This window comes from Nostocoides sp. (assembly GCF_037045025.1).
Lineage (GTDB): Bacteria > Actinomycetota > Actinomycetes > Actinomycetales > Dermatophilaceae > Nostocoides_A.
The window spans coordinates 625,771-679,913 of the sequence record NZ_JBAOHM010000015.1; the positions used below are offsets into that span (position 1 = coordinate 625,771).

The 54,143-nt window shown below is 69.2% G+C and carries 63 protein-coding genes and 4 pseudogenes (1 of these 67 running past the window's edge); 35 read left to right on the top strand and 32 right to left on the bottom strand.

The window, feature by feature from the left end:
* The first annotated feature begins 228 nt into the window (after window positions 1–228).
* Window positions 229–1,503 (top strand): serine--tRNA ligase, encoded by a 1,275-nt coding sequence (serS, locus tag V9G19_RS22055; RefSeq protein WP_462287527.1) that lies wholly within the window; start codon window positions 229–231, stop codon window positions 1,501–1,503.
* An 87-nt stretch (window positions 1,504–1,590) separates the two neighbouring features.
* On the opposite strand, the gene V9G19_RS22060 is transcribed toward serS, so the two are convergent.
* The gene (locus V9G19_RS22060) at window positions 1,591–1,752 is read right to left on the bottom strand and encodes a sunset domain-containing protein (RefSeq protein WP_462287623.1); all 162 of its coding nucleotides are present in this window, start codon (window positions 1,750–1,752) and stop codon (window positions 1,591–1,593) included.
* Window positions 1,753–2,170: 418 nt separating this feature from the next.
* On the opposite strand from V9G19_RS22060, the gene V9G19_RS22065 reads away from it, so the two are divergent.
* The 5 genes from V9G19_RS22065 (at window position 2,171) to V9G19_RS22085 (ending at window position 7,699) form a co-directional block, all read left to right on the top strand.
* Window positions 2,171–3,139: a PadR family transcriptional regulator gene (locus V9G19_RS22065; protein WP_462287528.1), complete on the top strand. Its 969-nt coding sequence runs from the start codon at window positions 2,171–2,173 to the stop codon at window positions 3,137–3,139.
* A gap of 335 nt (window positions 3,140–3,474) precedes the next feature.
* A complete protein-coding gene (locus V9G19_RS22070; protein WP_462287529.1) occupies window positions 3,475–3,744 on the top strand; it encodes a hypothetical protein in 270 nt (89 codons plus the stop codon).
* A complete protein-coding gene (locus tag V9G19_RS22075; protein WP_462287530.1) occupies window positions 3,744–4,136 on the top strand; it encodes a hypothetical protein in 393 nt (130 codons plus the stop codon). The genes V9G19_RS22070 and V9G19_RS22075 overlap by 1 nt, the downstream gene beginning before the upstream one ends.
* A 653-nt stretch (window positions 4,137–4,789) precedes the next feature.
* Window positions 4,790–5,461, top strand: a complete 672-nt coding sequence (locus V9G19_RS22080; RefSeq protein WP_462287531.1) for a hypothetical protein — start codon at window positions 4,790–4,792, stop codon at window positions 5,459–5,461.
* A 78-nt stretch (window positions 5,462–5,539) separates the two neighbouring features.
* Window positions 5,540–7,699 (top strand): putative transposase, encoded by a 2,160-nt coding sequence (locus tag V9G19_RS22085; RefSeq protein ID WP_462287532.1) that lies wholly within the window; start codon window positions 5,540–5,542, stop codon window positions 7,697–7,699.
* 10 nt (window positions 7,700–7,709) lie between these two features.
* Here V9G19_RS22085 and V9G19_RS22090 read toward each other — a convergent pair whose 3' ends face one another.
* The 4 genes and pseudogenes from V9G19_RS22090 to V9G19_RS22105 all read right to left on the bottom strand — a co-directional run bounded on the left by V9G19_RS22090 (window position 7,710) and on the right by V9G19_RS22105 (window position 10,963).
* Entirely contained in the window at window positions 7,710–9,716 is a 2,007-nt protein-coding gene (locus tag V9G19_RS22090) for a lipase family alpha/beta hydrolase (protein ID WP_462287533.1), read from the bottom strand.
* Window positions 9,716–10,111 (bottom strand): hypothetical protein, encoded by a 396-nt coding sequence (locus tag V9G19_RS22095; RefSeq protein WP_462287630.1) that lies wholly within the window; start codon window positions 10,109–10,111, stop codon window positions 9,716–9,718. Before V9G19_RS22095 ends, V9G19_RS22090 begins: the two co-directional genes overlap by 1 nt.
* Window positions 10,112–10,297: 186 nt before the next feature.
* Window positions 10,298–10,363 (bottom strand): annotated as a pseudogene (locus V9G19_RS22100) (zinc-ribbon domain-containing protein); the annotation flags it as partial.
* A gap of 78 nt (window positions 10,364–10,441) precedes the next feature.
* On the bottom strand, window positions 10,442–10,963 hold the full coding sequence (locus tag V9G19_RS22105; RefSeq protein WP_462287534.1) for a hypothetical protein: 522 nt from the start codon (window positions 10,961–10,963) through the stop codon (window positions 10,442–10,444).
* A gap of 65 nt (window positions 10,964–11,028) precedes the next feature.
* Between V9G19_RS22105 and V9G19_RS22110 the strand changes: the two genes are divergently transcribed.
* On the top strand, window positions 11,029–12,081 hold the full coding sequence (locus V9G19_RS22110; protein WP_462287535.1) for a ketopantoate reductase family protein: 1,053 nt from the start codon (window positions 11,029–11,031) through the stop codon (window positions 12,079–12,081).
* Between the two features lie 73 nt (window positions 12,082–12,154).
* Here V9G19_RS22110 and V9G19_RS22115 read toward each other — a convergent pair whose 3' ends face one another.
* The 4 genes from V9G19_RS22115 to V9G19_RS22130 all read right to left on the bottom strand — a co-directional run bounded on the left by V9G19_RS22115 (window position 12,155) and on the right by V9G19_RS22130 (window position 16,387).
* On the bottom strand, window positions 12,155–13,132 hold the full coding sequence (locus V9G19_RS22115) for a transketolase family protein (protein WP_462287536.1): 978 nt from the start codon (window positions 13,130–13,132) through the stop codon (window positions 12,155–12,157).
* Window positions 13,132–13,818 (bottom strand): transketolase, encoded by a 687-nt coding sequence (locus tag V9G19_RS22120; RefSeq protein WP_462287537.1) that lies wholly within the window; start codon window positions 13,816–13,818, stop codon window positions 13,132–13,134. The genes V9G19_RS22115 and V9G19_RS22120 overlap by 1 nt, the downstream gene beginning before the upstream one ends.
* 58 nt (window positions 13,819–13,876) lie before the next feature.
* Window positions 13,877–14,926, bottom strand: a complete 1,050-nt coding sequence (locus tag V9G19_RS22125; protein ID WP_462287538.1) for an FAD-dependent monooxygenase — start codon at window positions 14,924–14,926, stop codon at window positions 13,877–13,879.
* A gap of 234 nt (window positions 14,927–15,160) precedes the next feature.
* A complete protein-coding gene (locus V9G19_RS22130) occupies window positions 15,161–16,387 on the bottom strand; it encodes an MFS transporter (RefSeq protein WP_462287539.1) in 1,227 nt (408 codons plus the stop codon).
* A 77-nt stretch (window positions 16,388–16,464) separates the two neighbouring features.
* Between V9G19_RS22130 and nthA the strand changes: the two genes are divergently transcribed.
* The 3 genes from nthA to V9G19_RS22145 are packed head-to-tail and all read left to right on the top strand — an operon-like array spanning window position 16,465 to window position 18,124.
* Complete coding sequence (nthA, locus tag V9G19_RS22135) at window positions 16,465–17,154, top strand: nitrile hydratase subunit alpha (protein WP_462287540.1); 690 nt, start codon at window positions 16,465–16,467, stop codon at window positions 17,152–17,154.
* The gene (gene nthB / locus V9G19_RS22140; protein ID WP_462287541.1) at window positions 17,151–17,792 is read left to right on the top strand and encodes a nitrile hydratase subunit beta; all 642 of its coding nucleotides are present in this window, start codon (window positions 17,151–17,153) and stop codon (window positions 17,790–17,792) included. The genes nthA and nthB overlap by 4 nt, the downstream gene beginning before the upstream one ends.
* On the top strand, window positions 17,789–18,124 hold the full coding sequence (locus V9G19_RS22145) for a nitrile hydratase accessory protein (protein WP_462287542.1): 336 nt from the start codon (window positions 17,789–17,791) through the stop codon (window positions 18,122–18,124). The genes nthB and V9G19_RS22145 overlap by 4 nt, the downstream gene beginning before the upstream one ends.
* Window positions 18,125–18,252: 128 nt before the next feature.
* Here V9G19_RS22145 and V9G19_RS22150 read toward each other — a convergent pair whose 3' ends face one another.
* Window positions 18,253–18,906, bottom strand: a complete 654-nt coding sequence (locus V9G19_RS22150; RefSeq protein ID WP_462287543.1) for a response regulator — start codon at window positions 18,904–18,906, stop codon at window positions 18,253–18,255.
* Complete coding sequence (locus V9G19_RS22155; protein WP_462287624.1) at window positions 18,894–20,018, bottom strand: sensor histidine kinase; 1,125 nt, start codon at window positions 20,016–20,018, stop codon at window positions 18,894–18,896. The genes V9G19_RS22150 and V9G19_RS22155 overlap by 13 nt, the downstream gene beginning before the upstream one ends.
* A 220-nt stretch (window positions 20,019–20,238) precedes the next feature.
* Here V9G19_RS22155 and V9G19_RS22160 point away from each other — a divergent pair, with 220 nt between their 5' ends.
* On the top strand, window positions 20,239–20,892 hold the full coding sequence (locus V9G19_RS22160) for a hypothetical protein (protein WP_462287544.1): 654 nt from the start codon (window positions 20,239–20,241) through the stop codon (window positions 20,890–20,892).
* A 194-nt stretch (window positions 20,893–21,086) separates the two neighbouring features.
* Here the strand turns inward: V9G19_RS22160 and V9G19_RS22165 are convergent, their stop codons facing one another.
* The 5 genes from V9G19_RS22165 to V9G19_RS22185 are packed head-to-tail and all read right to left on the bottom strand — an operon-like array spanning window position 21,087 to window position 25,704.
* Window positions 21,087–21,779 carry an ABC transporter ATP-binding protein gene (locus V9G19_RS22165; protein WP_462287545.1) on the bottom strand — a complete coding sequence of 231 codons (693 nt, stop codon included), beginning with the start codon at window positions 21,777–21,779 and terminating at the stop codon, window positions 21,087–21,089.
* Window positions 21,772–22,533 carry an ABC transporter ATP-binding protein gene (locus V9G19_RS22170; RefSeq protein ID WP_462287546.1) on the bottom strand — a complete coding sequence of 254 codons (762 nt, stop codon included), beginning with the start codon at window positions 22,531–22,533 and terminating at the stop codon, window positions 21,772–21,774. Before V9G19_RS22170 ends, V9G19_RS22165 begins: the two co-directional genes overlap by 8 nt.
* Window positions 22,530–23,588 carry a branched-chain amino acid ABC transporter permease gene (locus tag V9G19_RS22175; protein WP_462287547.1) on the bottom strand — a complete coding sequence of 353 codons (1,059 nt, stop codon included), beginning with the start codon at window positions 23,586–23,588 and terminating at the stop codon, window positions 22,530–22,532. The genes V9G19_RS22170 and V9G19_RS22175 overlap by 4 nt, the downstream gene beginning before the upstream one ends.
* Window positions 23,589–23,590: 2 nt before the next feature.
* Window positions 23,591–24,475 (bottom strand): branched-chain amino acid ABC transporter permease, encoded by an 885-nt coding sequence (locus tag V9G19_RS22180; protein ID WP_462287548.1) that lies wholly within the window; start codon window positions 24,473–24,475, stop codon window positions 23,591–23,593.
* On the bottom strand, window positions 24,472–25,704 hold the full coding sequence (locus V9G19_RS22185) for an amino acid ABC transporter substrate-binding protein (protein ID WP_462287625.1): 1,233 nt from the start codon (window positions 25,702–25,704) through the stop codon (window positions 24,472–24,474). Before V9G19_RS22185 ends, V9G19_RS22180 begins: the two co-directional genes overlap by 4 nt.
* Before the next feature lie 220 nt (window positions 25,705–25,924).
* On the opposite strand from V9G19_RS22185, the gene V9G19_RS22190 reads away from it, so the two are divergent.
* The 7 genes from V9G19_RS22190 to V9G19_RS22220 all read left to right on the top strand — a co-directional run bounded on the left by V9G19_RS22190 (window position 25,925) and on the right by V9G19_RS22220 (window position 29,545).
* Window positions 25,925–26,080 carry a hypothetical protein gene (locus tag V9G19_RS22190; RefSeq protein ID WP_462287549.1) on the top strand — a complete coding sequence of 52 codons (156 nt, stop codon included), beginning with the start codon at window positions 25,925–25,927 and terminating at the stop codon, window positions 26,078–26,080.
* A 36-nt stretch (window positions 26,081–26,116) separates the two neighbouring features.
* Window positions 26,117–26,683 (top strand): radical SAM protein, encoded by a 567-nt coding sequence (locus tag V9G19_RS22195; protein WP_462287626.1) that lies wholly within the window; start codon window positions 26,117–26,119, stop codon window positions 26,681–26,683.
* Window positions 26,684–26,929: 246 nt separating this feature from the next.
* Window positions 26,930–28,093 (top strand): hypothetical protein, encoded by a 1,164-nt coding sequence (locus V9G19_RS22200; RefSeq protein WP_462287550.1) that lies wholly within the window; start codon window positions 26,930–26,932, stop codon window positions 28,091–28,093.
* Window positions 28,094–28,241: 148 nt separating this feature from the next.
* Window positions 28,242–28,490 carry a hypothetical protein gene (locus tag V9G19_RS22205; protein WP_462287551.1) on the top strand — a complete coding sequence of 83 codons (249 nt, stop codon included), beginning with the start codon at window positions 28,242–28,244 and terminating at the stop codon, window positions 28,488–28,490.
* Between the two features lie 138 nt (window positions 28,491–28,628).
* Window positions 28,629–29,144 (top strand): hypothetical protein, encoded by a 516-nt coding sequence (locus V9G19_RS22210; RefSeq protein WP_462287552.1) that lies wholly within the window; start codon window positions 28,629–28,631, stop codon window positions 29,142–29,144.
* Window positions 29,141–29,365: a hypothetical protein gene (locus tag V9G19_RS22215; protein ID WP_462287553.1), complete on the top strand. Its 225-nt coding sequence runs from the start codon at window positions 29,141–29,143 to the stop codon at window positions 29,363–29,365. The genes V9G19_RS22210 and V9G19_RS22215 overlap by 4 nt, the downstream gene beginning before the upstream one ends.
* 9 nt (window positions 29,366–29,374) lie before the next feature.
* Window positions 29,375–29,545 (top strand): hypothetical protein, encoded by a 171-nt coding sequence (locus V9G19_RS22220; protein WP_462287554.1) that lies wholly within the window; start codon window positions 29,375–29,377, stop codon window positions 29,543–29,545.
* Between the two features lie 96 nt (window positions 29,546–29,641).
* On the opposite strand, the gene V9G19_RS22225 is transcribed toward V9G19_RS22220, so the two are convergent.
* Window positions 29,642–30,307 (bottom strand): winged helix-turn-helix transcriptional regulator, encoded by a 666-nt coding sequence (locus V9G19_RS22225; RefSeq protein WP_462287555.1) that lies wholly within the window; start codon window positions 30,305–30,307, stop codon window positions 29,642–29,644.
* A 91-nt stretch (window positions 30,308–30,398) separates the two neighbouring features.
* Between V9G19_RS22225 and V9G19_RS22230 the strand changes: the two genes are divergently transcribed.
* Entirely contained in the window at window positions 30,399–30,944 is a 546-nt protein-coding gene (locus tag V9G19_RS22230; protein WP_462287556.1) for a dihydrofolate reductase family protein, read from the top strand.
* A gap of 65 nt (window positions 30,945–31,009) precedes the next feature.
* Here V9G19_RS22230 and V9G19_RS22235 read toward each other — a convergent pair whose 3' ends face one another.
* From V9G19_RS22235 to V9G19_RS22260, 6 genes are all read right to left on the bottom strand, one after another.
* Complete coding sequence (locus tag V9G19_RS22235) at window positions 31,010–31,510, bottom strand: response regulator transcription factor (protein WP_462287557.1); 501 nt, start codon at window positions 31,508–31,510, stop codon at window positions 31,010–31,012.
* A gap of 69 nt (window positions 31,511–31,579) precedes the next feature.
* Window positions 31,580–32,302 carry an ABC transporter ATP-binding protein gene (locus tag V9G19_RS22240; protein ID WP_462287558.1) on the bottom strand — a complete coding sequence of 241 codons (723 nt, stop codon included), beginning with the start codon at window positions 32,300–32,302 and terminating at the stop codon, window positions 31,580–31,582.
* 11 nt (window positions 32,303–32,313) lie between these two features.
* Window positions 32,314–33,312: an efflux RND transporter periplasmic adaptor subunit gene (locus V9G19_RS22245; protein ID WP_462287559.1), complete on the bottom strand. Its 999-nt coding sequence runs from the start codon at window positions 33,310–33,312 to the stop codon at window positions 32,314–32,316.
* 125 nt (window positions 33,313–33,437) lie between these two features.
* The gene (locus V9G19_RS22250) at window positions 33,438–34,271 is read right to left on the bottom strand and encodes a hypothetical protein (protein WP_462287560.1); all 834 of its coding nucleotides are present in this window, start codon (window positions 34,269–34,271) and stop codon (window positions 33,438–33,440) included.
* Window positions 34,268–34,837 (bottom strand): RNA polymerase sigma factor, encoded by a 570-nt coding sequence (locus V9G19_RS22255; RefSeq protein ID WP_462287561.1) that lies wholly within the window; start codon window positions 34,835–34,837, stop codon window positions 34,268–34,270. Before V9G19_RS22255 ends, V9G19_RS22250 begins: the two co-directional genes overlap by 4 nt.
* A gap of 279 nt (window positions 34,838–35,116) precedes the next feature.
* Window positions 35,117–35,341, bottom strand: coding sequence for a hypothetical protein (locus tag V9G19_RS22260; RefSeq protein ID WP_462287562.1), 225 nt, complete (start codon window positions 35,339–35,341; stop codon window positions 35,117–35,119).
* 493 nt (window positions 35,342–35,834) lie between these two features.
* Here V9G19_RS22260 and V9G19_RS22265 point away from each other — a divergent pair, with 493 nt between their 5' ends.
* The 4 genes from V9G19_RS22265 (at window position 35,835) to V9G19_RS22280 (ending at window position 39,332) form a co-directional block, all read left to right on the top strand.
* Window positions 35,835–36,224: a hypothetical protein gene (locus V9G19_RS22265; RefSeq protein ID WP_462287563.1), complete on the top strand. Its 390-nt coding sequence runs from the start codon at window positions 35,835–35,837 to the stop codon at window positions 36,222–36,224.
* A 1-nt stretch (window position 36,225) separates the two neighbouring features.
* Entirely contained in the window at window positions 36,226–37,407 is a 1,182-nt protein-coding gene (locus tag V9G19_RS22270; RefSeq protein ID WP_462287564.1) for an ABC transporter permease, read from the top strand.
* A gap of 666 nt (window positions 37,408–38,073) precedes the next feature.
* Window positions 38,074–38,406 (top strand): TetR family transcriptional regulator, encoded by a 333-nt coding sequence (locus V9G19_RS22275; protein WP_462287565.1) that lies wholly within the window; start codon window positions 38,074–38,076, stop codon window positions 38,404–38,406.
* A complete protein-coding gene (locus V9G19_RS22280) occupies window positions 38,406–39,332 on the top strand; it encodes an N-acetylglucosamine-6-phosphate deacetylase (RefSeq protein ID WP_462287566.1) in 927 nt (308 codons plus the stop codon). Before V9G19_RS22275 ends, V9G19_RS22280 begins: the two co-directional genes overlap by 1 nt.
* Here the strand turns inward: V9G19_RS22280 and V9G19_RS22285 are convergent.
* On the bottom strand, window positions 39,322–39,681 hold the full coding sequence (locus V9G19_RS22285; RefSeq protein WP_462287567.1) for a nucleotide pyrophosphohydrolase: 360 nt from the start codon (window positions 39,679–39,681) through the stop codon (window positions 39,322–39,324). The genes V9G19_RS22280 and V9G19_RS22285 overlap by 11 nt on opposite strands.
* Before the next feature lie 150 nt (window positions 39,682–39,831).
* On the opposite strand from V9G19_RS22285, the gene V9G19_RS22290 reads away from it, so the two are divergent.
* Window positions 39,832–42,573, top strand: a complete 2,742-nt coding sequence (locus V9G19_RS22290) for a hypothetical protein (protein WP_462287568.1) — start codon at window positions 39,832–39,834, stop codon at window positions 42,571–42,573.
* 16 nt (window positions 42,574–42,589) lie between these two features.
* Window positions 42,590–43,150 (top strand): hypothetical protein, encoded by a 561-nt coding sequence (locus tag V9G19_RS22295; protein WP_462287569.1) that lies wholly within the window; start codon window positions 42,590–42,592, stop codon window positions 43,148–43,150.
* Window positions 43,151–43,244: 94 nt separating this feature from the next.
* Here the strand turns inward: V9G19_RS22295 and V9G19_RS22300 are convergent, their stop codons facing one another.
* The 3 genes and pseudogenes from V9G19_RS22300 to V9G19_RS22310 all read right to left on the bottom strand — a co-directional run bounded on the left by V9G19_RS22300 (window position 43,245) and on the right by V9G19_RS22310 (window position 44,775).
* Window positions 43,245–43,499, bottom strand: a complete 255-nt coding sequence (locus tag V9G19_RS22300) for an Ada metal-binding domain-containing protein (protein ID WP_462287570.1) — start codon at window positions 43,497–43,499, stop codon at window positions 43,245–43,247.
* A 3-nt stretch (window positions 43,500–43,502) separates the two neighbouring features.
* The gene (locus V9G19_RS22305) at window positions 43,503–44,264 is read right to left on the bottom strand and encodes a 2OG-Fe(II) oxygenase (protein ID WP_462287571.1); all 762 of its coding nucleotides are present in this window, start codon (window positions 44,262–44,264) and stop codon (window positions 43,503–43,505) included.
* A pseudogene (locus tag V9G19_RS22310) lies at window positions 44,264–44,775 on the bottom strand (methylated-DNA--[protein]-cysteine S-methyltransferase). The gene V9G19_RS22305 and the pseudogene V9G19_RS22310 overlap by 1 nt, the downstream one beginning before the upstream one ends.
* Window positions 44,776–44,910: 135 nt before the next feature.
* Here V9G19_RS22310 and V9G19_RS22315 point away from each other — a divergent pair.
* From V9G19_RS22315 to V9G19_RS22330, 4 genes are all read left to right on the top strand, one after another.
* Window positions 44,911–45,696 (top strand): cation:dicarboxylate symporter family transporter, encoded by a 786-nt coding sequence (locus V9G19_RS22315; RefSeq protein WP_462287572.1) that lies wholly within the window; start codon window positions 44,911–44,913, stop codon window positions 45,694–45,696.
* Between the two features lie 205 nt (window positions 45,697–45,901).
* Window positions 45,902–46,444 (top strand): Uma2 family endonuclease, encoded by a 543-nt coding sequence (locus tag V9G19_RS22320; protein WP_462287573.1) that lies wholly within the window; start codon window positions 45,902–45,904, stop codon window positions 46,442–46,444.
* A gap of 229 nt (window positions 46,445–46,673) precedes the next feature.
* A complete protein-coding gene (locus V9G19_RS22325) occupies window positions 46,674–46,967 on the top strand; it encodes a type II toxin-antitoxin system TacA family antitoxin (protein ID WP_462287574.1) in 294 nt (97 codons plus the stop codon).
* Complete coding sequence (locus V9G19_RS22330; RefSeq protein ID WP_462287575.1) at window positions 46,964–47,470, top strand: GNAT family N-acetyltransferase; 507 nt, start codon at window positions 46,964–46,966, stop codon at window positions 47,468–47,470. The genes V9G19_RS22325 and V9G19_RS22330 overlap by 4 nt, the downstream gene beginning before the upstream one ends.
* Window positions 47,471–47,496: 26 nt before the next feature.
* On the opposite strand, the gene V9G19_RS22335 is transcribed toward V9G19_RS22330, so the two are convergent.
* Window positions 47,497–47,628 carry a hypothetical protein gene (locus tag V9G19_RS22335; protein ID WP_462287576.1) on the bottom strand — a complete coding sequence of 44 codons (132 nt, stop codon included), beginning with the start codon at window positions 47,626–47,628 and terminating at the stop codon, window positions 47,497–47,499.
* A gap of 92 nt (window positions 47,629–47,720) precedes the next feature.
* On the opposite strand from V9G19_RS22335, the gene V9G19_RS22340 reads away from it, so the two are divergent.
* From V9G19_RS22340 to V9G19_RS22355, 4 genes and pseudogenes are all read left to right on the top strand, one after another.
* Complete coding sequence (locus tag V9G19_RS22340; protein WP_462287577.1) at window positions 47,721–47,957, top strand: antitoxin MazE5; 237 nt, start codon at window positions 47,721–47,723, stop codon at window positions 47,955–47,957.
* A complete protein-coding gene (locus V9G19_RS22345; RefSeq protein WP_462287578.1) occupies window positions 47,954–48,280 on the top strand; it encodes a type II toxin-antitoxin system PemK/MazF family toxin in 327 nt (108 codons plus the stop codon). Before V9G19_RS22340 ends, V9G19_RS22345 begins: the two co-directional genes overlap by 4 nt.
* A gap of 8 nt (window positions 48,281–48,288) precedes the next feature.
* Window positions 48,289–48,627: pseudogene (locus V9G19_RS22350) on the top strand (SDR family NAD(P)-dependent oxidoreductase); the annotation flags it as partial.
* 86 nt (window positions 48,628–48,713) lie between these two features.
* A pseudogene (locus V9G19_RS22355) lies at window positions 48,714–48,815 on the top strand (SDR family NAD(P)-dependent oxidoreductase); the annotation flags it as partial.
* Between the two features lie 19 nt (window positions 48,816–48,834).
* Here V9G19_RS22355 and V9G19_RS22360 read toward each other — a convergent pair.
* The 3 genes from V9G19_RS22360 to V9G19_RS22370 are packed head-to-tail and all read right to left on the bottom strand — an operon-like array spanning window position 48,835 to window position 50,503.
* Window positions 48,835–50,013, bottom strand: a complete 1,179-nt coding sequence (locus V9G19_RS22360; RefSeq protein WP_462287579.1) for a type II toxin-antitoxin system HipA family toxin — start codon at window positions 50,011–50,013, stop codon at window positions 48,835–48,837.
* The gene (locus tag V9G19_RS22365; protein WP_462287580.1) at window positions 49,971–50,210 is read right to left on the bottom strand and encodes a HipA N-terminal domain-containing protein; all 240 of its coding nucleotides are present in this window, start codon (window positions 50,208–50,210) and stop codon (window positions 49,971–49,973) included. Before V9G19_RS22365 ends, V9G19_RS22360 begins: the two co-directional genes overlap by 43 nt.
* Window positions 50,207–50,503, bottom strand: a complete 297-nt coding sequence (locus V9G19_RS22370) for a helix-turn-helix domain-containing protein (protein ID WP_462287581.1) — start codon at window positions 50,501–50,503, stop codon at window positions 50,207–50,209. Before V9G19_RS22370 ends, V9G19_RS22365 begins: the two co-directional genes overlap by 4 nt.
* A gap of 270 nt (window positions 50,504–50,773) precedes the next feature.
* Between V9G19_RS22370 and V9G19_RS22375 the strand changes: the two genes are divergently transcribed.
* Window positions 50,774–53,065, top strand: coding sequence for a hypothetical protein (locus tag V9G19_RS22375; protein WP_462287582.1), 2,292 nt, complete (start codon window positions 50,774–50,776; stop codon window positions 53,063–53,065).
* 58 nt (window positions 53,066–53,123) lie between these two features.
* Here V9G19_RS22375 and V9G19_RS22380 read toward each other — a convergent pair whose 3' ends face one another.
* Window positions 53,124–53,645, bottom strand: coding sequence for a hypothetical protein (locus tag V9G19_RS22380; protein ID WP_462287583.1), 522 nt, complete (start codon window positions 53,643–53,645; stop codon window positions 53,124–53,126).
* Between the two features lie 135 nt (window positions 53,646–53,780).
* On the opposite strand from V9G19_RS22380, the gene V9G19_RS22385 reads away from it, so the two are divergent.
* Window positions 53,781–54,143 carry the 5' portion of a hypothetical protein gene (locus V9G19_RS22385; protein WP_462287584.1) on the top strand. It continues 117 nt past the right edge of the window, so 363 of the gene's 480 nt are visible here — the first part of the coding sequence; its start codon is at window positions 53,781–53,783; the stop codon falls past the right edge of the window.

The window sequence follows — 54,143 nt, forward strand, 5'->3', positions numbered from 1 at the left end:
AAAGCGCCGGATCATGCCATGCTCATATCGTGACCAGCGGTTTAGCTGGCACCAGGGCCGGGCAGTGGTGTCCCTCCCGCCACTGCCCGGCCCCAGGCCGCGACAGTGGGCCCGCGTCTTGACCGACGGATGGGAGGCCGATGCCCGTGCGTCGACAGCCCCGACGCACGGGTGCCGACGGGGAAAACGCCGGGAAGTGGCGAGCCGGCCGCCACTAGAATCGAGCCCATGCTCGACCTTCAGACTCTGCGCGATCACCCGGACGCGGTGCGCGACTCGCAACGGGCGCGGGGCGAGGACCCCGCCCTGGTCGACCGCCTGCTCACGCTGGATAAGAACCGCCGCACCGCCACGACCGCGTTGGACACGGCGCGGGCAGAGCAAAAGAGGATGAGCACCAACCTCAAGAATGCCGCCACTGAAGAACGGCCTCGACTGCAGCAGGAGGCGCGGGCCGCCGCCGAGCGGATCAAGTTGATGACCGCCGACCACGCAGCGCTCGAGGCCGACCTCGCCACCGCGTTGCGGCAGCTGCCCAATCTGATCATCGACGGGGTCCCAGCCGGCGGCGAGGACGACTTCCGCACGCTCACCGAGGCCGGGGACAAGCGCGATTTCACCGCCGAAGGCTTTGCCCCCCAGGACCATCTCGATCTCGGCCGGGCACTCGGGATCATCGATATGGAGAGGGGGGCGCGGGTGTCGGGCTCGCGCTTCCCCTACCTGCGCGGCGACGGTGTGCGCCTGGAGAACGCAATCATGCGCCTGTGCCAGGACGTGGCCCGCGAGGAGGGGTTCGTCCCGCTCTCGGTTCCCAACCTGGTCAACGAGCCGACGATGCGCGGCACCGGCTTCCTCGACTCGCACGCCGAGGACATCTACTTCCTCGAACTCGACGGCCTCTATCTGACCGGGACCTCGGAGGTGGCCCTGGTCGCCTACCACAGCGACGAGATTGTCGACCTGGCCTCGGGTCCACTGCGCTATACGGCCACCTCGACGTGCTATCGGCGTGAGGCCGGCTCGCACGGGAAGGACACCCGCGGCATCTTCCGCACTCACCAGTTCCAAAAGACCGAGATGGTCGTCGTCTGCCGACAGGAGGACGCCGAGCAGGAGCACGAGCGGTTGCTGCATGTCGAGCGCCGGATCCTCGACATGGTCGACGTGCCCTATCGGGTCATTGACGTGGCGGCCGGTGACCTGGGCTCGTCGGCCGCCCGCAAATTCGACTGCGAGGCATGGATTCCCAGCCAGGAGCGCTATCGGGAACTCACGTCGACGTCGAACTGCACGACCTATCAGGCACGGCGGCTGCGCATCCGTGAGCGCGACCCGCAGGGCTCGGGCAACCGGCCGGTGGCGACGCTCAACGGGACGATGGCGACGACCCGCTGGATCGTGGCCATCCTGGAAAACCATCAGCAGGCCGACGGGAGCGTGGTCCTGCCCGGCCCGCTCGCCGAGCGCGCCGGCGTCGACGTCCTCCGGCCGCCGTCCTAATCCGGCGTCCGGGGGTTGATCCCGTGTGGGGGTTGATCCCGTGTGGGGGTTGGTCCCAGCGTCAGGCTCGGTCCGGCGTCCGGCTGGTCAGCTCGCGGGGCTGAACCCGGCGCGCTCTGCGGCCCCGGTGTCAAGGAACCACACGTGCGGATCGGCGCCACCGTAGCCGGGGTGGTCTTGCGTCATGAAGGTTTTGGTGTCCTCCCACGCCTTGACGGCGTGGCCGAGCGGCAGCGCGCCATCGTCGATCGGTGCGGCCGAGCCGACGCCTTACCCGCCGTCGCGGACCTCCTCCCCAGGACATCAGTCGTTGCGATCGTCGCTAACGGTCTCCCACCGGCGGATGCGGGTTAGCGGGCCACGAATGTCGCCCCTCCCACAGGGCACGCCCCGTCGGTGACTGGTGATCAAGTGGCCTCACGGCTCGCAATTGACGCCGCGCTGACGGTGAACTTGACACGGCGCGTTTAACGACATATCTTTGACATATCGCTAGTGCGATGCTCCGAGGAAGCACGGAGGAGCCCCGGTTCCGGCAGGAACCCCGGCGCCCCGCCTTCCACCCGGGCTCGCGCCCCGACCGGGCGCGGCTCGCCACACACATCCCCACCGGCGCCGCGACGCACTCGTCGCGGCTCGGCAACGGCATACCAGGAGAACAGCCACCATGACCAACGAATCGACACCCGACGACATCCCCGACTTCGACGACGACTTCCCCTTCGGGCCCGGCCATCGGGGCGGGCGCCGCGGACCACACGGCCCGCACGAGCGGCGCCGCCACCGCGGCGGGCGCGGCCCGAGCGAGAGCGGCTTCGAGAACTTCTTCGGGCCGGACGGGCCCCTCGGCCCGCGTGGCCCCTTCGGACCCGGCGGCCTGTTCGGCCGCGAGGGCGCCGAGATCGCCCGCTCCCTCTGGGAAGCGGCAACCTCCGGAAGCACCCCGCCCGCACCCAACTACCGCGGAACCCGCGACCGGGACGGCGAGCACGACCATGACAACCCCTGGGCAGAAGTGACCGACCATCCCCGCGGCGAGCGCCGGCGGCGTGGGCCCGGCCCGGAGGCGCGCGGCCGGCGAGGTGGCGGCCGCGGCGGCAGGCGCGGGCGACGCCCACGCGGCGACGTCCGGCTCGCTGCCCTGTTGCTCATCGCCGAGGAGCCCCGCAACGGCTACCAGGTGATCGAAGAGCTGGTCGCCCGCACGGGCGGGGCCTGGCGCCCCAGCTCGGGCGCGGTCTATCCGGCGCTCGCCCAGCTGGAGGACGAGGGCCTGATCGAGGCCTTCGACAACGACGGCCGCAAGGCCTTCCGGCTCACCGACACCGGACGAGACGCCGCAGCCGCGGCCCAGGACGCCCCCCGCCCGTGGGAGACCGCCACCGAGGAGGCCAGCGAGGCGCTCGGCGGACGTCAGAGCAGCCTCTTGTGGCAGTCCTTCGGCCAAGTGGCGATGGCCACCAAGGCCGTGGCCGCCACCAAGGACGAGGCCACGGTCGCCGAAGCGGCCCGCCTGTTGGAACAGACCCGCCGCTCGCTCTATCGCCTGCTCGCCGACGGCCCGCAGGATGCGACCGGCCCGCAGTTTGCGACCGGCCCGCAGGATGCGACCGGCGGCGAGGAGCCGACGGCCTAAGGCGCAACCGCAACCGCCGTCACAACCACGCAACGGGGTCCGCGCCGAGGGCGGCGCGGGCCCCGTTTGCCAACCGCTGGCGACTGCTGATCCAACATCACGATCACGACCGGCCTGGTCAACGCCACGACGGCGCCGGAGCTGTTGCGCGAGATCGAGTCCGGGACGATTGCCCGGAACTCAGCCGGCGCCTGTCCGACCGGCTCCCGCCTGTCGATGAGCGGATCGAGGACTTCCTCGCCTCCTATCTCGCCGGGGTCGCGGACGTCCCGAGACTTCCCCGGCGCACCTTCATCCTCGACCTGCCGGGATTGGCCCGGACCCTCTCGCTTCCGGTGGATCAGGACTCCTATTCCTCCGAATTGCTGACGAGCTACCGGCTGGCCAACGGGGTCTTGCACAACCCACGCAGCGACCGGCGCACCACCAAGGGTGTCTTTCACCTCGCCGAGGGTGGGCTGCCGATTCCCGACGACAAGAAGGCCGTCCCGCGGGAGGTCTTCGCCGGACTGCTCGCGCGCGCGCTCACTCCGCCGAGCGCCGTCCTGGAATTGCCGATCACCTCGGCCAAGAGAGCAAAGCTGCCTGCTTCGTCTCCTTGCTGATGCGCCCGCTCGTCGTCGTCCCGGTGCTCGGCCGAACGCGGGAGCGGCGCATGGAGACCCGGTTCATCGTCCCCGGCAGCATGGTCGCCAACCTCGACTTCGTCGAAGGCATCTTCGGTAACGCCGGCGATCCCTACCTGCCCGAGAACGACGCCGCGCTCGACCCGCTCGGCTGGACCGGGCACACCGGTCTCGTGGTGTTGGCGCCGCATCTGACGTCGGTCACCAAGAAGGCGCTTGGCCTGCCCCATCAGAGCGTGGCGACCGAGCGGCAGGTGCGCGACGGAATGTGCTGGAGCGACCCGGCCGAGCGCTACAACGACGGCCAGGCCTTTAAGGTGTGCGCCCGCGATGAGCGTGGTGTCATGGTGACGATCATCGCCGACAACTAGTTCGGCTACTGCAAGAAGGAAGTCAAGACGCAAATCTCGATGTCGGCCAACCTCTTCGGCGGGGCGGAGGAGGAACACTCCGGCGGGGCAATGGTTTTCCCCAGTTGGGACGAGAGCCAGGAGTTCGTCAACACGTATGCCGTCGACGCGCCGCCGGTGGCCGAGGTCGTCGCCCGCGATCCCGAGCATTGGTCGCACTCCGGGCAGGGGTGGGCGGCGCTGGCCGCCAACCCGCGCGTCGTGCTGGTTCCGGCCCATGCCCACTACAGCCTGCCGGGCCGCTCGATCACGTGGGCCGAGGAGGATGGCACCAAGCGCCGCCTGCCGTTCCGCGCCGACACGACCTATCTCGACACCACCGGCTTCCGGGTCGTCATGAAGCAGGTCCGCGATGACCCAGTGCAGTGGACGATCATCGGGACCTCCGCTCAGCTGACCGTCTGCCACAAGCCGTCGACGGTCTCCGGCGGAGGCAAGTCGGAGATCTCCAAGTCGATCGCCGACGCCATCACGATTGGCACCACCTTCGTCGCCGACTTCGACGCGGATGTGGACGCGGTCGCCGACATCATCACCCGGGACTACTCCAATCGGTATGCCGATCCCTCCTGGAACGGACACGACACCGCCCGGTCCTCGGGCCGACCCGGAGCATGGGCAGCATCATCAAACTATTTACTCCGTCAAAGGATTTCAGCGTCGAGCACAACGACTTCATCAGATCTATCCCGCCGCACGTCCTGGAGTTGGTTTATGTCATCAAGGACGCTTACCGGCCGGAGTGGGGCGCGGACTGGCGCAGTCACTTCTCGGTCAGCCGCGTCAATGGTCGTCTCGGCAACCGGCTACGGCTGGACGGCCAGCAGGTGCGCGTCGACATGTTGCGTGTCGGCTTCGAGGAGGACGGCTCCTCCCGGCTGTTCAGCCTGCGGCCTGACTTCGCCCCGGCGGTCAAGGTCCAGACCGAGGACGACATCACGGCATCGGTCGTCGTCGTCGACGACGACCATGGGCCTTCGGCCAAGTTCGTGGAGAATGGTCGGCACGCTGGGGCGCCAGCCGAGCTTCCGCTAAAGGGATGGCTGCGGCCCTGTTCAGCGGGTCACCGGCGTCAGGTAGTAGCGCTCCCCGTCTCCCGGCGTGATGTCGAAGATGGCGGGTCGGCGCTTGCCATACGGGGCAAGCAAGGCCTCGAAGCCGGCGACATCACCCTGCCCGGCGTCGATCGACGACCAACCTTGCTTGACGATCCGCCCGCCGCGGATCGCATGGAACTGCTGAATCGGATCACCGTCGCACAGACTCAGACCTCCTCAAGTAGGTGAGTGTCCGGTCCGTGAGCAGGGCGTTTTCCGTGTCTCGTCTTATCGGAAATCAGATAAGATGTGCGGTAGGGTGTGGGGGTGGATCAAGGGGCGTTGGCGGGGATGCCGCAGCCGGGTGGGTTGTGCGTGCAGGAGTGCGACGGCGTTGTTCTGGTGACCTGTGGGCGGGTGTTGTTGTACCGGTATGACGCCGGGGATACCGGGATGCGGAATCTGGCGATCGTGGCGTTGACCGACGCCGGCCGCCGGGTTGATGAGGTCGCCGGGGTGTTCGGGTTGACCGCGACGTATGTCTCGATCCTGCGGGGGCGGGCCCGGAAGGAGGGCTCGGCGGGGTTGGTGCGCCGGCGTGGGCGGCCGCCGAAGTTGACGCCGCGGCAGGTGGCTTCGGCGCGGGCGTGGGCCGGTGGCGGCGAGAGTCAGCAGGTGATCGCGGACCGGTTGGGGGTGGCCCAGTCGGTGATCAGTGAGGTCCTGGCCCGCGGCGGCCCGCTGCCGGTCCAGCCGACGCTGCCCGAACCGGAGCCCGAGCCCGAACCCGAACCGGAGCCCGAACCGGAGCCGGAGGCCGGGGCCGGGGCCGGGCCTGTTGGGTTCGGTGGTCCGGTTGCGCAGTCGGCTGCTGCGGGGGCGGGTGGGAGCGGGCCGGTGGGGGCGGTGGCCGGTGGTGGGGGCAGCGCGCGGGTGCGGGCGGGCGGGTTCGGGTGTCGGTATGCCGGGGCGATGTTGTTGCATGCCTATCTGGATCGGGTTGGCGCGGAGGCGGTTTTCGCGACCCTGGCTGGTGGCCCGGCCCGCCGGTATGACGATCTGGGCATCTTGACCTGCGCGAGCGTGGGGTTCGCGCTGGGGATGGACACCATCGAGGGGGCCAAGCACCTGCGCCGCGGTGAGGCCGGACCGGCGGTGGGGTTGAGCGTGATCCCGCAGGTGGCGACGTTGCGGGCCCGGTTGGCCGCGCTGGCGGACGGCTCGGACCCGCTGGCGGTGCAGCGGGCGTTCGCCGCCCGGATGCTGGCCGCCGACCCGGCCGGGGAGCTGGTGTACTTCGTCGATGACCACTTCGTGCCCTACGCCGGGGCCCGGCCGGTGGCCAAGGGCTGGAACACCAAACGCCGCCACGCCCAACCCGGCCGCGACGACACCCTGCTGGTCGATGCCCGCGGCCGGGCCGTGGTGTTCGGCTCCGGTGAACCATCCGGGCTCAGCGTCACCTTGCCCGGGGTGTTGGCCCAGCTCCGTGCGGTGATCGGCCCGGACGCGCCGGTGCTGCTCGGGTTCGACCGGGGCGGGTCCTACCCGGGCGTCTTCACCGCCTGCCGCGAGGCGGGCGCGGACTGGGTCACCTACCGACGCGCCCCACTGCTCGTGACCACCGTGACGCCACGGCGGTCCGCGACGGTGCGCGACGGGCAACGGATCACCATGCTGCTGGCCGACGAGACCGTGCACATCACCGGATACGGCCCGGCTCGGCAGTTGACCCTGGTCGAGCACGACCAGCCGGTGCTGCAGGTCCTGACCAGCGAGACCCACGCCACCGGCGCGGACCTGCTCTGCTGGCTACGTTCGCGGTGGCGGATCGAGAACATGTTCAAATACGCCGCCGAACACAACGGCATCGACGCGCTGGCCGACTACCGGATGGACATCGGCCCGGACCCGCGGATGCTGCCCAACCCGGCGCGGGCCGCGGCCCGCGCCCGGGTCACCACCGCCCAGGCGGAACTGGCCGCAGCCGAACGCGCCCTGCCCCAACTCTTGGGCGATCCCGAGACCAGCCTGACGCAGAAGAACGCCCAGCTGCCCGCCGCCCAGCACCGGATCCACCAGGCTCAAGACGCGCTCGACCAGGCCCAAACCGCGCTGAAGCCGATCCCGGCCAAGATCGCCGCGACCGCGCTGGACCCGCACGCCAAACGCGCCTACCCCCGCCTGGCCCGTCGCGGCCTGCAAATGGTGCTCCGGCTACTCGCGTTCAACGCCGAAGCCTGGCTGGCCGACCACCTCAACGCCTACCTGAACGACGACAACGAATACCGGGCCATCACCCGCCACCTGCTCCACCACAGCGGCCAGATCCACTACACCACCACCAGCATCACCGTCACCCTCGACCGGCCCGACACCCCCCGCATCGCCCGCGCCCTGACCCTACTCACCGAGGAACTCAACACCACCCCCGCACACATCCCCGGCGACCACCGACCCATCACCTACCAGGTCAAACCCACCTGAATCTCAACAGTCAACACACCCCTACTTGAGGAGGTCTGAGACTTTCGCCGAGGTAGAGGTCGACGTTGCCGGCGCCGAGGTCGGCGCCGAGCACCACCATTTGTTCGCAACCGGTCTCGATCGGTGGCTTGACGACGCGCAGGCCGTTGCGCTGCAGGAACGCTTCCAACTCGAAGCCGGCTGCCTCGGTTTGCGGATAGGGCGGCAGAGCGTCGGCGGTGGACCCGTCGAGTTCTCGGACATTCGAGGCAACCAGCCGGCTGCCCTGCAGGCGCAAGGTTGCGGCCAGGTCGGGACCGGGGCCGGAGCCGGCGACCTGAGTCGACCAGGACAGCTCGATCGCGCCTGCCTTGATGATCATGCCGGTGACTTGGACGTGATACGTGCCGGAGCGGACCTGGGCGGGATCGAATTCGGCCAGCCGGATCAGGCGGCGGTTGCGTTTGCCGTAGGCGATGACATTCTGGTCGGCGCCGCCGGCGCCCGAAGTGGCGGAGATGACGGCGGCAGCGTCACCGCGTCCGTCGCCGGTCAGGTCACCCAGCGCGGGAGCCGCGCCGCCGGCTCGCTCCAAGGCCACAAAACCCCCTCCTGCCACGGGGAGTTCGCCGTCGACCAGGTCGCCTGCCGGATTGCCGCGCAGCGCAGGAACCGGGGCGGTGAGCAGATCCGCGCGCGAGACGTAGCGATCGCCGATGTCGTCCGCGACAACGCCGGCCACCTCGTTGGCGAGTTCCTGGGCACGCATCAGCGAGGTGTGAAAACACGGGCCGGACGCCGAGCCGACCGGGTCGCCAGCGACCTCGCCCTTACCGACGACCTGCATCAGCAGGCCGATCTGGTCGCTCTCGCCGCGGACGGGGTTGAGTTGGTAGCGGCAGGCGATGTCGCGTTTCTCTCTGCCGCCGGAGAAGGCCGAACCGGACGTCACGATGACGTCCCCGACCGGGACATCCGTGGTGTCCCAGGGCAGCGCGAACCAGCCGAGTTTGGGCACCGCGTAATTCGTCTCGCCGGCGAGGGCGCTCACCGGGATCGCCTCGGGCACGCGTGCCAGGGCGGCCAACTCTTTGGACTTATAGCGCAGCGCCCGACCGGCATCCCCCTGGAAGGCGCCGACTACGGGTGCCACGCCGCAGACGGTCCCGGCCAGGTCCGCGCTGGTCGCCGAACCGCAGGCGGACAACAGCAGCCGGATGACCGCCCCCACCTGCCCTGGGACGGCGTCGACCACATCGGCGACGAGCATCGCCGAGACCGAGCCGGTGTTGGGTGTGCCGAGCATGACGATCCGGCTGATCTGGCCCGAGCGGTCCTTCGCGCCGCCAGGGCCGGGGGCGGCCGCGGCATACCGCGCGATCAGGCCACCCATCGAGTGCCCGACGAGGACGACCTTCTCCCCCGATGCCTTGGCCAGACAGTCCACGACCTTGGCCAGCCCGGGCCCGAGGTGCTTGTCGGTCACCCAGCGGCCCGAATAGGGGTGATAGTCATAGGTGAACACCGCGGCGCCGGGGATGTCCTGCAGTTGGCCAACTAACGTGAGCTTGCCATCCGCTTGACTGAACGCGTTGGGCGAGAGGTTGATCGGCCCGGAGAATGCGCCCCGCGTGGCGTCGGTGCCGTCGCTATCGGGGTGGGTGGCCCGGCTGACCCAGCCGTGGACGAGGATCACCGGCACCCACTTGTCCCGGGCGTCCGGCCGGCTGCTGATGCCTCGCCCGGTGGAGAAGCGTTCGCTCGCCTGCACCGGCGCACGCGCGACGACGACCTTCTCCAAACCTAATCTCTTGGAATCGCATTTCCAAGACTCCGGACCGGAGACGGCCGCCGCGGAGACCGGGGCAAGGGCCCCGGCCACGACCACTGCGGCGACCAGTGCGGCGATCACGACAACGGTGGCGGTGAGCGCGCGGCCAAGGCGGCCGGCGGCGGCGAGCGCGTGGGCACCGGCCAACTCGTGGGTGTGCGCCGGCACGCGGGCGGGGCCGGGCGGCAGCCGAGATGACCGGCGCATCACGAGGTGACCGCGAGTGTGGCGAGGACCTTCCAGCCGGCCTTTTCGTGGACCATGACGGCCAGGTAGCTTCGCGGGGACTTGCCGGGATAGGTGACGTCAACGGCCATCGTCCCGCCGACCCCGGTGCCGTCCGGCGCCCAGGTGGCATCCAGCGGTTTGACGGTCGTGCCGTCGGGGATGGCCTTGCGGACGTCGGGAACCTGTTTGCGGGCATCCGTCGCGAGCACCGCGGCGGGATCCCTTTCCAGCACTTTGAGCGCCGTGGCCACATCGCTCGCGTCGGTGCGTTCCTTCTCCTTCGCCGCGGCGGCCAAGCGCTGCCCCGCGGAGTTCGCGTCATCGCGGCTCAGCACCAGATAGGTGCCGCCGAAGCCGGCGGCCAGCGCGGCCACGCCCGCTACCGCTACGAGCACCGCGCGGCGAGGCCGCCCAGAACGCCGGGGTTCACCGGGGATCGGCGCGGCCGGAGCGAGCGGCTGCGAGGGTGGAACGATCACTGGCGGGGGCGCGGGTGTCGCTTCGGCTCGCGGTCGGCGTTGGGTGCGTTCCTGCGCTGGTTCGGCCTCGGCGGTGATGCGTGTGCCGCAGCGCGAGCAGTAGGCCGCGCCGGAAACGACCGGCAGGCCACAGCGCGGACAGATCACCCAGCACAGTCAACTCCTCCGAGGAGGACTTGACGAGACCCTCATTCGAGGGACAGCGACGCGGGGTCCACGTCAGCTCTAGGTGGCGCCCAACCGCCGGACGGTCAGCTCGCCCGGGTCGAGGCCACCGAGGTCGGAACGGGCGACTTCGAAGGCGTCGACGGTGTAAGGCGCCCAGACGCAGTTCACTTTCTCGTCCCTCGTCACAGCAAAGGTCAGCGTCCGCTTGGCCCGGTCGAATTCGAGATGGCTGGACGCCTGGCAGTTGGGATAACCGCCCAGGACAAGGATATTCGCCTCGAGGTCGGTCGCGGCGATCGTCGTTTGGTCAATGGTTGAGGCCGTGCGCAGCCGGTCTCGGGCGGACTGGTCGGCGATGAGCACGACGTCGGCCGGGGGCGCGAGCTGCTGCAGGTCGGCAAGCTCCGCTCCCTGGCCCTGGCCCCAGGTGTGGACGCGCTGGCCCACCGTTCGGGGAGCGTCCGGGGTTGCGGGAGCGCCCGAGCAACCGGCAAGCCCGACGGCCAGGCAGACCGCGCTGGCCACCGCCCAGGCGGCGACTGCCGCGGGGGCGTTCCCTCGGCACCGGAAGGACCTCACTCTCGTGAGGCTAACGCCCGATCCTCTAGCGTGGGCGGCAAGAGGAGGGCAAGAGGAGGTCGCCGATGCGTTTTCTCGTGGTGGGCGCCGGCGCGATCGGCGCCTACGTCGGCGGATGCCTGGCCGCGGCAGGTCATCCGGTCGCGTTCCTGGCGCGGCGGCATACGGCCGACGTGATCGCCACCGAGGGATTGGTCATCGAGCGGGGTGAGCGCTCGCTGCATGTGCAGAATGTCGCCGTGTTCACCGATGCCGGGGAGGCGCTGCGGACTCAAGGCACCGACGTGGTGATCTGCGCGCTGAAGTCCTTCGACACCGAGTCGGCACTTGCCGACCTGGTCTCCACGGGCGAGCCGCTGCCGCCCGTGCTGTCGCTGCAGAACGGCGTCGACAACGAGCCGCTGATCGGCTCACGGATCGGGCCCGACCGGGTGATCGCTGGGACCGTCACCACCGCGGTGAGCGTGCGCCGAGCCGGCCGGGTCGTCGAGGAGCGGCATCGCGGCGTCGGAATCGCGCTCGGCCATCCCCTCGCCCGCGAGATCGCGGCCGCCTTGGACGAGGCTGGCTTGTCGGTGCAGACGTTCTCCGCTGCCGGGCCGATGAAATGGTCGAAGCTGCTGGGCAATCTGGCTGGCAACGCCACCTCGGCAATCACCGACCTCTCGGTCGGCGAGGTGTATGCCGATCCCGGCCTGTTCCGCGTCGAACTCGCCCAGCTGCGCGAGTGCCTCGCGGTCATGGGCGCGCTCAGGCATGACCCGGTCGATCTGCCGGGCCTGCCCATGCGGGCGCTCGCGCGGGCCGCGCGGGATCTGCCGGTCGAGCAGGCCCAGCCGCTGCTGCTCCAGGCGCTCGCCTCCGGCCGCGGGGCCAAAATGCCGAGCCTGCACATCGACCTGCACTCGGGCCGCGGCCGCACCGAGGTTGGTTATCTGCATGGCGCCGTGGCGCGGCATGCGGCGCTGGCCGGCGTCCCCACGCCGGTGTGCACGGTGTTGGCTCAGACCCTGGAGGCGCTCAGTGCCGGCACGGCGGACATCGAACGCTTCCGCCGCCAGCCCGCGCAACTCGTCTCGCTCATGCCCCCCGGTTCGCTGCCCCCGCACCAGCCCTGACGGCCCTGCCTCAGAGGGTCCCGACGGTGCTGCGTCCGAACCGGTCTCGGCGCGGCCCGGTCAGGCGACCCGGTCAGGCGGCCGGGCTGCCAAGCGCGGCGCTGCCGGCGGCGCGTGCGAAGCGCTCGATCGCTGCCCGGATGCCGCTTGCGTCCAGCCCGTGGTGGGCCACGTGCTCGGCGGGGGTGCCGTAGCGGTGGATCTCGGCGCGGCCGACGCCGAGGCAAAGCAGCCGGTGGGGCCGGTCGATCAACGCCTCGGCGATGTGCCGTGCACTCGTCCCGGCGGCCCACGGCTCGACCAGGACGACATCGACACTGCCGCTGCCACCTCCACTTCCGCCTCCGCTTCGACTGCCACTGCCAGTTCCGCTGCCGCTGTCGGGCAACGCCGCCCGCAGGCCGTCGGCGTCGAAGGGAACGACCTGAGTGGCATACAGCACCGTCGCGTCGGTGTCCTCGGCCGCGGCCAGCGCGGCGTCGAGCAGATGCCCGAAGACGACGAGCACCGGCCCGACGCCACGGCGCACGAGATGGAACCCGCCGGGCGGGAAGGATTGCGAGTTGACCAGCGAATCAGCGAGCCGGACATAGTGCAGCCCGTCGGCGGCGGCCGCAACCCGGAGCACGGCCTCCACTTCCGCGTCGGTCGAGGGCGCGTGGATGGTCACATCGAGGGTGTCCATCAGCGCCACGTCGCCCGGCGACTGGTGGGTACGACCGGCAACGGCGGCGTCGAAGGAACCCCCGGTGCCCACGAGCACGCCGCCGACACCCTGGTGACCGAAGTCGAGCTTGATCTGCTCGAAGGCGCGCTCGACAAGGAAGGCGGAGAAGGTGTGCGCCATCGGCCGCATCCCGGTCAGCGCCATCCCCGCGGCGGCCGAGACAAGCAACTGCTCGCGGATGCCGACATTGACGACCCGCTCCGGGTGGCGGGCCACGGCCTCGCCGAAGAACTGGCCGCCGATCTCGGCCCAGACGAGCGCGAGATCCGCACGCTCGTCCAGCAGAGCGGTCACGGACTGGCCAAAAGCACGTCGTGGGCTCATCAGAACTTCTCCTCGACTCGGGCAACGACCGCCGTCGGGAAGCCGGGCTCTCGGTGCTTCAGCGCGACAGCAAGAGCGTGGTGGTCCCGGCCATCGACCTCCGCGACGTGCCAGCCGTCGGCGGCGAATCGGCGCGCGATGCGGCCGGGAACGGCATACGAACTGGAGCGGTTGTCGATGACGACGACGGTCAGGGCCTCAAGGCCGAGAGCGGGAGCGATCTCGCGGGCCTCGGCATTCGATCCCTCGTCCAGTTCGGCGTCACCGACGAGGACGACGACGCGCGATGCGATCCCTTGGGCGCGCATTCCCAAGGCGACGCCGACGCCGAGCGGTAGGCCGTGGCCGAGCGAGCCGGAGCCGATCTCCACGCCGGGCACGCGGACGCGGTCGGGGTGGGTGCCGAGCGGGCTCTCCCAGGAGGCCCAGTCGACGAGCCATTGCTCGGGGATGTAGCCCTGCTCGCACAGCACCGCGTAGTAGGCCATCGGTCCGTGGCCCTTGGACAAGAGGAACCGGTCGCGAGTGGGATCATCGACGCGAGCGAGCGAAATATCGAGCACTCGCTCATACAGGACGCGGATGACGTCAAGAGTGGATGTCGCTGCGGCCGAGTGCTTCTCGTCCCCCGTCATCAGGGACAGGAGCCGGTGCAGCTCGTCGGCGCGGGTCGTGGTTTGTGTCATGCCGGCTACTCTGATACTTCAAGCTGACTTGAAGTCAAGTGGCGAAATCGACTCGGTGTCACTCCTCTCGGGAGCGGTGGCGCGAACCGAATACCGTGCTAATCATCCGGTCCCGATGGCGGTGGCCGCGGTCGAGAAGCGCGAGTCGCATGACACCGCCGGAGATGACCCGGGCGGCCTGAGTGAATGGGAGGCGGCGGGCCTGCCACAGACGCAGCCGCAGGGTAGCTCCGAGACGATCCCCGTGCAGGGAATCGGCCAGCGTGATCGCGTCGATGATCGCATCGCAGGCTCCACGCGCGAGGTTGGGCGTCATCGCATGCGCTGCATCGCCGATCACAAGGTAGCGATCCCGCACGAAGCGCGGCAGGGCCGGCGCCGTCCAGATCCGGGTCGCGCTCGTGTCCGGCCCGGCTGCCGCCAGCGTCGACATCACCACCGGTGCCGCATCGGCAAAGGCCACCCGCGCCTCCTCCAGAACCGTTGCCGCAGAGAGTGGCTCGGGACCCAGCAGGCTGCGGTGCGAGGTGAACCAATAGGTGAGTCCGGTGCGCACGGGCACGATGCCGAAGAGCAGACCGGGTCCCCAATACTCCCCGACCACGTCGGGCGGCACGTCGTGCGCCAACAGGCCGCGCAGCGCGACAAAGGGGGTCTCGATGCGTTCAGCAGCAGGCGGATGGACCAGGCCGCGCACGAGCGAGCGGACGCCGTCGGCTCCGACGACGAGATCCGCATCCAATCGCGTGGGATCGGTGATTTCCGCGTGGACGATCCGGGCAGAAGCCGGCGCGACCGCGCGCAGCGCGTCCATCAGGGCTGGCCGCGGCACCATCAGCGGGGCAACCTGCCCACCGGCCAGCCGTTCGCCGGTGATTGTCCACAGCGCACCGTCGCGAGGGCGGCTGCCGGCGCCCTCCACCGCGCCCCGCGCGCCGATGCGGGCAAGGCCGCGCAGCGCTGCCGGCCACAAGCCGAGCGCGCCGCCCACCGTGACTCGCTCGGGCTGTGCTTCGTGGACGACGACCTCGAACCGGCTCGGGTCGAGGGCGGCCGCCAAGGTCAGACCGGCAATCCCGCCCCCTACGATCGCGATCCGCTGCAGCACCCGATTCAGCGTAGTCCGCCCCCAACGCATCGAACGCTGGCGACGCGACCGGTCGCACGTTCTCCGAAGGTGCTACGTCACTGCTTCCATAACGGAAGCAGTGACGTAGCTTCGGGGTGGCCATGCCTCGCTCGACCGTGTCAGAACCACAACACGGCCAGGACATCGCTCAGGGCTGCCGAGCCACCCGTAGCGTCCGGCCCCGCGCAGCACCGGGCGGCGACGCGCCCCACGTCACTGGCTCGGCGCGTGCCGCAGCGTTCGCGCCAGCAGCACGAAGGCAGCGAGTTGGGTAGCCGCCACTACGGTCACGAGCGCGGGAAGGGAGCGTTCATACAGCCATCCGGCGACCAGCCCACCGCCGATGGCGAAGGTGCCCGGGATTCCCGCGAACACACCGTAGGCCGTCGCCCGCCGTGGCGCGTCGACCAACTCGGCCACCACCGCCTTGACGGTGGAGTCTTGCACGCCGGCGGCGAGCGCCCAGAGCGCGATCCCCGACATGACGAACGTGAGCCGGCCGGCAAAGGCGAGCGCCGGCACGGCGGCGACAAAGACCGGGACGAGCACGAGCAGCCGAGCGCCCAGCCGGTCGTATGCCGCTCCCACGCCGAGTGCCGCGACCGCCTCGATCAACATCGCACCGGCGTAGACGACCGGCACCGCCTGCGTCGTCAGCAACTCGCGCGCGACGAGGTGGTAGCCGATCAGGCCGAAGGTGACCAGGCCGCCGGCCGTCAGGCTGGCGGCCACGGCATACGCGATGAAGTCTCGAGGCAAGCCGGCGCCCAGCGCATCCCCCAACCGTGCTCGAAACCCTTGCCGGACAACCTGGTTTGTTCCCGAGGACGCGCTCGGATCGAGGACGGCCGGATCCGGCACGGCACCGCGGATAACGACAAGCAACGCCATGGCGAGCGCCCCCGGAAGCGCGAGCACCGCCATCCCGTTCCACAGCGACCCGGATGACGCGATCACCGCCGCGACCGTCATCGGGCCGGCGAAGGCCCCGAGTTGATCGAGGGCCTTGTGGACTCCGAAGCCCCGTCCACGGCCGACGGCGGCCGCCGCGTGAGCGAGGAGCGCCGATTTGCTCGGGCTGCGGATCGCCTTGCCGAGCCGCTCGAGGAGGATGAGCGTCGCGGCAACGGCGAGGCCGGCGGCGCCGAGGCGCGGCGCGAGCGCCAGCAGCGGGACGCTGACTGCGGTCAGGCCATAGCCAAGGATCGTCCACGACCAGTAGGCGCCGGTGCGGTCGGCGAGGGGTCCGAAGACGAGGCGCAGCACCAGCGCCATCGCCTCCCCGGCTCCGCTGACAAGACCCACGGCGGTCGCGCTCGCGCCCAGGGCGGCCAACAGCGGGCCATAGACCGAACGCGCGCCCTCATAGACCATGTCCGCGGCGAGCGAGACGACACCGAACCCGACAACCACGCGCCACGGTGTCCAACGGGGTGGCATGCCTCATCATCACCCGCGCCGCGCGCGCGACCCGCATGCGGGCGACACCCTGCCCCCGGGCATGGCATCGTGTCGTCATGGCCGACGACCACACCGACGACCACACCCACCGTCACCTCGAAGCCAGCGAGCTCGGCGAGATGGACGCCCGGGTGCGGGCGCTGGAGACCCTCCTCGTCGAGCGCGGGCTCATCGATCCGGACGCCTTGGACAAGATCGTAGAGACCTACGAGCACGAGGTCGGCCCCCATCGCGGAGCACAAGTCGTGGCCCGCTCGTGGACCGATCCCGAGTTCCGCGCCTGGCTGTTGCGCGACGCCAGCGCGGCCGTGGCGGCGATGGGGTATGCCGGGCGGCAGGGTGAGCACCTGACTGCCCTCGAGAACACTCCCGAGCGGCACAACCTCGTCGTCTGCACGCTGTGCTCCTGCTATCCGTGGCCGATCCTCGGCCTGCCGCCGGTCTGGTACAAATCGCCGGCCTACCGCGCCAAGGCGGTCCGCGACCCCCGTGGGGTGCTCGCGGACTTCGGCGTCGAACTTCCCGCCACGACATCGATCCGCGTCTGGGACTCGACATCGGAGCAGCGCTATCTCGTGGTCCCGATGCGGCCGGAGGGAACCGACGGGTGGACGGTGGCGGAACTCGCCGGCGTGGTGACCCGAGATTCGATGGTGGGCACCGGTCTCGCGAGCAACCCTGGTGCACAGGCGAATCCGCGCGTCGATGACCGACCCGCAGCGGGCGCGCGCGGAGGTAGCGGATGAACGGCGTCCATGACCTCGGCGGGATGCACGGCTTCGGCCCGGTCGTGCCGGAGCCGGATGAGCCGGTTTTCCATGCCCCCTGGGAGAGGCGAGTCCTGGCCGTGACCCTCGCGGTCGGTGCGCTGGGAGCCTGGAACATCGACCAGTCGCGATTCTCGCGCGAATCGCTGCCCCCGTCGCTCTACCTGGCGAGCAGCTACTACCGCATTTGGCTCGAGGCGCTGGAACGGACCCTTCCCCCCAGCGGTCTGCTCGACGGCACGCGGGACGGTTCGGCCACACCCTGGCCGCAGCTGAACCACATCCTCACCCACGGCACGTCGTATGACCGCACGCCCGAAGCACCCGCGCGGTTCGCCGCTGGCGAGCAGGTGCGGACGCGCATCATGCACCCGGCCGGGCATACGCGCCTGCCTCGCTTCGCCCGCGGACACATCGGGACGATTCTGCTGGTCCACGGCGCTCAGGTCTTCCCCGACCGCAACGCCGTGCCCCTGGGCCAGCGTCCGGATCCCCGTCCCGAGTGGCTCTATGCGGTGGAATTCGCCGGGACCGAGTTGTGGGGGCCGGACAGCGACCCGACGGTGACGGTGTGCGTGGACGCGTGGGAGCCCTACCTGGAGCCGGTGGCCGCGTGACGCCAACCCCGCCGACGCCAACCCCGCCGAGGCAGCCGGACCACGGCCTCGATGAGCCCTGGCAGGCACAGCTTTTCGCGATGACCGTCGCCTTGCAAGACGGCGGCGTGATCGCCGCGGATGAGTGGGCCCTCGCCCTCGGTGCCCGGATCGCCGCCAGCGAAGCGCCGGACGGCTCCGACTATTGGGACTGTTGGGCAGCCGCACTCACCGATCTCCTCGCGGCCAAGGGGCTGGTCGGGCAGGCGGATCTCAGCGCCACCACGGCAGCCTGGCACGACGCCGCGGCGCACACACCCCACGGCCAGCCGATCGTGCTGCCCGGCCGGTGACCGCACCCCGGTTCGGCCGCCGTCGCCACGCCGATGCCGCTCAGCCCGACCGCCGCGTCACGCTGTCGAGCCCGTCACGCTGTCGAGCCGTCACGCTGTCGAACCGTCACGCTGTCGAGCCGTCACGCTCAGTCGAGCCCGTCGCGATCGAGGCGGTCCTCGCGCACCCGGTCGGCGAGGTCGAGTTTGGTGTAGGTCGGGCGGCCGGCCTCGGCATACTTGCGCTTGACCCGCTCGAGATATTCGCGCGCCGTCCCATAGGCCACACCGGCCCGCCGGGCGGCCGCCGCCAGCGTCGCGCCGGAGGCGTATGCCGTCAGCACCGCCCGCTCCTGCGGCGAGAGTTGCGGCCGGTTGGGCCGGGCATCCCGGCTGAGCAGGAAGGCGAGCTCAGGAGTGACGGCCGATCCCCCGGCGGCGACATCCCGGATGGCGTCGAGCAGGACCGGCAGGTCCTTGTCCTTGGTGATATAGCCGGCCGCGCCTGCCTCAATGGTTGCCAGTACGGCGTCGGCATCAGGGATCGTCGAGACGACCAACACCCTGCTCCCGGTTTCAAGAATCCGCCGCACGTTGGCCGCCGGATCGGAGCCGTCGCGAAGGTTGAGATCGAGCAGCACCACGTCGGGGGACCCATGCTCCTCCACGAGCTCGGTCAGCGCGTCCAGGTTGCCGGCCGAAAAGATCAGCGCGACATCGTCGATCGGCTCGATCCACATCTCCAGGCCGCTGAGCAGCATCCGGTCGTCGTCGATCGCGGCGACGGTGATCACGCCGGCCATCGCAACTCCACCGTCGTGCCCTGCCCGGGCTCGCTGTCGATGCTGGCGCTGCCGCCGACGTCGGCCATCCGCGCCCGCAGCGAATGGTCGATGCCGCGTCCCGCGCGGCGTGCCGCGGGATCGAAGCCGGCGCCCTGGTCGGTGATGGTCACGGTCACTCCTTCCCCCTGCGGCGCGCCGACGATGGTCACCCAGGCCTCGCGGCGGCCGCTGTGCTTGACGACATTGGTTAGTGCTTCGTAGATGCTGTCGGTGAGCGCCCGCTTCACCTCGTGCGGCAGCTCATCGGGGACATCGGAAATGTGTTGGTGGACACGCAGACCGGTCACGGCCTGCTCGCGGGTCATGCGCGAAAGCTCGCCGACGAGGTGCATGCCGGCGCCGGACGCCGACGTCGCGATCAGCCCGCGCAGGTAGTCGGCGTCCGCGGACAGCCGTTGCGACACCGCCGGGTCCATGGTGTCGAGGCTCCCGCGCGAGAGGGCGCTGAGCGTGGACAGCACGGTGTCGTGCAGCAGCCGATATTGCCGCGACCGCTCCTCCTCCCGCGCTTCGCCGCGGCGCACCTGCGCGCTTGTGGTGTCGTATGCCGCTCGCGAGCGCGCCAACTCGACGAACGTCCGGCCGAGCCAGCCGCCGACGACCGGCACCGCGACCAGCGTGGCGACATTGCTCGCCGCGCTCGTCAGCACGCTCGCCCCGAGCGCCAGCGTGCTCGTGACGCCGAGCAGGTAGGCAACGGCAAGTCCGGCCGCGACGAAAGCCGTTCGTGCAAAATCCATTTCAAGAGCCAGAAGCAACGCGAGACCGATGCTCACCGCCAACGTCGGGTGGCTGTATCCGGTGCCATAACCCGCCTCGGTCTGCAGGCCGCCCAAGGCGAGGAAGGCGACGCCCGCGATCGCTGGAGCGAACGCCAACTGCCCCAGCGGCCGACCGCGCAGCGAGAACAGCGCGGTCCCGATGGCCGTCAGCGTCGCCAGCCCGTATGCCGCCACAGCCGCCGGAAGCCAGCGCACCCCGCTCACCGGCGCCGTCAGCATGGCCAACGGCCAGGACACGGCCTGAACGACAATCAGGACGAGGACCGCCAGCCCCAACCGTCGCTCCATGGACACCCGCCCAGCATGCCCGACCGGAGCGCCGCGGCACAGCGGTGTCCGCGCTCGGCGGCGTCGGCAGTTCTGCCGACAGCAGGGTGACCGACAGCAGCCCGGCCGACAGCAGGACTGCCGACGTGCGCCGACCCAGTCGCGTCCACCAGGATGCTGCCAAAGCAAACGGCGAGGAGGACATCCTCCGGGCCGGTCCCCATACCAGCAGGAGACAACGATGAACCCGCCCACTCGCACGACCCGCACACCAGCGATCGGCCGGGCCGCCGTGGCGATCGCTGCCGCGGCCGCGCTCGCCGGCGGCCTGACCGCCTGCGGCAACGCCCAGGTGCCGGTCAAGGCATCCACCACGGCGAGCACGCCGTCCGGACAAGGCACGTCCTCCACGACTGCCCCGAGCACCGGGACCACGTCGACCACACCACCGACCACCTCCTCACCCGTGTCCGCCTTGCCCTCGACCACATTCCAGTCGGGGACCGGCGAGTCCGAGTCCCGGACCGTCGACGGCAAGGAAATCGCCGGCCTGCCCAAGGGCTTCCCCTTCCCCGAGGACGCCAAGGTCGACCTCGTTGTCGCCGGCTCGATGGTGCAGCTGACCGCCCCGGACGCAAAGCCAATGGCGGCCTTCTATCGGGCCGCGTTGCCCAAGGCCGGCCTGCCCATCGATTTCGACAGCGGCGGCGACTCCCCGGTGCTGCTCTTCGAAAACGACGACTGGCAGGGACAGGTCTCGGTCAACTCCGACAGCGGCGCGCTGATCACCTGGGGCCCGCCGTTGGAGGACACCGCCTCCACCTCGACCGGCACCACCAGCGGCGCCGCGGGCCCCGGACAGGACGCGGCCACGATGACGCTCAGCGCTCCCTGAGCCTCGTGGCCGCTCCTTCCGGGCTGTGACCATGGGCTCATGGACACACCCGATGTCAACTCCGCGGCGCGACAGGTCGGGGACTCGCGGCCGTTGAGGTCGGTGCCCGGCTCGGGTATGCCGCCTCGGGTCTGGTCCACGTGCTCCTCGGTGGATCGCGGTGCGCGTCGCCTGGGGAGGGTGTGAGCTTCGGGCTACATAATCCCCAGGTAGCTCTGCTGGATCCGGCTGTCGGCCAACAGCTCGGCGGCGTCACCGGACATCACGACCCGGCCGGTCTCCAGCACATAGGCGCGCTGCGCCGCGGAGAGGGCGGCGTCGACGTCCTGCTCGACGAGCAGCACCGCGGTGCCGGACTCGGCGATCTGCGGGAGCCGGTCGATGATCTCTTCGACGACGACGGGGGCCAGGCCGAGGGAGAGTTCGTCGATCATGATCAGATCCGGCCGGCTCATCAGGCCGCGGGCGATGGCGGCCATCTGCTGCTCACCCCCGGACATCGTCCCGCAGACCTGCTCGATCCGTTCCCCGAGGCGGGGGAACAGCTCGGTCACCCGATCCAGGTCGGTGTTGTTGTTGCGCCAGCCGCCCAGCCGCAAATTGTCCCGGACAGTCAGTCCGGGGAACAGTCGCCTGCCCTCGGGAACATGGGCCAGGCCGAGATCGACGATCTGCTCGATCGACTTGCCGCGCAGGTCGGTCCCGTTGAACGTCATGATCTCCGCCGAGGATGCGACCATCCCCGATAGTGCTCGCAGGAGAGTCGTCTTGCCGGCGCCGTTGGGCCCGACCAGCGAGACGATCTCGCCTGCCTCCACCCGCAGGTCGATATCCCACAGCACCTGGACGCGGCCATAGCTGGCCCGCAGGCCGCGAACCTCAAGCATCGCGCTTCCCCTGTCGCTCGGCATACTTCGTGCCGAGATAGGCCTCGATGACGCGGGGGTCGGCGAGCACCTCGTTGGGCGGACCGGTCATGAGCAACCGGCCCTCCTTGAGGACCATCACCTGATCACTCACCGCCACAATGGCTTTCATCACGTGCTCGACGACGACGATGGTCAGGCCCTCGTCACGCAGCCGCTGGATGAGTGCCAGCGCCGGCTCGATTTCGGCGGGCCGCAACCCGGCCATGACCTCATCGAGCATGAGTAGCCGCGGTCGCAGCGCGAGCGCCTTGGCGAACTCCAGCCGCCGCGCGTCGGCAACCGACAATTCCCCGGGGGCGCGGTCCGCCGCCTCCCGCAGGTGGACCTGCCCGAGGACCTCGTCGGCGGCGGCGAGCGCGGGCGCCATCCGCCCGACACCCTCTGGGCCATACATGATCCCGACAGCGACGTTCTCGCGCACCGTCATTCCGCGGAACGGCTTGACGATCTGGAAGGTGCGCGCGACACGAGCGTTGGCGATCGTCCACGGCTTGGCGCCGGTCATGTCGGTGCCGTCGATCAGCACCTGGCCGCTCGTCGGGCGCAGGTGTCCGGTGACGAGGTTGATGAACGTGCTCTTGCCGGACCCGTTGGGCCCGATAACGCCGAGCACCTGTCCCTCGGGCACCGTCATCGAGACGTCGTTGACGGCGACCAGACCGCCGAAGCGGATGGTCAGGCCCTTGGTCTCCAGCACCGGTGCCGCGGTCACAGCCGGTACCTCCGCACATTCGACAGCAACGAGTATTGCCCGCTCGTTCGCGCCTCGCGGACATAGTTGGCCAACCCCTGAGGCAGCAGGATGACGGCGAGGATGATGATCGCGCCAAGCAGCATCGTGTGGACGTTGGAGTAATTCTGCCGCAACCATTCCGACAGGAACTGCAGTGCCACGGCGCCGATGAGTGGGCCGATGACCGTGCCGCTGCCGCCGATGACGACCATGACGACCATCAGCACCGTGATGCCGACGTCGAACAGCCGCTCGGGATAGATCGTCACCTGTTGGAAGGCGTATGCCGATCCGACCAGCCCCGCGACAAAGCCGGACAGCGCGAACGCGGCCACCTTGGTCCGGGTCGTGTTAATGCCGACGGCGGCCGCCGCATCCTCGTCCTGGTGGATGGCCCGCAGCGCATACCCGAACTTGCTGCGCGAGACGACCTGGGAGATGGCCAGCGCGAGAGCGGCGAGCATCAGGAAGAGGACATAGAAGCCGTCGTTGCCGAGGTATGCCGTCGGCGCGTCCTTGCCGACCGTTGGCAGCGTGATCCCGCCGCCCCCGCCGGTGAGGTCGGGCAGGTTGATGATGATCTCCCGGGTGCCCTCGGCCATCCCGAGCGTCGCGATCGCGAAGTAGTGCCCGCGCAACCGCAACAGCGGCAAGCCGACGAGCGCGCCCCAGGCGGCGGCGGCAAGTCCGCTGAGCACCAGGCAGATCCAGAAGCTCACGCCGTAGTGCGTCATCAGCACCGCGGTGACATACCCGCCGAGGCCAAAGAAGACCACCTGCCCAAACGAGGCGTAGCCAGCGAACCCGCCGATGAGATTCCACGACTGCGCCAACGCCACGAACATGAATACCGTTGTGACGGTGCGTGCTTGACCGGAGTAGAGCTGGGTCTGCAGGGCGAACCCAGCGAAGAGCAGCACGGCTCCGAAGGCCCACGGCAGCGCCGATCGCCATCGCGGCGTTGCGGTGGCCGGTGTCTCGGTGGCCGGGGTGGCGTCGGTCTCGTTCTGGGCGGACCGGGTCAGGTCGGCCATCCTCAGACCTCCAACCGGGCCGAATAGAACGCCCGGCCGACCAAACCCGCGGGCCGGAACATCAGCACGAGGATGAGGACGAGGAAGGCGAGCGCGTTGACCCAGGTTCCGGGGAGGTAATACCCGCCGAGCGCCTGGACCAGCCCGATGAGCAGACCGCCGGCAAGAGCGCCATACATATTGCCCAAGCCGCCGAGAACGGCAATCACGAACGACAACAACGTGAATCGGCCCGCCGCCGCGGGGTTGAACGTGTCGATCATCCCGATCATCGTGCCGGCGATGCCGGCCAGGGCGGCGGCGATCCCGAAGGTCAAGGCATAGACGTGGCGTGCCCGGATCCCCATCAGCCGCGCTGCGCCGCGGTCCATGCCGGTCGCCATGATCGCCAGGCCGATCCGGGTGCGGTTCATGACGAAGACAAGGGCCACCGTGATCGCGATGGCGAGCAGGCACGCGAAGAGGCGACCCAACGGGACCTGGACGGACCCAATCGAGATGCTGTTACCGGCATACGAGGTCGCGATGGCCTGGTAGTTGGCGGAGAACGCGAGGTTCATCCCTTGCACGAGAAGCAATTCCAAGCCAAAGGTCAGCAACAAGGTGATGAAGATCGGGCCGTTGACGACCAGGTTGATCAGGAAGCGCTGGACCAGATAGCCGAAGCAGAACAGCGCGACAGCAGCGCCGATCATGCCGATGAACGGGTCGAGCCCGAGGTGGTCTTTCAGCAGCAGGCTGACGTAGGCCCCGAGGATGACGAACGCCCCGTGGGAGAGGTTGACGACATTCATCACGCCCCACACCAGGGAGAAGCCCACCGCGACCAGCGCGAGGACACCTCCCTGGAGCAGACCATAGACGATTGCCTGGAGCAGACCCGTCATGAACTCGTTCCTGGCCAGACCAGCTCACCCTCGGCGGTGTCCTTCGGCCAGACGGTCACCGGCTTGCCGCCCTGGATCTGCATGACGACCATCGGCTTGGTGAGGTTCTTGCCCGTCGGGTCGAACTTGATCTGGCCGAAGAAGGTCTGCACGTCGAGCCCGGCCAGCGCGTCGCGGACCTTGTCGGGTTCGACCGATCCCGCCTTCTCGATCGCCAGGACGTAGGTGAGGCAGGCGGCGCTGGCTTCGGCGTTGTGGTAGCCCGCGGTGTGGCCGAACGCCTTTTGGATGTCGGCGTCATAGGTCGCGGAGTCGCCGAAGTAGTCATCGGAACCCTTGACGGCCTTGGTCCACTGGCTGGAGCCGAGCACACCCTCGGCCTGCTTGCCGAGCGTCGTGACGAAGTCGGGGGTCGGCGGGGCGACCGTCTCGCCGATGCCGTCCACCTGGATGTTGAGTTCCTTGCTCTGCTTGACGATCGCGACCCCCTCGGCGAGGTGCACCGAGCCGATGATGACCTCGGGTTTGGCGCCCTTGACCTTGTTGAGTGCCGAGCTGACATCCGTTGCGCCATTGGGGAAGAGTTCGGGGCCGGTCACCGTCAGACCGAGGCCCTTGGCGGCCTTGACGCCCCCGTCGGCGGCCGTCTTGGAGAAGCCGTCATCGGCCGAGACGAAGGCGTAGCTCTTCGGCGCGGGTGTGGCCAACTCGTTGATCGCCTTGACGATCGAGGCGGCATACTCCGACGCCGGTGACAGCACGGCGAAGGTGCGAGTGTAGCCCTTGTCAAAGATCTTGTCGTCGGCGCCGGAGGAGTCGACCATGACCTGACCATTGCGTTCGATCACGGCGGCTTGGGCCTCGGTGTTGGCCGAGCCATAGGAGCCGAGGACGAGCTTCATCCCCTTGTCGTTGAACTGGTCGACCAGTTGGGCCGCGGTGTCCGGCAACGAGGTGTCGTCCTGGTAGTCCAGGGCGAGTTTGAGGCTCTTGTCGCCGACCTTGACCCCGCCCTTGGCGTTGACCTTGTCAACACACAGTTTGTAGCCCTCCTGCGTCAGGGTCCCCTCGCGGGCCAGCTTGCCCGTCAGGGACACCGCCGCGCCGATGGTGAGCGTGTCCCCACTGGCGGCTGAATTCTCGGCCTCCCCCTTGGACCCGCAACCGGCCACGCCGGTCACGCCGAGCGCTCCGGCCGCGATCGTGCACATTGCCACGCGCGAATTCATCTTCACGTCAGTCACCTCGCTGTAACTTTGGTTCTCCCGAGGCTTGCGGGCACGGCCCGACCCGGCAAGCGCCCGGCGCCAGGCGCGCGCTAAGCGGTCGCTTAGCGCCGTGAGCGGCTCATTGCGTCCGCTGGGCTCGGCTAGGCGGTCGTGGCCCAGTTCACAACGGGCGGCACGCCCGCACCGCGCGGCGCGCAGCCCGTGACACCATGGCCCGGATGTGGCCCTCACCGCGGACGAGATGGGTCGTGCAGTCGCCGAAGCCGAGCGACGCGACCCTGCTCTTGGGGCGCTGTTCGCGCTCGGCTTCTATACCGGCCGATCCGTGACCTGGGCGACCCGTCACGGACTGATCTGGCGGACGACCTACCGGTGAGCAGCATCCGGCTCGACATCACCGGACGGGTGCAACCTGCGCTGCGTCTACTGCGAGGTCTCGGCGCCCGACTATTCCGGCCGCGATATGAGCGAGGAGCAACTCGAGGCTGCGCTCGCGCAGGTCGAACGGGCACCGGCGGGGACCGAGATCCACGTCAGTGGGCACGGCGAGACCACCTTCCACCCTCGCTGGCGGGAGGTATGCCGCCGGGTCCTCGAGCTGGGCCACCAGCCGTTGATTATCACCAACCTGGCCCGCGACCTCGCCGACGACGAGATCGATTTGCTCGCCCAGTTCCGCACGATCCAGGTCAGTCTCGACAGCGACGACGAGGCAATGATGCGGCGGATCCGACGCGCGGTCAGCCACAACTCGACCACGCGATCGATCCGGGACTTCTCGGCCGAGGAAACCGCGCGGGCGCGAGCGCTCTTCGGCCAAGCGCTCACCGTTCTCGATCGCGCGAACGCGACCTACGACCTCGCCGGCGGCCTGGTCGCGAGCGACGGGCGAGCGTTGGGTCAGCGGCGCCCGACCCGGCGCTTGCTGGGGAGCCGCGCCCGCGCGGGCGCCCGCCGGCTGCTGAACCGGTTGTCCTGACCCGGAGATCGGGGCCGGACTCGCCGCGGACCAGCTGCCCTGTCCACAGGTCAATTCGAGGGTTGCCAGTTATCCACAGCCGCGTGGGTCTCCGGTTCGCAGCAGCGGCGGTCTTGTGGTGCCCTGGATGACATGACACAGCGAGCACACCGCGCACCGAGGCGGGGCGAACCCAAGCGCACGGCGACCCGAGCACGAGGCGTTCCCCGACAGCGTCCGGGCACACTGGCGACGACCGCTGGCCAGGTGTCGTTCGACCTGACGGCGGCGCTGCACAGCGAGGTTCCGTTGACGGTGGCGGGATTGGCGTCGACGATGATCGAGGCGTTGCGTCTAGGTGGCGGTGCGCGCGATCGACAGACGGGACGACGGATAACCACCGTTCCCCAGCTCGCCGACAGCTTCATGGGCTCGCCCGCCCCCGAGGCAACCGCCCTGCTGCACGCGATTGCCGTGCTCACCACCGACGAGCCGCTGGCGCGGTTCATCTGCCACGAGCTGGCCGACCGCCACGACCCGCTCCCCGAGGACATCACGCGGCTCGGCGAACTCACGGCCAGCGCGGCCTATGTGCGCCAGTATGCCGACGGGATCGGCGAGGGCTTGGTCCTTGAGTTGACCGGTCCGGGGGTCACGCGAGCCTGCATCGCCGCGTTCGTCGACTACCGCTTCGGCTCGGCGGTCAAATTCGCCGCCGTGGTTGCGGCGTCCTTCGAGGAGTTCATCGCGCTGGACGCGCGCGCACCGGAGCCAGTCAACGACGGGACCAGCTTCGTGCCCATCGACCGGGCCGATGCCGCCGCCCGGCTGCGGGGGGCCATCACGCAGTATGACGCGCTGACCGACGTCATCCAGCCGGCCGAGCAGTGGCCCTGGCACCGGCCGCTCATCGAGCTGGTTCTGCGGTCCCTCCCCGCAGGCGGGCAGGGATATCCGGAACACGACCCGGCCTTCGACCCCGGCGCCGAGGAGCCCCTGGGCGCGGCGCTGGTCAGCGCGTTCCTCGGCAGCGAGTTCGGCGCCTCCGTGCCCGTCGACGCGGCCAGCGTCGAGGTTGTGGATGCCCTCGCCCTGCTCTCCTGCATGCGAGCCGAGCGCGGCGTCATTCGCTGGACGGCGCCGACCGTGCAGTGGCTGCTCACCGACGCCCTACCGCTCTATTTGCCCGCCGACGCCCCGCGATATGCCGACGCTCCCCACCTGTTGCGCGCCCTCATCGCCTACTGCCACGACCTCCTCGGCGTGGCGGAGACGGCGACGACAATGGCGTGCGCGGCCGTCGCCCGGTTCGAGGGCGACTACCTCCGGCTGCGTGACGACCTTGCCGTTGCCGCCCGCCGCCGGGACCTCGAGCAGGTCGTGGAGGAGGCGACGGGCAGCCGACGCGCAACCCGCGACGGTCCTCGTTGATCCGGTCACGACATCACCTGGACACTCGCAGAGATGACAACGCAACCGGATCGCGGGGACGTGCGTCAGAGAAACTGACCGAATGGCTCCACACGCGGGATCTATTGGTTAATGTGATGGCTGTCACAGTCAAGCAGGGGATGAGGACATGACTGCTGGGGAACTCAAGGGGCGCGAGGCCGTCGCAACCTGCACGCTCGCCGCGGCCCACCGCCGCGACCACCACCATGAGTCGGGATGCTGCGCACCGCACATCACCGAGGTCGTCCACCTGGGCGGCAAGGCCGCGATGGTCTGCCACGACTGCGGGACCGACTCCGGATTCCTAGAGCCGCGCGCCGCGGACGCCCTCGCGCGGGAGCACGTCGAGGGCACCCGCGCCGGCACCGCGGCCTGACCTCGGCTGGCCCGGCAACGTCCGGCGGTGAAAGCGCATCGGAGGGATACCGGCGAGTAGGTCCCGCGCGTGGCACAACGCCCAGCCGACGGCGGGCGTCCCGCAAGCCCGCACGCCACGTAATGATGTAATCACCGCATGACTGAAAGTGCCGCACAGGCCACCATCCGCACGTGGTTCATCGAGCGGGTGCCCGACGAGATCTACTCCGGCGAGCTGTCCGTCACCGTCGACGCCCAGGAGATCGTCGTCATCGGCGAGGTCCCCGCCGAGAGCGGCGACAGCAACGCCTCGCCCACCGAACGCATTGCCGCCCACCGGGAGCACTCGCGGGCCGGACGGATCGCCATTGCCCGCGACGCAGAGACCATCTTCGGGCGCAAGGTCTCCTGGGGTGCGCGCGCCGGCGACACGCACCGGCTCTACACCCACCTCGGCGTCCCGGTGATGACCCGGCTGCGGCAGCCGGAGCGGCTGCTCCTCGACACCCTCGTCGAGGGCGGAGTCGCGCGCTCACGCTCCGATGCGCTTGCCTGGTGCGTGCGTCTCGTCGGCGAGCGCGAGTCCGACTGGCTGGCCGAGCTGCATGACGCCCTGGCCGGCGTGCGGGATGCCCGCTCCAAGAACCCGCTCGATCGCGCGGACGCGTCATGACACCCAAGACGCTGCACATCCCGAGCCGGGATGGGCGCGACAAGATCTGCGCGGATCTCCATCTTCCGGCTGGCGAACCCATCGGGGTCGTCGTCACCATCGGCCCGCTCACCTCAGTGCGCACCCAAGCCTCCGGAGCGTATGCCGCCGCCGTCGCCGACCGCGGCTATGCCGGGGCGTCTGCTTTGGCGCGGGGCTCTCCCGAGCTGTCACCGAAGTAGCGCGGGCCGATGGCCACCGAGCACACCTGGCTGGACTCCCTGGGACAGATCGACTTCTACGACGATCCGGCGCTCATTGCAGCCGCCGCCGACGCGGCCGTTCGCCTGTTCGACAACCGCGGCCACCACCTTGCGGTAGCCGCACTCTCCGGGGGAATCCTCTTGAGCCGCGGTCGATGACCGTCTACGGTCGTGGCGCACGAGAAGGGAGGTGGTCCGCAACAGTGATGTGCAATCGGACGCGTGAGGTGGCTGCGCGCTAGCAGTTTTTGCGACTCAGGTCCGGAAGGTCCGGGCGAAGCGCGTCCACAGCCGGCGGGGGCCGTGAATGACGGCCAGCCCGGTGCGCAAGGCCTCGCTCGGGGAGACTTCGCCCGCCATGACTTCCTTGATCCGCGGGCCGGTGTGGATGACGAGGTCGGCGTGCGCGGCCGGACCTGTGCCGGCAATGACCTGCGCTGCCCGGACGGTTGCGTGGGTGACCAGGTCGCCGAGGTGGATCTCATAGGTGATGGGTGCGTCGTCCGCGCCGCTGGTGACCGGGTCGCTGACCGGGTCGGGACGAAAGGTCGTGCGCAGGGCCATCGCGAAGGACTCCGCGGTCACGATCTCGCCGGGTCTGGGTTCGCCGAGTCTCAGCGCCCCCCAACGGCCCAACGCGACGAGGGTCTCTTCCAAGGCGCGGCCGTCGCCGGTGAGGGCGTATGCCGTGCCTCGCGCCGGCGCGGGCAACACCACCCGCTCGACGACTCCCGCCGCCTCGAGGTGCTTAAGCCGGTTGGTCAGGACGTTGCTGGGGATCCGCGGCAATCCGTTCTGTAGTTCGCCGAACCGGCGCGGGCCACTGAGCAGGTCCCGGACGATCAGGAGAGCCCAGCGTTCGCCGACAACATCGAGCGCCCGGGCCAGGCCGCAGTACTGCCCGTAGTCGCGCTCACGCATGGTTACCAATTTAGCAACAAGACACCTATTGACAGTGTTAACTTGCTTATAGCAAGCTTACCGGACTAGAACAAGCATGAGGAGAAGTCGCATGCGCAAGGCCACTGCCCACCTGTTCAGCTCGGTCGACGGGGTCGTCGAGCGACCGGACACCTTCTTCCGGTTCGAGAGCATGGGACCCGAGGAGGCGGCGTTCATGGCCAAGGGCCTCGCGACGTGCACGGACGTGATCCTCGGACGCAAGATCTACCAGGAGTGGGCGGGCTACTGGCCAACCCAAAAGGACGACCCATTCGCGGCCTTCATCAACCCCGCCCCCAAGTATGTCGCCAGCCGGACCTTGACGGGCGACCTCGAGCGGGAGAACGCGACGCTCATCGACGGTGACCTGATCGAGTTCGTGCGCACCCTCAAGGAGGGCGAGGGCGGCGACATCAACGTCGACGGGATCACCGTCATCCGCGAACTCATCCTCGCCCGCCTCCTCGACACCCTCACGTTGACCGTTCACCCGGCGGCCGCCGGGAGCGGGCGCACCCTGTTCGAGAGCATCGATGGCCCGTTGCTCCTCGACCTCGTCGACAGCACCGTCACCAAGACGGGAAACGCCATCCTCACCTACCGCTTCAAGGACTGACCCACAGCCGCGCATCCCACGCCGACGTGTCCCGACGCCGCGCGGCGGCCGGACCACCGCAAAGGTCAGTGCGCGCGCGTTGAAAGCGTCTGTGCGAGATCGACATAACCGCCGTCAACGGCCGCGAGGGCAAGTTGGGTGCGGTTCCCGCACCCAAGGGCGACAAAGAGGCTCACCACTTCTCGTTTCACCGTCGCTGTCGAGATGTCCAGTCGCAGGCCGATCCGGGGATACGAGACGCCGGCGACGACCAACGCGAGGACCCGGTGTTGGCGTGCCGACAGCACTGGGCTGCCTTCGGCCGCAGCAACCAGGGCGGTGGGGAACGACACGACCTGACTCCGCACTCCCCGCAGCGCCGCCGGAAGCTGTGACTCCAGCGCCGTCGTCAAGACGGCGGCGTCGATGCTGCCTCCCGTCAGGCCTTCCATGACGCGGCGGCACATGGCCGGCTTGAGCGGATCGCAGACGACGATTCCCGGCTGACTAAACCAGCCCAGCTGGTCGGTGATGATGATGGCCGGGCCTCGGCCGCTCGACATCGGGACCCGCAGTCGCGACAGCACACGCTCACTGGCTGCACTGACTGTGCCGCTGCGGCAACGCAAGTGAACGGGCAGGTCGCGGTCCATCGCTCAGCTCCGGAGACTGACCACCGCTGGTTCGCGATCGGTGACAAGCTGCCCGTCGCGCATCACGAGAACACGATCCGCCGTGCCCGCCACGTGATCGTCATGGGTGACGACGAGAATGGTTGATCCACCGGCAACGAGCTCACGAAGCAGATCGAGCAGTCGATGGGAGTTGTCGCTGTCCAGGTTGCCGGTCGGCTCGTCCGCCAAGATTACGGCCGGCTCGTTGACCAACGCCCGGGCCACGGCTACGCGCTGCTGCTCACCACCGGAGAGCTTTGCGGGGACGTGGTCTCGGCGGTGTCCAAGTCCAACGCGGTCCAACGCCACCGCGGCTCGTCGACTCCGCTCCGTTCCACTCAACCCTCGATAGCGCAGCGCCACTTCGACATTCGCGATCGCCGACAGATGAGAGATGAGGTGGAACTGTTGGAAAACGAAACCGAGCATGGTCGCGCGCACCATCGTTCGATCCCGATCCGGCAACCCCGAGACATCATGACCATGCAGGAGAACCCGACCGGAGTCCGGGGTGTCCAGCAGGCCGAGCAGGCCGAGCAGGCTGGTTTTGCCCGAGCCCGAGGAGCCCGTCAAGGCGACCATGGTCCCGGCGTGCACGTCGACGGTCACGTGGTCGACCGCGACCACCGGCGCGGCACCGCCATAGACCCGACACAGTTGGTCGCCCACCAGGACGGGCGTGCCGTCAACGGTGCGTGTCTCCACCTGCTCCCCCTTTACATCGGCCCGATTACGACGTCCTGACCCTCGTTGAGCGCGCCCGACACGGCGACATACGCCCCACTCTGTATGCCCGTTCGCACCGGGACACTGCGCACTATCCCATCGCTCGCGCGAACCCGGACGGCAGCCGAACCCTTGCCGTCTTGCACCACTGCAGCGACGGGCACGGCCAACGCGTCCTTCGCTCGCGCAAGAGCGATATCCGCCGAGAGCGTCGTTCCGTCCGCAACCTTGACCGGGGTGCGGACCGTCACGGTCGCGGGGTAGACGGGTTTGTCACCGGTCGTCGCCACGGCCGCAATCCGGTCGATGCGACCCGACAGCGTCCTGGTTCCGAGGTTGATCGACACCGGGTTACCGACCCGCACCCGCGTTGCCTGAGCGGGAGATAGGTCCAGGGAGATCGCCATCGTGGGCCGGGTCAGGCTGATCGCGGTCGCGCCCGTCGCGATGGAGGCTCCCGTCGATACAGAGACGTCACCCACCCGGGCAGGCCACTGAGCGACGGCTACGGAGGCCGGGTCCAGGGTTCCTGTCGCCGGGAGGCGATGGGCCTTTTGCCATTTCGTCAACGCGACCTTAGTCGCGGCGCCGAAGCGACCATCGACCGTGCCCGGCTTGAGCCCCGCACCCGCAAGGCCGGCCTGCAGTTGTTTGACGTCAACGCCACTGTCGCCGGCTTTGAGCGACCTCCAGTACGGATAGCGTCCCGGGGCCGCCACCACCGGTCGTCCTTGGACGCGGAAGAGTTCGTCCCCGGCCGTGATCGTGGAGCCGGCCTTCACAGCGACCGCGGTGACAACTCCATTGCGCGGCGAGCCGACGACGCCCAGGGATGCATACGAGGCCTTTCCGCGCACGCTCGTCCGCTCGGTCAGCGTGCGTCGCTCGACCTTTGCCGTGACCGCAAGTGTGCCCGCGGAGCCGGACGTCGCATCGGGGCGACGAAGCCAGTACCACGCTCCGGCAGCGCCGGCAATGAGGGCGAACACCGCGAGGAATCCGAGCAGGGCACGACCGCGTCGGCGTCTCCGAGGCGGCACCCAGCCCGTGCCTGACTCCGCCCGGACATCCCGCCTGGGCGCGCCGTCGTGATCCGTCTCCGTGCGGGTGGCGGTCAGGTCCGACATTGTGACCCCTCGGTCGTGGTCGCGAAGCGGCCTTGATCGACCACCAAGTGATCCGGTGGTGGAATCCGTGGGTCGCCGTCAAGGACGTATGCCGGGTTGTCCTGGTCGGGCGGCGTGCTCGGCATACCGGTCGCACTGACATACAGGCGAACGGACGTGCTGGACTGCATCTCGGCCCCGGTGACGACGCCGGGAGGTATGGCGCCCCCGGCAGCCGGTGTGATGCTACCGTCTGCGCCCAGCACGAACCAGGTCGTTTGCAGGCCGCGGCTGCGCAGGTCCGCTGCGGCCTTCGTTGCCGGGCTGAGGCCCAAGCCGCTACAGTTCAGCGCCTCTCCGTGTCGAAAAGCACTGGCGCTGTATACGTATGGAGCGTTCTCGGCGGCGATGCCGAGCAGTAGTTCGACGTTGCCGGACTCGCCGGTGTCGAGGGTGAGGGTCTTGCCAACCTGCGGGATTCCCCGGGCCTTGCCCGCGGCATACAGGCCGAGCCAAGACCCCACGGCCGATGGAGACGCGGGTTCTTCACGCACCCGGGCGCCAAGGCCGGCAGCGGCGAGTTCGGCGTTGAGCTTGCCGACGTCCGCGCGGGTGTCGAGCAGAGTGATCGTCGCCGTATGTCCGCTGCGCTCGATCGCGAGGGCCGGATCGGTGCGCAAGACCGCTGGGAGAGCGACAAGTCCGACGGCCAGCGCGGCGGCGGCGAGGACGGCCAAGGGCCGCGGCGACCACTGGCGCGGTGCCCGGCGCGGCTGGGGAGCGTGGGAGCGCTCGATCGCGGACACCAGTTCTCCCCTGAGCCGGTCTTCGAAGCTGGTCATGGTGCGGCGATCTCCAATCGTGATTCCAGCGCCGCCAAGCCACGCGCGACCCGAACGCGGGCGGCGCCCACGGAGCAGCCGAGGCGCTCGGCGACCTCGGCATACGTCAGGTCTTGCCCAACGCGCAGGATCAGGGCTTGGCTGAGGGCGGGCGAGAGTTCCTGCAAGGCGTCGCGCAGCGCGGCGAACATGGGCTCCAAGTCGACGAGTTCCTCAATGCGGGCGAGGTCGTCCTCGCCGAGGGCGACCGGCTGCATCCCCAAGCGATCCCGGGCCCGGGTCTCCACCGCCTGGCGCCGCATCGCGTTGGCTAGCTGCCGTCGTCCGATGCCCACCAGCCAGGCCCGGGCCGGGGCGCCGGTGTCGCGATACCTCTTGCGCTGGATGAACGCCGCGGCGAAAGTTTCTGACGTCAGGTCCGCCGCCATTTCGGCGCAGAGGGTGCGGCGATAGAAGTAGCCCAACATGGCGCGCACGTGTCGGTCGTAGAAGACCCCGAACGCTTCGGCATCATGCCCCGAGTCGGCCAGGAGTTGGGCATCAGTGCGGGAATCCTTCTCGCTCACTGGCGCTCACCTCCTGTCGGTCGTGTCGTCGCCGCGGTGGCCTTCTGGCCCTCGTCGGTTCAAGCCCTTGCCGGTCACGCGAAGTAATGGTTCGGGTGCGCGATCGTGTTACCTGACTCGGAGATAACGGTGCCAGGGGCGGAGAATCGACGCGACTTGAACACGTGTCAGCCAGGGAGGACGCAGCGACAGGGCCGGGACCCACGAGTCCCGGCCCTGTTGTCCTCGGTCGGTGGCGCGGTAGCCGACCGCGGCACAGCGAGGAGCTTCGGCGGTTCCTCAGCAGCGGTTGGCGTAGTTGAACCCGGTGGCCTCGTCGGTCCACAGGTGCCAGTGCTGCCCGTACTGATCGTTGCCGTGGCCCTGGTAGCTGTTCCAGTGGTAGTGGCCGTGCGCGGTCACCCAGTCGTAGTGGCTGGTGAACCCGCAACCGTGCGCTGACGCGGGGGCAGCCGCGCCGACGGCGATGGCTCCAGCCGCACCGACAGCTGTTGCGATGGCCACAAACCTGTTCCTGCTCATTGTCGTTCCCTTCTGCGGCGGATATGGATGTTCGCGGCAACCCCACGCCCTCCAGGACGGGCTGTCGTGAACCGGCCCGAGCATCGTGGGTCCTTGGGATCAGCCGTCAGTCCCGATCGGGTCACTCGACGAGGCTCCCGGCTCACCGGCTGATACCGATGCCATGGCCTCTCGCCGAGGGCAGGTAACACCCTTGGGTGCTCTTGCCATGTCTTCACGAGGCAACGCACCCGCCCGGGTCGATGCCAGCCGACATAGGAGGCCAGCCTTGATCCAATCCCCAACGCAATCGCGACGCGCCAGGCAGACGCCGCGGCCTCGACGGGCTAGTTTCGGCAGTGGCATCGTGGCCGGAGCCCTCGCCCTGGGCGTCCTCGCCGCCTGTGACCCGCCGGCAGGCTCGGGAACCACGACGTCATCGGCATCCCCCTCAGGGTCCGCGTCGGCGGCAGGGCAGGACAAATACCAGTCCTGTATGGCAGCGGCCGGCTGGTCCTCGGCCGACATCTCCCGGCTAGAAGGAGAGATTTTCCAGCCGTCGCCGAGTTCTACACCCGACCCCTCGGCCGAGAAGTTCCGCGGCGACCTGCTGCGCTGCCAGCGGGATGCAGGCATCCTGCCCGACGATGACAACGGCGGATCGGTGGACCCAAGCGCGGCGAATGTCGCGATCGGCTCCTTTGTAACATGTATGCGGACGCGGGGCTGGGATCTGGCCGATCCCAAGCCAGGGCCTGATGGCGCCCTCGTGCCGCCTGCACCGCCGGAAAACCTTGGCGCACAACAGGAGGCGTTCAACACCGACCAGATCAGCTGCCTCAGCGACAGCGGTTTGGTCCAAGGCGGTCCGACCGAAGGCGGCTGACGTGCGCGGTCTTGGCGACACGGCATACCTCGCGTGGATGGCGCTGCGCTCCCGCCGGTTGCGCACGGCTCTGGCGACCTTGGGTCCGTTGATCGGCGTCCTGACCATCGTCGCGACGACCACCTACTCCAGCAGTGCTGCGGCCCAGGTGGACGCGGCTTTGCGCCAGGCGGGTTCGGACCTGGTCGAGGTCGAGGCGCCGCAGGTGCCCGGGGAGAACGACCCGAGGTTGCCGGCGGAGGCACTGCAACGCGTCCTGGCGGTGCCCGGGATCGAGTCGGCCGCCCCGTTGACCCGAGTGTCCAATGCGACCATTGCGGGGAACCGACTGGGCGGAGTGCAGGAAGCCGGAGCACTCGTCATCAATGGCACCGGCCCCGGGCTGCGTGCCGTGGCGGGGGTCGGGCTGGCACAGGGTCGGTTCCTGACCGCATCCGATGAAAACGCGAGCGCGCCAGTCGTTGTCGTCGGAGCCAAGGCGGCCCAGATCCTCGGGGTGCGTCCCGGGATCCCGCAGTCCGTGCGCATCGGCGACGATGACTTCGGCATCGTCGGCGTGCTCACCGCGTCGACCTTGACGACGGTCTTCGATCGCAGTGTCTTCATCCCAACCTCCACCGCGCGGACGATACTGGGAGTCGACCCGCGTCCGACCAGCTTGATGTTGCGCGTGGATGGTGACGCTGTCAGCCACGTCGTCCCGGCGCTAGATCGGGCGATTACCTATGGTGTGGGCTATCCGCCACGGGTCATGGTCCCCGCGGACTTACTTCGGGCACAGGCGGAAATCGACGCAACGTTGCGTTGGGTCATCCTGGGAACGGGCGGGCTGGCGCTGCTCGTGGGTGGGCTCGGGATCGCGAACGTGCTAGCCATGTCCGTCTTGGAGCGGGCGCCGGAGATCGGTGTTCGGCGGGCCCTGGGCCACAGCCGCGGGCACGTCGCCCTGCAATTCGTCGGCGAGGCACTGCTCATCGGATTGCTCGGCGGGGTCATCGGCGCCGCGCTCGCGATCGGTGGTGTTTGGGCGGTGATCAGTCACCGTGGGTGGCCCCTGGCCACCAGCGGGCCGGCGATCGCCGCGGGCATCCTGCTGGGCATTCTGGTGACCGCCCTCGCTGCCCTCCACCCGGCCGTGGCTGCAGCCCGGATGGACCCCATGCGCGTCCTGCGTCCGGGCTGATGCCGCCGCGCCTGGGCGTGGAGGCGCCCGGACTGCGATATCGTCCAGTTCCGTGGCCGCCCGGCTGGAGCTGTCGTCGCTCGCCGATTGACGGCCGTGTTGGTCGGGCAAGGTTCCCCAACCCCACACGGGTACAACGGAATCCGGCACATCCCCATACTCAGCCGGATCGACCAGCTCCTCAACGGCGCAGACGTGGTGCCAGTCGGCGCCAGGGTCGAAGAGGTAGCCGAAGCGGATGCCCTCGGTGACCACCTGCGAGACCGGCGTCGTCAGCGGCAGCGTTGCCGGGACCGCAGCGAGCCCCTCCAGCCGACGCGAGGCCGACGCCGGATCACCGATGAGCGTCCCGTCCAGCAGCGTGAACTGCCGCTGGTGCGCCAGGTCCCAGCGCCCCAGGGCGCGGTCGATCCCGTCGCCCAGCTGCTCGAATGACGTCCCGGGCGGGATCAGGAGGATCCGGCCCGGCCGAGGCGAGAACCGCTCACCGCGCCCCGAGACCAACTCCACGCGAATCGTCAACTTGCGCTTCGACATGCCCCAAGCTTTGCGTATGCTGGGCCTCCCGTCACCCCGTCGAGACTCCTCGGCGGGCAGGATGGCAAAGCGGGTTATCGGCGGCGGGGGGAAGCTGCGTCTCCTTTGCCACATGAGACATTACTTCTCATGTCATCGCCAGGTCAGGCGGGTCCGGGCCAGCGGCTCGTCGATACCGCCGTGGCGCGCATCCGCGCGGAGGGGCTGACCGTCTCGCTCGAGCACCTCGGCCTGGAATGGATGATCGCCGAGGCGGGAGTGTCGCGGGCCACGGCCTACCGGCACTGGCCGACGAAGGCCGCCTTCCTGAGCGAGGTCCTGTTGACCGTCGGGCGCACGACGCACCTCGAGGGCGAGACGCCCGCGGAGGTCGCCGGGCTGCTGAAGCTGATCGCGGACAGCAGCGGGACGCGGCGGCCGGATGGGGGTCTGCGTGATGGCGGCGGATGGGGGTCTGCGTGATGGCGCCGGATGGCTTGGTTGATCTGCATGCCCACGGCGGCGTCGGGGCAACCTTCGGGGCAGATCCGGTTGCGGCCCAACAGATCGTCGCCCACCACCGAGCGCAGGGAGTGGCTGCGGTGGTGGCAAGCCTGGTCACGGCAAGCGGCCCTGACCTCCACGCGGCTGTTGGCGCGTTGGCGGCCCTTGTCGCCGAGGGCGCCCTCGGCGGCATCCATCTCGAAGGTCCCTTCCTCAGCCCCGTCCGCCACGGAGCGCACGACCTGAGGCTGCTCCAACTGCCCGACCCCGGTTTGGTCGACCTCCTGGCCGGGGCTGCGGCCCAGGGCGGCGCCCCGAATGCGTTAGTGCACTGGACCTTTGCGCCGGAGCTGCCCGGGTCCGAGGCACTGGTGCGACGGCTGGTGAACCACGGCATACGACCCGCGATCGGGCACACCGACGCGGACGCTGCGACCGTGCAGGCGACGATCGGCGCGATCACCGACGGGCTGGGGCAGCCGGCGCTGGTGACGCATCTCGGCAACGGGATGCCGCCCTTCCATCATCGCCGCGGCGGCCCGTTCGCGGCCGCCCTGGCCGGCGCCGCGCGCGGCGACGCCATCGTCGAGGTCATCGCCGACGGCACCCATCTCGACGACGACGAAGTCGTGCGAATGATCTTCGAAACCGTTCCGGCAGAACGGATCGCGCTGGTCTTCGATGCCATCTCCGCGACCGGCCTCGGCGACGGGGAGTGGACGATCGGGACGATGCCGGTCACCGTGCGCGCCGGGGTGGCCACCATCACGGGCACGTCGACCATTGCCGGCTCCACCTCGACGCTGGCCGACATCGTTCGGCGCTGCATCGACGTGATCGCCCTCGACCCGACCTCGGTGCGCACCGCGGCGACCACGACGCCGCGCTCGGTGCTCAGTCCTTGATCGGCGCGGTGCCAGTGACGTCGTCGACGGGGAAGCGGCGCCGGCCGTGATCCAGTTTCGCTCGCGCGACGGTCAACAGGTCGATGTCGAGAGTGTTGGCGAGGGTGGCGAGATAGATCAGGACGTCGGCCAACTCCTCCCCAACCCGCGTATGCAGTGGCTCGGCCGCCGCTCGCTGCCGCGCCTCGTCCGCCGGCAGCCACTGGAAGAGTTCGGCGAGTTCGCCGACCTCACCGACCAGGGCGAGGAGCACCGACTTCGGGTCGTGGAACTGGCCCCAGCCCCGCTCCCGCGCGAAGGCGCGCACCTCGTCCTGGAAAGCGGCTAGCGTCGGGTGAGCGATCGGCATACCTGTCATCATTGCGCCTGTCAGCACGGCGTCTCGGACCGGCATCATCGACCGCCGCGAGCCACCGCCTCGGCCTCCTCGGCGACGAACGGCCACCTTGCCCCGTCGCGGGCTCACGTCGGCAAGCCCGCGCATGCGACGATCGACCGTATGCCGATGCCTCGCCTGCCGCAGCTGCTGACCAGTCTCGACGGCGAGACCCATGCGGCGCGCTGCCGCCGGATCGTCGATCTGGCGAGAGTCGGTCGCGGCACGCCCGAGCTCGGCCAACTCATCGATGAGCTTGCGGCCCAAAGCGATTACCACGCGGTGCTCGCCGTGGTGGCGGCTGCGGTGGCGGGCGATGAGCCCCGCCTGGACCGGCTCGCCCACCATCCGTCCGGTCGCGTCGCGCGGGCCGCCCAAGCGGGCCTGCCGTTGACCGGGGCGGCCGAGGTGATCGCCGGACGCTATCGCGAGGCGTCGCCCAACGACCGGCGATTGCTGCGCCGGCGGCTCGGTCGGGAGGGCCGCACCGACGTCGTCGACCAACTCATCCGGTCGGATATCGACGACACCGAACGGGCCGGGCTGCTTGCCGCGGCAACCGCGCAGGTGGCCGCGGAGTACCTGCCGGATCTCGCGGACCTCGTGCCCAACCTCGCCTCCGTGACCCACCGGCACCTCGGCCTGGTGCTGGCGCACCTGCGCGAGCGCACCCTCGGGGCGCCGCCGCCCCAGCGCGACCACTGGTGGGCCTGGGCCGGACCGGCAATCGGGCAGCTCATCGCCGAGCACCCGGCAGCGGTCCTCGAGCTGCTCGAGACCGCCGGCCCGTCCACAGTGCTGACCACCGACGTCACGCGCCACCTCGGCGCGCTCATCCGGCACGATCCCCACCGGGCCGCCACGCTCTTTGCCCACCCGCGCCACCCCATCGGCTACCGCGTCCCCGCGGGACTGCTGACGTATGCCGGGCTGCTCGCCCCCGGCGACCGCGTCGCCATCGCGCGGCGCCTGCTCGACCGCGACGACCTGCTCGCCACCTTCCTCGACGCCCTGCCACCATCCGAGCGAGCGGCGACCTTCGACGCCGCGATCGTCGATATCGGTGTCGACCAACGCATCTGGTCCGACGCACTCCTCGAGGTGCTGCCACACCAGGTGCGCCACCGGGAGGCACGCCGCATCCTCACCCTGCCCAGCGTTCGCGCCAACACGCTGGCGACGATCTCCTTCCAGGGTTTCCTTCCGGCTGCTGAGGCCGGTGAACAACTCGCCGGGAGCCGACGGGCGGCCGACGCCGAGGAGCGAGCGGCGGCATCCGCATCCTTCCTGCTCGCGAGCGCCCGAGAGCGCCGACCTGCCGCTCTCACAACAGCGTTGGCGACCCTCGACGGCCTGCGCGACGAGCGCGACCCCGTCCGCCTCGCGGCGGCGAACGCGCTCGCCCGAATCCCTGGATGGCTCCTGGCCGAGACGGGAATCGACCGGATCGAGGCCTTCGCGCACAGCGCGGCCGAAGCCCGCGACACCTCGCCCGCAACGATCCACAGCCTCCTGGGGGCTGCGTGGGTGGTCATTCGCGAGGCCATCGGATCCGGCGACATCGCACTGGCCCGGCAGGGACTGGAGATGGTCGACACCCTGGCCGGTCCCACCGGGCGGCTCTGGTTCCCCTCCTTCGAGGGCATGCCGCGCGGCGGCGAGGCCCTCGTCATCGAGGCCCTCCTGCCCCGGCTGCGCACGGCCGCGGCGAAAGACAACTATGGGCTGCTGTTCACCCTGTGCGCGGCGCTTGGCAAACGAGCCTGGGGCGCAACGCAACTCGACTCCCTCATGCACAAGGCCCTGCGCGCGCCACAGGACGCCAATGTGCGCGCCGCCGCCGAGCACTGGCTCGCCGATCCGGCCACCCGCGCCACCCGGGTCGGCGAGGCGCTGCGGATCGACGAGTCCCTCGCCGTGCTGCCGATCGTCAGCAACACCCTCAGCGCCAGCCGGCAGGACCTGCTCGACATCCTCTGGAAGCGCACCTCCCTCACCGGCCGGTTGTGGGGCCGCAAGCCGGCATTCGTCCCGATCCTGCCCGGCCCATTCACGCGATGGTTGCCCCGCCAAGTACAGGGGTATGCCGCCGCGCTCGATGCGCTGCTCGCCACCGAGGGCACGGCGACCTGGACGGCCAGCCGGGCCATTCGCACCCTGGGTCGCCTCCCGCAGATCGGCACGGTGGCCCTCGAGCCCTACCTCGCCTCGCCGGACACCGCTCGCCGCGAGGCCGCCCTCGGCGCCCTGGCGTGGACCGGCCGGCCCCGCGATGCGCTGCCCCGGCTGCTTGCCGTGCGCTCCGGCGACGACGTTCGCGTGGCGATGTATGCCGCAGGGCGCTGTCTGCGCGACACTCCTGGTCGCGTCGCCCTGCCCCTGGTGCTCGACGTCCTGCGCGATCCAGCCACGAAGGTCACGGCCCGCAAGGAGGCCGTGCGGCTGCTCGGCCGGATTCGCGAACCGGAGGCGCTCGTCGAACTGCTTGCCATCGGACTCGACGACTCGACCCACCGGGACGTGCGCTTCGCGGTCACCCGGACCCTGCGCGCCTGGCTGGACGACGAGCGCTCGTGGCAGGTCCTTGGGCGGGTCGCGCAGTCGGGACGGGAGGGTGCGCTCTCGATCGCCGAGACGTTTCCGCAACTCCTCGCCGAACGACACCGCGCGGCCTACGCGCGCCTGCTCGTGCCCGGCGCGGTCATCCGGGGAGCCAGCGCTCGTCAGCTCGCTTGGCGGCTGGGCCCCGTGGCTCCCGGAGGCGATCGCGTTGCTCGGCAAGCTGGTTGCCGACACCCACGCCGCGGAGCCAGCGACGGCGGCCCAGGCGATCCGGCAGGGTTTGCGCGCGGGCGCACCCGCTGACGCGATCCTCCAGACGGTGCGTGAGCTATCGGCGCGCGCAGTGGATCCCGAAGAGCCGTCTGCCGAAGCCGAGATGGACCTGCCTGCGAGGCAACGCCTGTCCATCCTCGTCCGGGCAGTGACAGATCTGCCGACCATCGAAATCGGCGCGCACAGAGGACTGTTCGCGGACATCGTGGCGCAGCTCACGGCATACCCTGATCTGCGCGGACTGGCCCTGACCGTCGCCGCGCGTGCCATCGACTGGGAGGCACCACTGCCCGGGTTGGAGGCGGTGATCGGCCTGGTCGACGAGCCGTTGCGCTGCGCCGACCTGCGCTCCGCGGTGGCGGAGGCCGTCGCTCGCCATAGCGACCCGCCCACGCCGGCGCTGTCCGAAGCAGTGGACGAGATCCTGATGCGCGACACGCTCGCGGCGGGCACAGCCGCGCTGACCGTCGTCGCCTGGGCGGGCCCGCAGGCCGGTTGGAATGCACTCTGGCGCAACAAACTCCGCGTGCTACGGACTAACCCGTCCCTCACTCTCGCCGGCTGGGCCCGCGACATCGTCACCGGGCCGCCGACCGAACCAAGGTGACTGCCAAACAACCCTCTCGGCAGCCCGGCCCGAGATCGGGTAGGTCAGTGGTCGTCGGAGTGACCGATGACCTTCCCGATGCCAGACCGGTGACTCACGGTGGGCTCGCCCAGGCACGGTAGCGATCGGGGCAGCAGACCGCGCACGGCCGGAAGCCGGCGGTAAGCGCGGTGGCCTCGTCGGCAAATAGGACTCGGTTGGCCACGTAGCCACCGCGAGCGATGGCCCGCAGCGCCGCGGGGCAGTCGAGGCGGCCGTAGATCTCCCCGCGCCGGTGGCCGCCCCAGGTGCCCTTGACCGGCGAGAGGTAGGGCCGGCCGTCGGCGCCGATGAGCGTGTAGCCGGCCATGGGTCACGCGGCGTCGTGGAAGACCAGGGCGAGGGTATGCCGCTGCCCCGAGCGGACCGCGGAGACCCCGTGCCGCACGGGCGCGGCCGACCAGCCCCGGGTCGACCGCACCGGCCGGTCGCGCGTGGTGAAGACATAGCCGTGGCCGAGCGGCAGCAACGTGGCCGTGCCCCGCGACTGCGCCCGCGGGCGTTGTTCGAGCAGAAGGAATTCCCCGCCGGTGTGGTCGACGCCGGGTTCGTTCAGGTTCACGACAACCTGGAGCGGGAAGACGAGGTCGCCATACAGATCCCGGTGCAGCGCATTCCAATCCGTCGCGCCGTAGCGCAGCAGGATCGCCGTCGACTTGGTCTGCCCGGCCGCGTGGCACATCCCCAGCCACTCATCGAGCGTGTCCTGCCACGGCGCCGGCCGGCCGAGCTTGGTCCACCAGTCGCGGGAGATCGGCAGCAGACGCGGATAGAGGGCCTGCTTCAGCCGCTCGACCGGCTCGGGGTAGGGCGCGTGGAAGTAGCGATACTCCCCCTGCCCGAACCGGTGCCGCGCCATCGTGACCGTGCTGCGGAACAGCTCGTCACGGCCATACAGTTCCCGCAGCGTCCGTGCCTCTTGCGGCGAAATCAGTTGCGGGAGCAGCGCACCGCCATACTCATCCAGCTCCGCTTTCACCGACCCCCAGTCGGCCGACTCAACCCGCTCGCGCCACCGATCGGGGTATGCCGTGGAGCGGGTCATCGGTCGCCTCTCGGTCGTGGTCGCGGTCATCAGAACAGCCGCCCCGCGCTCACGGGTGCCGGCTCCTCGAGATCGAGCAGGGCCCGCTTGCGCGTCAGCCCGCCCGCGTAGCCGGTCAGCGTGCCATCGGCACCGAGGACGCGGTGACACGGGATCAGATGCACACCGGGTTAGCCCCCACCGCCTGCCCGACACGGTAGGCCAGCGAGCGGTCGCCGAGCCGCTGCGCGATCGCGCCGTAGGTCGTCGTCTCGCCGAACGGAATCTGCGCGACGAGACCCCAGACCGCTTGTCGGAAGCCGTCGCCCACCGCGGCGATGGCCAGGTCGAACTCGCTGCGCGTCCCCGCGAGGTATTCGCCCAGCTGGGTCGCAGCGCGCGCAAGCACCGGGTCCGCAACGGGGGCGACGGCCGGACCGAAGGACTCCTGCGCCGGGCGGCGGATGTGGTGCCGGAAGTACAGGCCGGTGATGTCCGCGCCGGTGGCCACGAACGTGACCGCTCCCAGCGTGGTCTCGATCTCGGTATGCCGTGTGTCCATCGCTCGTGCCTTCCGCTCGGTTGCATCGTCACCCGGTAGACGCCCGAGGCGCGAGAAATGTGAGTTCGGATCTCACGCCTCAGTCCGGGGCGGGGCCCTGACGGCGCCGGCCGCGGCGTCGGCCTGCCCAACGGGATGCCTGCGCAGCACGCGATTGAGCAGCAGGCGAAGAAGCCGTGGTATCGGCAGTTGTACTTCTGGGTGATCACCGCCATCGTCATCGGCATCATCCTCGGCTGGTCGGCCCCCTCGATCGGCACGGAGATGGAACCGATCGGTACCACGTTCGTGGCAGCGATGCGGATGCTCATCGGCCCCATCGTCTTCTTGACGATCGTCGGCGGCATCGCCGGCGTCGCGGATCTGAAGAAGGTTGGCCTGACCGGTCTGAAGGCGATCGCCTACTTCCAGGTCGGCACCATCGTGGCGTTGGCCTTCGGCCTGCTCGCCATCACACTCTTCCCGCTCGGCAACGGCATGAACGCCGATGTCTCGGGGCTGCAGACGACGGAGAAGGCGCAGTCCTACATCGAGTCTGGCCAGTCTCAGCAGTGGTGGCAGTTCCTGACGCACATCATCCCGGAGAGCTTCGTCGCCCCGTTCGTCGAGGTCGACATCCTGCAGATCATCTTCCTAGCGGTGATGTTCGGCGTCGCCTTGAATCTTGTTGGGAGCGTTGGCGAACCGATCCTCGACGGCATACATCGGCTCACCGCAGTCTTTTTCAAGATCCTCAACATCATCATGAAGGCGGCACCGGTCGGTGCCTTCGGGGCGATGGCGTTCGCGGTCGGCAAGTATGGCGTGCAGTCGCTGTCGAATCTCGGCACGCTGATCCTGCTCTTCTATGCGACGTCGATCCTGTTCGTGATCCTCGTGCTGGCCCCCGCCACGGGTGCCGCTGCGGCCCTGGCCGTCTGAGTCCTGGACATGACAACGATGGTGAGGATGTTGCGGGCACGCAACTCCGCTGCAGAGGAAGTCGAGGGTGCTCGACAGCCGGAGGCGACCAGACCTGCGACCGAGAACCCTGCGTCGGCCTGTGGATAACTTTGGGCGGCGTCACCCACGGAGTGTCAGCATGGACCGATGGCGCTCGCGGACGAGGTGAGGGACGCTGACTTCCGTGACGATCTTGCCCAGGAGCCGGCCGCTGACGCGGACGGACCTGGAGGCGGTGCCCGACGACGGGCACCGTTATGAACTCATCGACGGTGTCCTGCTCGTGACGCCGGTTCCCTTGCTGCGCCACCAACGCGCATCCTTCCGGTTGGGCCTGGTCCTAAGCCAGGCCCTCACGGCGGGCCTGGAGATTCTGGCGGCGCCGTTCGACGTCGTGCTGGCCGACGACACGGTGCTACAACCCGACCTCTTGGTCGTTCGCCAGGCCGACTTGACCGAACGCAACCTGCCCGGAGCGCCACTATTGGCCGTCGAGATCCTCTCCCCCAGCACGCGGCGGATCGACCTTCTGCTCAAGCGCTCACGTTATGAGTCCGCCGGCACTCCCTCCTATTGGGTGATCGATCCGGCCGAGCCGAGCATCATCACGTGGGAGTTGCGCGACGGGGTGTATGCCGAGGCCGGGCGCGCAAGCGGCGAGCAGTCCCTCACGGTGCAGTCGCCCTTCCCGGTTACCGTGTGCCCGGAGCGGTTCGTTGTCCCCTGAGCCGGCCTCAGGCGCGCCGGGCGCCCTGGGCTGTCGAAATGAACCGCGAGGACATCGCCGGCTGCGCAAGGTGCGCGATCGGATTGACTATGACTTCGCCGAGCCGCTCGACATCTGGGGCGACCTCGCCAGCCTCTGGTGGTGAAGAACTTCCGCCGAAGGTGAGCCGGGCTGGGGAACGTGAGGCGCCTCGTTTCGTATAGTATTCCGCTATACGAGAGGGGTGAGCGTGAGCACGTCATCCGTTCGATCCGCCAAGACTCAGCAGATCAACTTTCGCGCCACAACGAGGCAGGCTGAGTTGCTTCGGCGCGCCGCCGCGGTAACCGACTCGACCCTCACCGATTTCGTCTTGGACAGTGCGGTGGTGCGCGCTGAGCGCATCCTTGCCGATCGGCGGTGGTTCGCCGTGACCGACGAGCAGTGGGACGAATTCACGGCAGCGATCGACGAGCCACTGGCCTCCACGGCCCGCTTCCAGGAGCTGAAGCGGCGGCCTGATCCGTTCACCGACGACGAATGAGCGGTGGCGTTAGCCGACCCCGGAAGCTGTCCGCGCGAGACCTGGTGGAGGAATTCCGCTCTGGCGCACCTGAGTTGGACGAGTGGTTGGTCAAGTACGGCTGGGAGAACCTCCGAGCCAACAACGCCGTCACCTATGTCACGACGATGAATGACCGCGTCGTCGGCTATTACGCAATCTCCGTGGGTGGGGTCGAACTGACGGGCGTCCCGTCGGCCCTGAAGAAGGGCACCAGGCCCGATCCGTTGCCGGTCATCGTGCTGGCCCGGCTCGCCGTTGATCTCTCGCTGGCTGGGCAGGGCATCGGCGCGGGTCTGCTGCGCAACGCCCTCGAGCGCGCAGCGCAGCTGAGCCAGACCGTCGGCGCGGCGGCGCTCCTTGTGCATGCGCGTGACGATACGGCTCGCGACTTCTACCTCAGGAACGGGGACTTCATCGCCTCGCCCCTCGCCGAGTTCCAACTCATGGTCTCGATGAAGGCCTTGCGCTCGCAGTTCCTGTGACATGAGCCGCGACGCCCCAAGCCGGCTCACCGCCCGCTGCGGGAGGCACTGTCACTGATGGGTGCGGCGGTATGCCGCGGTGGCCAGGGCGCGAAGATGCAGCCGACCGCCATACAGACATCGGTGACGCTTTGGTCGGTGTTGCGCGCTGGCGTCATCGCCACGGATCGTGCCGTCAGCTCGATCGCGCTTGCCTTGCGTCGGCGTCAATGGCCGCGGCGTCATCAGGCGGTCGTGCCACACTAGTGGCATGAAAGCGCGACTAAGCACGACGGTTGACGCGGACTTGCTCGATCGGGCGCGCAAGGCCGGCGACCACCGCACGGACGCCTCGCTGGTGGAGGCCGCACTCACGGCCTACCTTGCTGCCCATCGGTCCGCGGAGATCGACGCGGCATACGGCCGGGCGTATGCCGAGAACCCACTGGACACCCCCGATGCCTGGGGCGACCTCGCCAGCTGGCACCGGGCCATGGAGCGGGCGTGACGCCGGAGCACGCCGAGGCCTGGTGGTGCGAACACCCCGAAATTGGCCGCCGGCCGGTGATCGTGCTCTCCCGCTCGAGCGCCGTGAGCGCACGTCGGCGTGCTGTGGTGGCCCCATGCACGACGGTTCACCGTGGCTTGCCCAGCGAGGTCGAGCTGGACCCGAAGGTCGACCCCGTGCCGCGCGCCTGCGTCGTCGCAACCGACTCGCTGGAATCCGTCCCGGCCTCGCTCCTTCTCGAGCGTCTTGGCCGACTCGCCGACAACCGAATGCGGGAAGTTTGCGCGGCGATCGCCGTGTCCTTGGATTGCTCCGGCGGCTAGGGGTGCGGATGAGCGAGTTCGGCAGGCGCACGGTCGTGGTCACCGGCGGCAGCAGCGGGATCGGGCTCGCCACGGCGATCGCGTTCGCTGAGCGCGGGGTTCGGGTCGCGATCCTCGCGCGCGACCGCGCCAAGCTCGAGGCGGCGGCAGATCTAATTGCGGCGCAGGCCAATGGTCGCCGCCCGCTGACGATCTCGGTCGACGTCGCCGACCGGGAAGCCGTCTTTGCCGCGATGGATCGCGTTGCGGCGGAACTCGGCCCGCCGGACATTCTGGTCAACTCGGCAGGCATCTTCGTGCCGGGCGAGTTGGTCGACATGGACGAACGGACCTTCCGCAGCCATCTCGACATCAACGTCCTTGGGACGACGTGGGCAACGCAGGCGATCCTTCCGCGGATGGCGGAGCGGGGGGCGGCGGACACATCGTCAACGTGGCGTCCGTCGCCGGGTTCGTCGGGCTCTACGGCTACACCGCGTATGCCGCGTCCAAGTTCGCCGTCATCGGCCTGTCCGAATCCCTGCGGCAAGAACTCAAACCGCTCGGCATCGCCGTCAGCGTCGTCTGCCCACCCGACGTCGACACCCCCGGTCTCGCCGCTGAACTCGCGCTGCGCCCCCGTGAGACCGAGCGCCTCGCCGGCGGCAGCAAACCCATCGACCCGGCCCGAGATCGTGTAGGTCATTGGTCGTCAGAGCGACCGATGACCTACACGATCCTTGGTCAGTGAGGTGGCCGAGAACGCGTAAGTCATCGACGCGGGCGACGCCATTTCGAGCAGCAACCGCACGCCATTGCCCGACCGCCGACGTCACCCGATCGATCCTTTCGCGGGCCCGGGGTGGCGGCACACGGCATACGGCAGCGAAGTCCATGATCGCCTCCACCTCCTCGGCAGCAGAGACGACACCGAGGACGCTCGTTGCTCGGGGACGGTGCAGATCCGGGTGGGGGTTGATGTCGAAAACGGGGCTCAACGTCCAACCGCCCGGCGCGCGCAGGAGTCCGTGGTTGCGCAAGTGGTCGTCGGTGTTGTGCACGGCCACGCTGAAGACCACCCGCGCGAACAACTCGGCGAGGTCCCTGTTGACCGCTGAGCCGGACTCGATGAGGTGCTGGGCGATGTCGTCGTAGTCGCGGTCGTCGCCGTCGCGAGCACCGAGCAGGGTCATGGCGCTGATGTACCCGCGCCGCCTATCACCGGCGTCACGGTCGAATCGCTCGACAAGCAGCACCGTGCGGGACCCGACAACCGTCAGCCGCGAGGTGGGGACTCGCAGCCCGGCGGCGCCGGCCAGATCCAGCATGGTTTGCTCCCACGCCATGACATCCCAGTCATCGGCGGCGTGGGGGAATTTGGCGATGAGCAACTGCCCGTTGTCACCGCGCACCGACGCCTTCGGTCGGGCGCCGCCCAACGAGCCCGAGCCCGCGTCGAGCAGCGCCTTGACCGCGGCGAGATCGTCACCGGCGTTCCGGTCACCGACAGCATCCGCAGCGCCGAGCAACCGGGGCAGCGAAACCAGCTTGGGCACGTCCGTTCCCGGGGCCAGGAACGGCCCCTCATCCTGGGCGAACCGCAGGTTGCCTTGACGGGTCAGGTCGCTGACGCCGAGGAGGTAGTCGAGGTCGGTTGCCGAGGGCAGCCGCTGATCGGTCTGCCGCTGCAGCGCCCGGCGCCGCTTGTCGATCAGCTTGCGCCCCAGCGGTCCGGAGCGCAGTCCGAAAAGCACCCCGGCAGCCCCTCCACATAGTGCTGTCCGGCGTGCCGAGGCAGCCCCGGCTCGATGTCATAGCTGCGCGGATCGGCCAGGTATGCCGCGTCGTAGGCGAATGTCGTGCTCACCCGGCCGCGCGCGAGGGTGACGTATGCCGTGCCCACCGCCACCGGGTGCCCGGCGATGTCGACGTGGACCCGGATCGCGGTCACTGCCGAACTCGCTTCGGCAAGGCTGCGGCGGCGCGGGCCCGGCCGAGGTCGGTCTGGAACGGGTCGAGGGCGTCAACGACGCGGTCGAGTGCGCCCAGGGCGCGCGCCACCGCGAGCACGGTGCCCCACGAGACCCCGGGGTCCCCGTGCTCGAGGCGCCGCAAGGTGTCCCGCGAGATGTTGGCGCGCTCGGCGACCTGCACCGCGGTGAGGCTCTGCATCCGGCGCCAGGCCGACAACTGCGCGCCAATGTCCCCTGCGGCCCGGGTCACCCGAACGGGGTTCCGCTTCATCTCTGCTCCTTTAATGACTGCTTTTTCAGTCATTAAAGCTGATAGCGCCAGTAAATCAGGGGGCTCTATGGGCGCGCACCGCCTCAATGTCGAACCGCGGATCGCCGGCGTTGCCGCGATGGCGTACGACGATCGCAACCACCGGTTCACCGGAGGTCCAGGCCGGTGCGACGATGTTCTCCGGCGCGATCGACGACGACCACGACGCCGACGACGACGACAGCACATGACAGCCGGCCATCCCGGCCCTTCGCTCGAAAGGTGATGCACATGGCCCTCTCCGCACCAGATGAGCTGGCCCAGCTTCTTGGCGGCGCCACACCTCCAGTGCGTGGGCATGGCGCGGTCGCCCTGCCCACCGAGGGATTCCGCCTGACCGTCGACGGCATCGGGGACATCGCACTTCCGGTCACCCCGGCCAAGGCCAAGGCGCTGATCCGGTTGGCCAGCCCCGCGGCATACGGACGCCAGGAGGAGACCCTCGTCGACGCCACGGTGCGGGACACCTGGCAGGTGCCAACACGCGGTGTCCACGCAGGATGGGCTCACGGGTTCGAGGAGATCATGGAGTCCTGCCGGGTGGCGCTCGGCTTGCGCCCGAGCTGCGCGCTCACGGCCGAGCTGCACTCCCTGCTCGTTTATGAGAAGGGGCAATTCTTTCTCGCGCACCAGGATTCGGAGAAGCGCGACGACATGGTCGGCACGCTCGTCGTCACGCTGCCGAGCGCACACCAAGGTGGCGATCTGATCGTTCACGCGGCTGACGGACCCACGGCATACGCCGGACACCGCCACGAACTGAGCGGCGTCGCTCTCTATGGCGACCTGGTTCACGAAGTCACTCCGCTGCACAGTGGCTACCGAATCACCTTGACCTACAACCTCTTTCGTGCCGGGACGGAGGCGCCCACGCATGCGCACGGCCCGGTCGCGGACGCCAGCACACTCCTTCGCCGGCACTTCACATCCCCGTTGATCGCACGCTGGTCCGGCGATGATCCGAAGCCGGCGACCCTGCTCGTCTACCACCTCGATCACCACTACACCCCGCGAGCGATGGCGTGGACGCGGCTCAAGGGGCGTGACGTGGCGGCGGTCGAGTTGCTGCGCGAGGCTGCGGATCGCGCCGACTGTGAGGTGGCGCTGGCCCTGACCGATGTGCACGAGACGTGGAATGCGATCAGCGGTGATTCGGGTGGGTATCGCAACCGCTGGGACGACGACTCGTGGGATGAGGACGACTACGACGACGAGGAAGAGGACGACCTCGAACTCGACTCGCTCGCCGATTCCGAGGTCCTTATTACCCATTGGCGCCCGCCATGGACCACGGGTGTCGAAGAACCAGGCTTGCGCGTCGATACGCGTGCGGTGTGCGCGTTCACGCCGTCGCACGCGCTCACGCCGTACGACTCCGATCATCAGGGCTACATGGGCAACTACGGCAACACGATCGATCGGTGGTATCACCGCGGGGCGGTCGTGGTCTGGCCGCGTCGCCTGCGCTTCGCGGTGCGTGCCGAGGTCTCCACGAGTTGGGCGATACGTGATGTGCGCGAACGCCTGTCGCGGGGCGAGCGGGAGAGCGTCGCCGCTGATCTGGGGACTGTGCGGTCGAGCTGGGGCGCGCACCTACGCAGCCTCGGGCAGGACCGGACGGCCGGACTCGCCGATGTCCTCGACATCGCGGACCGGCTCGAGGACGCTCCACTCGCGCAGTCCCTGCTCGAAACCTTTGCCATCGATGACCTCCGGCCGGAGCACGCCGGCCCGTTGGAGCGTGTGCACGATCGGTATGGCGAGACCTGGCTGCAGACGCTGCTGACCGAATGGGCCGACCGGATTCGCTACGACCACAGCACGAGAGATGACTGGCTGGTGGCATTGCCGGACCTGGTGATCGCATTGCGCGCCAACGCGATCGCCACTTCGATGGTCGAACTCACCTGGCCTGGTCTGCGATCCCGGCTTCGGGCCGCGCTCGATGCTGCGTCGACCCGACGCTGGCGCGGGGTGCTGTCCGACCTCGGACGGCCGGTAGCGGGCCTACTGCGCGCGGCAGCACTGACCGACGCCCACGTGGTCCGGGACGAGATCCTCGACACCCTGCGAAGTAGCCCCTCCGGGATCGTCGCCGTCGTTGCGACGCTGCAGGACGCGAGCAGCTGGCCGACGGCCGACCAGGAGGCGGCGAAGGCGTGCGAGCTCGCGGCATACGCCCAAGAGACGTTGCGAGCGCGCCTGGAGCAGCCTCCCCGCACCCTGGACGACTGGTCCATCGCGCCACCGCAAGGCTGCGACTGCCCGCTGTGCGACACCCTTGCGAGCTTCCTCACTGACCGCAAGCGGGTCAGCTTCGAGTGGCCCATCGCCGAAGCGAAGCGCGCCCACATTCACGGCCGGATCGAATCCGCCGAGCTCCCGGTGACGCACAAGACGCGGCGGTCGGGACGGCCATACACGCTCGTTCTGACCAAGACGGCGGATCTGTTCGTCCGCGAGATCGACGACCGTCGCGATGCGGAGATGACCCTGGACCGCCTCGTTGCCACGTGGCGCTGACTTCGGGTCGTATGCCGTGGCCCGGGCAAAGTTGCCGACGACAAGAACCGGGGAACGGTCATCCCCACGGCAGCACGTCGCCGGCGACCAGCGTGCGCGTGGTGACGACATTGTCGGATGCGACGATCAGGAAGAGTTCACGCGTGTCGCCGCGCAGGGCGGCGATGGTGCCATCGACGCGATGGTCGAAGGTGAACGCGGCGAAGTCCGCGCGTCCGTCTGTGCTTGCGAAGGCGCCGGGCCGCAGGAAGTGATTAATCAGGTAGGTCAGCTCGTAGACCGCTGAGTTGGACTTCTCGATGTCGGACCAGTGCAGACACCGGCCCCCGACGCACGGTTCCCAGTCGCACCGGCCCACTCCCGACGCGCCACGGCTGGGCCACGACCATCCACCACCCGTATGCTTCGTGGCGATGGCCGACGACTCGTGTTCCGCGGATGGGTTCATCGGCACGGCATACGGATCGTCGGGATGGAAGGCGCGTTGGGTACGCCGGAAGGCACGCAGCCACTCGACTTCCTCCGGGTTGAGCCGCGGGCGGACGTCGAGGCGCCCCAAATATGATGTGCTGTAACCCATTTCGTCTCCCAAATTGTTTGGCGCAAATAGCGTGAGCTCAGCCAACCACGATGGCCTCAACGCCGCATAGGCTTATCCACAGGCCTGTGGATAAGCGCCGGAGGCCCGGATCGCAACGCGGCACACTTGCTGCCCATGAGACACCAATTCCTTTGGGATTTAAAGGATCCCGCGGCCACGCTCGCCGACATCCTGCGCACCTCCGACGCCGGTCTGGGTGACGTCGTCATCGCCCATGTCGACCTCGAGAGCCAGCACGTCACCGGGACCCACGTCATGCCCCCGGACACGCCAGCATCGCGTCCGGCCGACGACCCGGATCTTGACCTCTCCGATCGGCTGCGCCGCATCGCCGAAGAACTCGCACCCGAACGAGAATGGACGGGCGATCGCCGGGGCCCGATCACCGGCTTCCTGTTCACCGTCGTATGCCGCGACGGTCGCGTCGTCGACACCGCGGTGGAGTGGCGCTGGATGAACGCCTGGTGGTTCAGCAAT

Bases quoted from the DNA above. Each gene is read 5' to 3' on its own strand.
- V9G19_RS22175 (WP_462287547.1), bottom strand. From the start codon at position 23,588: ATGGCCGACCTGACCCGGTCCGCCCAGAACGAGACCGACGCCACCCCG.
- serS (WP_462287527.1), top strand. From the start codon at position 229: ATGCTCGACCTTCAGACTCTGCGCGATCACCCGGACGCGGTGCGCGAC.
- V9G19_RS22370 (WP_462287581.1), bottom strand. From the start codon at position 50,503: ATGAAGCGGAACCCCGTTCGGGTGACCCGGGCCGCAGGGGACATTGGC.
- V9G19_RS22340 (WP_462287577.1), top strand. From the start codon at position 47,721: ATGAAAGCGCGACTAAGCACGACGGTTGACGCGGACTTGCTCGATCGG.
- nthA (WP_462287540.1), top strand. From the start codon at position 16,465: ATGGCCGACGACCACACCGACGACCACACCCACCGTCACCTCGAAGCC.
- V9G19_RS22180 (WP_462287548.1), bottom strand. From the start codon at position 24,475: ATGACGGGTCTGCTCCAGGCAATCGTCTATGGTCTGCTCCAGGGAGGT.
- V9G19_RS22205 (WP_462287551.1), top strand. From the start codon at position 28,242: ATGACTGCTGGGGAACTCAAGGGGCGCGAGGCCGTCGCAACCTGCACG.
- V9G19_RS22280 (WP_462287566.1), top strand. From the start codon at position 38,406: ATGGCGCCGGATGGCTTGGTTGATCTGCATGCCCACGGCGGCGTCGGG.
- V9G19_RS22185 (WP_462287625.1), bottom strand. From the start codon at position 25,704: ATGAATTCGCGCGTGGCAATGTGCACGATCGCGGCCGGAGCGCTCGGC.
- V9G19_RS22250 (WP_462287560.1), bottom strand. From the start codon at position 34,271: ATGACCAGCTTCGAAGACCGGCTCAGGGGAGAACTGGTGTCCGCGATC.
- V9G19_RS22330 (WP_462287575.1), top strand. From the start codon at position 46,964: ATGAGCGGTGGCGTTAGCCGACCCCGGAAGCTGTCCGCGCGAGACCTG.
- V9G19_RS22305 (WP_462287571.1), bottom strand. From the start codon at position 44,264: ATGACCGCGACCACGACCGAGAGGCGACCGATGACCCGCTCCACGGCA.
- V9G19_RS22150 (WP_462287543.1), bottom strand. From the start codon at position 18,906: ATGGCCGGCGTGATCACCGTCGCCGCGATCGACGACGACCGGATGCTG.
- V9G19_RS22210 (WP_462287552.1), top strand. From the start codon at position 28,629: ATGACTGAAAGTGCCGCACAGGCCACCATCCGCACGTGGTTCATCGAG.
- V9G19_RS22160 (WP_462287544.1), top strand. From the start codon at position 20,239: ATGAACCCGCCCACTCGCACGACCCGCACACCAGCGATCGGCCGGGCC.
- V9G19_RS22275 (WP_462287565.1), top strand. From the start codon at position 38,074: ATGTCATCGCCAGGTCAGGCGGGTCCGGGCCAGCGGCTCGTCGATACC.
- V9G19_RS22115 (WP_462287536.1), bottom strand. From the start codon at position 13,132: ATGAGCCCACGACGTGCTTTTGGCCAGTCCGTGACCGCTCTGCTGGAC.
- V9G19_RS22265 (WP_462287563.1), top strand. From the start codon at position 35,835: ATGGCAGCGGCCGGCTGGTCCTCGGCCGACATCTCCCGGCTAGAAGGA.
- V9G19_RS22220 (WP_462287554.1), top strand. From the start codon at position 29,375: ATGGCCACCGAGCACACCTGGCTGGACTCCCTGGGACAGATCGACTTC.
- V9G19_RS22290 (WP_462287568.1), top strand. From the start codon at position 39,832: ATGCCGATGCCTCGCCTGCCGCAGCTGCTGACCAGTCTCGACGGCGAG.
- V9G19_RS22225 (WP_462287555.1), bottom strand. From the start codon at position 30,307: ATGCGTGAGCGCGACTACGGGCAGTACTGCGGCCTGGCCCGGGCGCTC.
- V9G19_RS22120 (WP_462287537.1), bottom strand. From the start codon at position 13,818: ATGACACAAACCACGACCCGCGCCGACGAGCTGCACCGGCTCCTGTCC.
- V9G19_RS22335 (WP_462287576.1), bottom strand. From the start codon at position 47,628: ATGACGCCAGCGCGCAACACCGACCAAAGCGTCACCGATGTCTGTATG.
- V9G19_RS22315 (WP_462287572.1), top strand. From the start codon at position 44,911: ATGCCTGCGCAGCACGCGATTGAGCAGCAGGCGAAGAAGCCGTGGTAT.
- V9G19_RS22065 (WP_462287528.1), top strand. From the start codon at position 2,171: ATGACCAACGAATCGACACCCGACGACATCCCCGACTTCGACGACGAC.
- V9G19_RS22080 (WP_462287531.1), top strand. From the start codon at position 4,790: ATGGGCAGCATCATCAAACTATTTACTCCGTCAAAGGATTTCAGCGTC.
- V9G19_RS22090 (WP_462287533.1), bottom strand. From the start codon at position 9,716: ATGCGCCGGTCATCTCGGCTGCCGCCCGGCCCCGCCCGCGTGCCGGCG.
- V9G19_RS22155 (WP_462287624.1), bottom strand. From the start codon at position 20,018: ATGGAGCGACGGTTGGGGCTGGCGGTCCTCGTCCTGATTGTCGTTCAG.
- V9G19_RS22130 (WP_462287539.1), bottom strand. From the start codon at position 16,387: ATGCCACCCCGTTGGACACCGTGGCGCGTGGTTGTCGGGTTCGGTGTC.
- V9G19_RS22215 (WP_462287553.1), top strand. From the start codon at position 29,141: ATGACACCCAAGACGCTGCACATCCCGAGCCGGGATGGGCGCGACAAG.
- V9G19_RS22380 (WP_462287583.1), bottom strand. From the start codon at position 53,645: ATGGGTTACAGCACATCATATTTGGGGCGCCTCGACGTCCGCCCGCGG.
- V9G19_RS22230 (WP_462287556.1), top strand. From the start codon at position 30,399: ATGCGCAAGGCCACTGCCCACCTGTTCAGCTCGGTCGACGGGGTCGTC.
- V9G19_RS22165 (WP_462287545.1), bottom strand. From the start codon at position 21,779: ATGCTTGAGGTTCGCGGCCTGCGGGCCAGCTATGGCCGCGTCCAGGTG.
- V9G19_RS22300 (WP_462287570.1), bottom strand. From the start codon at position 43,499: ATGGCCGGCTACACGCTCATCGGCGCCGACGGCCGGCCCTACCTCTCG.
- V9G19_RS22110 (WP_462287535.1), top strand. From the start codon at position 11,029: ATGCGTTTTCTCGTGGTGGGCGCCGGCGCGATCGGCGCCTACGTCGGC.
- V9G19_RS22375 (WP_462287582.1), top strand. From the start codon at position 50,774: ATGGCCCTCTCCGCACCAGATGAGCTGGCCCAGCTTCTTGGCGGCGCC.
- V9G19_RS22285 (WP_462287567.1), bottom strand. From the start codon at position 39,681: ATGCCGATCGCTCACCCGACGCTAGCCGCTTTCCAGGACGAGGTGCGC.
- V9G19_RS22075 (WP_462287530.1), top strand. From the start codon at position 3,744: ATGCGCCCGCTCGTCGTCGTCCCGGTGCTCGGCCGAACGCGGGAGCGG.
- nthB (WP_462287541.1), top strand. From the start codon at position 17,151: ATGAACGGCGTCCATGACCTCGGCGGGATGCACGGCTTCGGCCCGGTC.